Origin of the sequence: Thermoactinomyces sp. CICC 10521 (genome assembly GCF_016055135.1) — a bacterium.
GTDB lineage: Bacteria > Bacillota > Bacilli > Thermoactinomycetales > Thermoactinomycetaceae > Thermoactinomyces_A > Thermoactinomyces_A daqus.
Genome location: NZ_JAECVZ010000005.1, coordinates 114,785 through 159,592 on the forward strand (window position 1 = coordinate 114,785; position 44,808 = coordinate 159,592).

General features: G+C 51.3%; 46 protein-coding genes (1 of these 46 running past the window's edge). 6 read left to right on the forward strand and 40 right to left on the reverse strand.

What is annotated here, in order from left to right:
- The 23 genes from murA to I8U17_RS05815 form a co-directional block, all read right to left on the reverse strand.
- Nucleotides 1–82, reverse strand: partial view of a UDP-N-acetylglucosamine 1-carboxyvinyltransferase gene (gene murA / locus I8U17_RS05705; protein ID WP_198059148.1) — the 5' end (the start) only. Its footprint begins 1,196 nt before the window's first position; the window shows 82 of its 1,278 coding nt (coding positions 1–82); the start codon lies at nt 80–82; its stop codon lies beyond the left edge, outside the window.
- A gap of 13 nt (nt 83–95) precedes the next feature.
- Nucleotides 96–1,004, reverse strand: a complete 909-nt coding sequence (gene murB, locus I8U17_RS05710; protein ID WP_033100244.1) for a UDP-N-acetylmuramate dehydrogenase — start codon at nt 1,002–1,004, stop codon at nt 96–98.
- Between the two features lie 111 nt (nt 1,005–1,115).
- A complete protein-coding gene (gene murG, locus I8U17_RS05715) occupies nt 1,116–2,228 on the reverse strand; it encodes an undecaprenyldiphospho-muramoylpentapeptide beta-N-acetylglucosaminyltransferase (RefSeq protein ID WP_033100243.1) in 1,113 nt (370 codons plus the stop codon).
- 24 nt (nt 2,229–2,252) lie between these two features.
- Nucleotides 2,253–3,353 carry a stage V sporulation protein E gene (gene spoVE, locus I8U17_RS05720; RefSeq protein WP_198055652.1) on the reverse strand — a complete coding sequence of 367 codons (1,101 nt, stop codon included), beginning with the start codon at nt 3,351–3,353 and terminating at the stop codon, nt 2,253–2,255.
- Nucleotides 3,354–3,390: 37 nt separating this feature from the next.
- Nucleotides 3,391–4,752 (reverse strand): UDP-N-acetylmuramoyl-L-alanine--D-glutamate ligase, encoded by a 1,362-nt coding sequence (gene murD / locus I8U17_RS05725; protein WP_370589217.1) that lies wholly within the window; start codon nt 4,750–4,752, stop codon nt 3,391–3,393.
- A 5-nt stretch (nt 4,753–4,757) separates the two neighbouring features.
- Nucleotides 4,758–5,783 (reverse strand): phospho-N-acetylmuramoyl-pentapeptide-transferase, encoded by a 1,026-nt coding sequence (mraY, locus tag I8U17_RS05730; protein WP_033100240.1) that lies wholly within the window; start codon nt 5,781–5,783, stop codon nt 4,758–4,760.
- A 10-nt stretch (nt 5,784–5,793) separates the two neighbouring features.
- Nucleotides 5,794–7,185: a UDP-N-acetylmuramoyl-tripeptide--D-alanyl-D-alanine ligase gene (locus I8U17_RS05735; RefSeq protein WP_033100239.1), complete on the reverse strand. Its 1,392-nt coding sequence runs from the start codon at nt 7,183–7,185 to the stop codon at nt 5,794–5,796.
- Complete coding sequence (locus I8U17_RS05740; RefSeq protein ID WP_198059150.1) at nt 7,182–8,684, reverse strand: UDP-N-acetylmuramoyl-L-alanyl-D-glutamate--2,6-diaminopimelate ligase; 1,503 nt, start codon at nt 8,682–8,684, stop codon at nt 7,182–7,184. Before I8U17_RS05740 ends, I8U17_RS05735 begins: the two co-directional genes overlap by 4 nt.
- Before the next feature lie 256 nt (nt 8,685–8,940).
- Entirely contained in the window at nt 8,941–10,851 is a 1,911-nt protein-coding gene (locus I8U17_RS05745; RefSeq protein WP_033100237.1) for a stage V sporulation protein D, read from the reverse strand.
- A 227-nt stretch (nt 10,852–11,078) separates the two neighbouring features.
- A complete protein-coding gene (locus I8U17_RS05750) occupies nt 11,079–12,842 on the reverse strand; it encodes a peptidoglycan D,D-transpeptidase FtsI family protein (RefSeq protein ID WP_198059151.1) in 1,764 nt (587 codons plus the stop codon).
- A gap of 60 nt (nt 12,843–12,902) precedes the next feature.
- Nucleotides 12,903–13,268, reverse strand: coding sequence for a cell division protein FtsL (gene ftsL, locus I8U17_RS05755; protein ID WP_052154060.1), 366 nt, complete (start codon nt 13,266–13,268; stop codon nt 12,903–12,905).
- A gap of 32 nt (nt 13,269–13,300) precedes the next feature.
- Nucleotides 13,301–14,248 carry a 16S rRNA (cytosine(1402)-N(4))-methyltransferase RsmH gene (gene rsmH / locus I8U17_RS05760; RefSeq protein ID WP_181735410.1) on the reverse strand — a complete coding sequence of 316 codons (948 nt, stop codon included), beginning with the start codon at nt 14,246–14,248 and terminating at the stop codon, nt 13,301–13,303.
- An 11-nt stretch (nt 14,249–14,259) separates the two neighbouring features.
- Nucleotides 14,260–14,691 carry a division/cell wall cluster transcriptional repressor MraZ gene (gene mraZ / locus I8U17_RS05765; RefSeq protein ID WP_033100235.1) on the reverse strand — a complete coding sequence of 144 codons (432 nt, stop codon included), beginning with the start codon at nt 14,689–14,691 and terminating at the stop codon, nt 14,260–14,262.
- 140 nt (nt 14,692–14,831) lie between these two features.
- Nucleotides 14,832–16,091 (reverse strand): adenosylhomocysteinase, encoded by a 1,260-nt coding sequence (locus tag I8U17_RS05770; RefSeq protein ID WP_033100234.1) that lies wholly within the window; start codon nt 16,089–16,091, stop codon nt 14,832–14,834.
- A gap of 45 nt (nt 16,092–16,136) precedes the next feature.
- Complete coding sequence (bshC, locus tag I8U17_RS05775) at nt 16,137–17,783, reverse strand: bacillithiol biosynthesis cysteine-adding enzyme BshC (protein ID WP_198059152.1); 1,647 nt, start codon at nt 17,781–17,783, stop codon at nt 16,137–16,139.
- A gap of 78 nt (nt 17,784–17,861) precedes the next feature.
- Nucleotides 17,862–19,244, reverse strand: coding sequence for an MFS transporter (locus tag I8U17_RS05780; protein ID WP_198055646.1), 1,383 nt, complete (start codon nt 19,242–19,244; stop codon nt 17,862–17,864).
- A 90-nt stretch (nt 19,245–19,334) separates the two neighbouring features.
- Complete coding sequence (locus I8U17_RS05785; protein WP_198055645.1) at nt 19,335–20,270, reverse strand: ketopantoate reductase family protein; 936 nt, start codon at nt 20,268–20,270, stop codon at nt 19,335–19,337.
- Between the two features lie 360 nt (nt 20,271–20,630).
- The gene (gene xylB / locus I8U17_RS05790; RefSeq protein ID WP_198055644.1) at nt 20,631–22,130 is read right to left on the reverse strand and encodes a xylulokinase; all 1,500 of its coding nucleotides are present in this window, start codon (nt 22,128–22,130) and stop codon (nt 20,631–20,633) included.
- A 164-nt stretch (nt 22,131–22,294) separates the two neighbouring features.
- Nucleotides 22,295–23,830, reverse strand: coding sequence for an acyl-CoA carboxylase subunit beta (locus I8U17_RS05795; protein WP_198059153.1), 1,536 nt, complete (start codon nt 23,828–23,830; stop codon nt 22,295–22,297).
- 19 nt (nt 23,831–23,849) lie between these two features.
- Nucleotides 23,850–24,626: an enoyl-CoA hydratase-related protein gene (locus I8U17_RS05800; RefSeq protein WP_198055643.1), complete on the reverse strand. Its 777-nt coding sequence runs from the start codon at nt 24,624–24,626 to the stop codon at nt 23,850–23,852.
- Nucleotides 24,627–24,636: 10 nt separating this feature from the next.
- Nucleotides 24,637–25,539, reverse strand: a complete 903-nt coding sequence (locus I8U17_RS05805) for a hydroxymethylglutaryl-CoA lyase (RefSeq protein ID WP_033100229.1) — start codon at nt 25,537–25,539, stop codon at nt 24,637–24,639.
- 12 nt (nt 25,540–25,551) lie between these two features.
- Nucleotides 25,552–25,773, reverse strand: a complete 222-nt coding sequence (locus tag I8U17_RS05810) for an acetyl-CoA carboxylase biotin carboxyl carrier protein subunit (protein ID WP_033100228.1) — start codon at nt 25,771–25,773, stop codon at nt 25,552–25,554.
- A gap of 10 nt (nt 25,774–25,783) precedes the next feature.
- Nucleotides 25,784–27,118 carry an acetyl-CoA carboxylase biotin carboxylase subunit gene (locus I8U17_RS05815; protein ID WP_370589218.1) on the reverse strand — a complete coding sequence of 445 codons (1,335 nt, stop codon included), beginning with the start codon at nt 27,116–27,118 and terminating at the stop codon, nt 25,784–25,786.
- Between the two features lie 170 nt (nt 27,119–27,288).
- On the opposite strand from I8U17_RS05815, the gene I8U17_RS05820 reads away from it, so the two are divergent.
- Entirely contained in the window at nt 27,289–27,762 is a 474-nt protein-coding gene (locus tag I8U17_RS05820) for an N-acetyltransferase (protein ID WP_033100227.1), read from the forward strand.
- Between the two features lie 54 nt (nt 27,763–27,816).
- Here the strand turns inward: I8U17_RS05820 and I8U17_RS05825 are convergent, their stop codons facing one another.
- Entirely contained in the window at nt 27,817–28,428 is a 612-nt protein-coding gene (locus I8U17_RS05825; protein ID WP_033100226.1) for an RsfA family transcriptional regulator, read from the reverse strand.
- A 179-nt stretch (nt 28,429–28,607) separates the two neighbouring features.
- Nucleotides 28,608–29,378, reverse strand: a complete 771-nt coding sequence (locus tag I8U17_RS05830) for an enoyl-CoA hydratase/isomerase family protein (RefSeq protein WP_052154057.1) — start codon at nt 29,376–29,378, stop codon at nt 28,608–28,610.
- A gap of 116 nt (nt 29,379–29,494) precedes the next feature.
- Between I8U17_RS05830 and I8U17_RS05835 the strand changes: the two genes are divergently transcribed.
- On the forward strand, nt 29,495–29,722 hold the full coding sequence (locus I8U17_RS05835) for a DUF2626 family protein (protein WP_033100225.1): 228 nt from the start codon (nt 29,495–29,497) through the stop codon (nt 29,720–29,722).
- A 181-nt stretch (nt 29,723–29,903) separates the two neighbouring features.
- Here the strand turns inward: I8U17_RS05835 and fabV are convergent, their stop codons facing one another.
- The 8 genes from fabV to I8U17_RS05875 form a co-directional block, all read right to left on the reverse strand.
- Nucleotides 29,904–31,100, reverse strand: a complete 1,197-nt coding sequence (gene fabV / locus I8U17_RS05840) for an enoyl-ACP reductase FabV (RefSeq protein WP_198055641.1) — start codon at nt 31,098–31,100, stop codon at nt 29,904–29,906.
- A 23-nt stretch (nt 31,101–31,123) separates the two neighbouring features.
- Complete coding sequence (locus I8U17_RS05845; RefSeq protein WP_198059154.1) at nt 31,124–32,230, reverse strand: class I SAM-dependent methyltransferase; 1,107 nt, start codon at nt 32,228–32,230, stop codon at nt 31,124–31,126.
- A complete protein-coding gene (gene cysK / locus I8U17_RS05850) occupies nt 32,230–33,174 on the reverse strand; it encodes a cysteine synthase A (protein WP_198059160.1) in 945 nt (314 codons plus the stop codon). Before cysK ends, I8U17_RS05845 begins: the two co-directional genes overlap by 1 nt.
- Before the next feature lie 11 nt (nt 33,175–33,185).
- Nucleotides 33,186–33,509 (reverse strand): rhodanese-like domain-containing protein, encoded by a 324-nt coding sequence (locus tag I8U17_RS05855; RefSeq protein ID WP_220184961.1) that lies wholly within the window; start codon nt 33,507–33,509, stop codon nt 33,186–33,188.
- A 17-nt stretch (nt 33,510–33,526) separates the two neighbouring features.
- On the reverse strand, nt 33,527–34,060 hold the full coding sequence (resA, locus tag I8U17_RS05860) for a thiol-disulfide oxidoreductase ResA (RefSeq protein WP_033100221.1): 534 nt from the start codon (nt 34,058–34,060) through the stop codon (nt 33,527–33,529).
- Between the two features lie 80 nt (nt 34,061–34,140).
- Nucleotides 34,141–34,851 carry a cytochrome c biogenesis CcdA family protein gene (locus I8U17_RS05865; protein ID WP_033100220.1) on the reverse strand — a complete coding sequence of 237 codons (711 nt, stop codon included), beginning with the start codon at nt 34,849–34,851 and terminating at the stop codon, nt 34,141–34,143.
- A gap of 30 nt (nt 34,852–34,881) precedes the next feature.
- Nucleotides 34,882–35,448, reverse strand: a complete 567-nt coding sequence (locus tag I8U17_RS05870) for a TlpA family protein disulfide reductase (RefSeq protein WP_033100219.1) — start codon at nt 35,446–35,448, stop codon at nt 34,882–34,884.
- 83 nt (nt 35,449–35,531) lie between these two features.
- Entirely contained in the window at nt 35,532–36,167 is a 636-nt protein-coding gene (locus I8U17_RS05875) for an MBL fold metallo-hydrolase (protein WP_033100218.1), read from the reverse strand.
- Nucleotides 36,168–36,304: 137 nt separating this feature from the next.
- On the opposite strand from I8U17_RS05875, the gene I8U17_RS05880 reads away from it, so the two are divergent.
- Nucleotides 36,305–36,886, forward strand: a complete 582-nt coding sequence (locus I8U17_RS05880) for a YhcN/YlaJ family sporulation lipoprotein (protein WP_033100299.1) — start codon at nt 36,305–36,307, stop codon at nt 36,884–36,886.
- Between the two features lie 143 nt (nt 36,887–37,029).
- Nucleotides 37,030–37,197 carry a DUF2197 domain-containing protein gene (locus I8U17_RS05885; RefSeq protein WP_198059155.1) on the forward strand — a complete coding sequence of 56 codons (168 nt, stop codon included), beginning with the start codon at nt 37,030–37,032 and terminating at the stop codon, nt 37,195–37,197.
- On the opposite strand, the gene I8U17_RS05890 is transcribed toward I8U17_RS05885, so the two are convergent.
- The 7 genes from I8U17_RS05890 to I8U17_RS05920 form a co-directional block, all read right to left on the reverse strand.
- Entirely contained in the window at nt 37,187–37,471 is a 285-nt protein-coding gene (locus tag I8U17_RS05890; RefSeq protein WP_033100298.1) for a hypothetical protein, read from the reverse strand. The genes I8U17_RS05885 and I8U17_RS05890 overlap by 11 nt on opposite strands.
- Before the next feature lie 38 nt (nt 37,472–37,509).
- Nucleotides 37,510–37,812 carry a YlaH-like family protein gene (locus I8U17_RS05895; protein ID WP_033100217.1) on the reverse strand — a complete coding sequence of 101 codons (303 nt, stop codon included), beginning with the start codon at nt 37,810–37,812 and terminating at the stop codon, nt 37,510–37,512.
- 18 nt (nt 37,813–37,830) lie between these two features.
- Nucleotides 37,831–38,664: a deoxyribonuclease IV gene (locus tag I8U17_RS05900; RefSeq protein WP_033100216.1), complete on the reverse strand. Its 834-nt coding sequence runs from the start codon at nt 38,662–38,664 to the stop codon at nt 37,831–37,833.
- 110 nt (nt 38,665–38,774) lie between these two features.
- The gene (locus tag I8U17_RS05905; protein ID WP_232330928.1) at nt 38,775–39,503 is read right to left on the reverse strand and encodes a glycerophosphodiester phosphodiesterase; all 729 of its coding nucleotides are present in this window, start codon (nt 39,501–39,503) and stop codon (nt 38,775–38,777) included.
- A gap of 12 nt (nt 39,504–39,515) precedes the next feature.
- A complete protein-coding gene (locus I8U17_RS05910) occupies nt 39,516–39,827 on the reverse strand; it encodes an iron-sulfur cluster biosynthesis family protein (RefSeq protein WP_198055637.1) in 312 nt (103 codons plus the stop codon).
- A 136-nt stretch (nt 39,828–39,963) separates the two neighbouring features.
- Nucleotides 39,964–41,454: a leucyl aminopeptidase gene (locus I8U17_RS05915; RefSeq protein ID WP_198059157.1), complete on the reverse strand. Its 1,491-nt coding sequence runs from the start codon at nt 41,452–41,454 to the stop codon at nt 39,964–39,966.
- Nucleotides 41,455–41,583: 129 nt separating this feature from the next.
- A complete protein-coding gene (locus tag I8U17_RS05920) occupies nt 41,584–41,775 on the reverse strand; it encodes a hypothetical protein (RefSeq protein WP_033100212.1) in 192 nt (63 codons plus the stop codon).
- Nucleotides 41,776–42,069: 294 nt separating this feature from the next.
- Between I8U17_RS05920 and I8U17_RS05925 the strand changes: the two genes are divergently transcribed.
- Nucleotides 42,070–42,696, forward strand: coding sequence for a YktB family protein (locus tag I8U17_RS05925; protein ID WP_033100211.1), 627 nt, complete (start codon nt 42,070–42,072; stop codon nt 42,694–42,696).
- 411 nt (nt 42,697–43,107) lie between these two features.
- A complete protein-coding gene (locus I8U17_RS05930; protein WP_198055635.1) occupies nt 43,108–44,562 on the forward strand; it encodes an aminotransferase class I/II-fold pyridoxal phosphate-dependent enzyme in 1,455 nt (484 codons plus the stop codon).
- Nucleotides 44,563–44,808 lie beyond the last annotated feature (246 nt).

A 44,808-nucleotide genomic window follows, 5' to 3' on the forward strand; every position in this document is an offset into this window, starting at 1 on the left:
TCGGCAATGCCGCGTTTTTGGCGCCCTGAACGCGGATCGATCCAGACAGAGGTTTACCACCTTCGATCACAAACCCTTCCAAAGTGTCACCTCCGTTACCCTTCACCCACCACCTGCACTTCCGGTTCCAAACGAACGTTAAATTTTTCCTGCACTGTATCCATGATATAGTTGATCAAATTTAAAACATCCTGGGCCGTCGCATTGCCGCGATTGATGATGAAATTTGCATGCTGTGTGGAAACTTCCGCTCCGCCGATCCTGTAACCTTTCAGGCCCGATTCCTGAATGAGCCTGCCGGCATAATCCCCCGGCGGATTGCGGAATACACTTCCGGCACATGGAAATTGCAGTGGTTGAGTTTGTCTTCGACGATCCTTATATTGAGCCAGTCGCGAAGCAATTTCTTCCTTGTCACCATATGCCAGCTCGAAAGTGGCTTCTGTCACAACACCCTTGATCCCGGTCTGCAAAATGGACGTGCGGTAACTGAACGCCATTTGCTCATTGGTCAGAGTCAACCATTCTCCATCTTCTTTTAACACTGTGGCCGACTGAAGAACACGGGAAATTTCGGACCCGTGCGCTCCCGCGTTCATATAGACGGCGCCGCCAACGTTCCCCGGGATCCCTCCGGCAAATTCCAACCCTTCCAGTCCCTGCTTGGCGGTCATGGAGGCCAGCAAGATGGTGGAATAGCCACCCCCGGCCGTCACTTTTGTTCCCTCGATCTGCAGGTAGTTAAATCCTTCATCGAGCTTGAAAACGGCGCCGCGAATCCCGCCGTCACGCACCAGCAGGTTGGAACCGCGTCCGATCGCGCGCCAGGGGATCTGATGCTCATATACAATTTTCATCGCCAGTTCCAGCTCTTCTTTGCTCCGCGGATAAATCAAAAGATCGGCTGGACCACCAACTTTCCAGGTGGTATGGCGGGACAATGGCTCATTGACTCGCACATCTTTTACTCCGCTGTTTTTCAGCTCCTCGACAATTTGTTTCATCAGTCTGTCCCTCCTATCCTAGCTGAATCATACAATCCACCCGAAACTGGTTTAACATAGTTTATGCCGCCGTGTTTTTTGTGTGACGGGAGCCCAATGCAGCCCCCGTCCTTATCGGTTAATGCCGGCAAATGCAATTTTTTCCAATTCATCCACCAACACCTCGGCTGCCTGCGGACGCCCCAGACGGCGAGCCGCTTCACTCATCTCATGATGCTCATCCGTATTTTCAACCAACCGCTTGATTTCGGTCCACAAATTTTCCCCCGTGCATTCGCTCTCGAGCAACATCTTGGAAGCCCCTTGCTCTTCCAGCCAGCGGGCGTTGGCTTCCTGATGGTTATTGGTTACATAAGGGGACGGAATCAGAATAGAAGGTAATCCGAGCGCTGTCAACTCGGCAATCGTCGACGCCCCGGCCCGTCCAACCACCAAATAGGTCGAAGCCAGCACATCGGGCATGTTATAAATAAAAGGCTTCACATCCAGATTTTCCATCTCGGGAATTTGCGCCCGGATCTGCTCGTAATGAACTTCACCGGTCACATATACAAAATGGGCTTGCGGCATCTCCTGCACATGCGGAACCATTTGCAGGACGGCCTCGTTGATCGCTTTGGCGCCCCGGCTCCCGCCGAAAATAAGGATAATCGGACGATGCGGGTCGGTGATTCCCAGCGATTTGCGGCCGGCAGCGGCATTGGCCTGCACCACTTCCGTCGCACGAGGATTGCCCGTAAACACAATCCTGTGAGCCCGTCCCAGATATTTTTGCGATTCTTCCAAGCTGATCGCCACGACATCGACAAAACGGGACAAAAATTTGGTCGTCAGCCCGAGCACCACGTTTTGTTCATGAATCAAGGTGGGAATTCCCAGCTGATGAGCCGCGTAAACTGCCGGTCCGCTCACATAACCGCCTGTTCCCACCACCACATCCGGTTTAAATTCTTCTATGTATTGTTTTGAATTCCGTACGGCCCGCAAGAATTTGCGAATCGTATTGACGTTTTCCCAAGAGATGCTCCGTTTAAACCCCTGGATTTCCACAGTATAAAAACGAATGTTCCCTTCTTTGGGAACAATGCGCGACTCTAATCCTTTTTCCGTACCGATATAGGCGATTTCCACCTCGGGATAGCGTTTTTTTACCGCTCTGGCAATGGCCAGTGCCGGATAAATATGACCTCCCGTACCACCGCCGGATAACAAAATGCGTTTCATCACTTTTCCCCCTTCAAGTTGATTTTATCGTTCAGTAAACCGGGAAAAATTGAGCAAGACCCCCACTGCCGCCAGCGTTAGTGTTAAAGATGATCCTCCGTAACTCAAGAACGGCAGAGTAATCCCTGTCACCGGGAACGCCCCGGAGACCACACCGATATTGATCACCGCCTGAATCATGACCATCGCCGTTATGCCGGCAGCCACCAGACTGGAGAACAGATCCGGCGAGCTGATGGCCACGCGGATTCCACGCCAAACGATCACCGCAAACAAGATCACAACGGTTGCGGCACCCAAAAAACCAAGCTCTTCCGCCAAAATGGAGAAGATGAAGTCTGTATGCGGTTCAGGAAGATATAAGTGTTTTTGTTTGCTCATCCCGAGGCCGAGCCCCATCAAGCCACCCGGGCCGATCGCGTAAAGGGACTGAATCAGGTGATATCCCGCTCCCAAAGGATCCTGCCAGGGATTGAGAAAGGCGACAATCCGCTGAATTCGATAGGGGGCAGCCAGAATCAGTCCGGCAAATCCGGCAACGCCGAGCATGATGAAAGCGAAGATGTGTTTCATTCGTGCCCCGGCTGCGAAAATCATCGTCAGCCCCGTTCCCATCAGAACCGTGCCGGTACCGAGATCCGGCTGCATCATGATTAAGCCAAAGGCTCCCCCCAGCAATAACAATCCCGGCAAAAAACCCTTCCAGAAATCGGAGATTTTATAGCCGGGATCGGCAAACATCTTTGCGAGAAAGATGATCATCGCCAGCTTCATAAACTCGGACGGCTGAATGCTGAAAGCTCCAATGCCCAGCCAGCTCCTCGCTCCGTTACGCAAAATCCCCACGCCGGGGATCAAGACGATGATCAGCAGAATAACACAGAGGATAAGGCCCGGTTTAGCCCACTCTTTAAACCGTCTGGGATCGATTTGTGAAATCCAAAACATCAGGAAAACGCCCAAAGCCGCAAATAAGAACTGCCGTTTGGCAAAGTAAAACGCATCTCCGTATTTGTGATAGGCAAAAGCGGCACTTGCGCTGTATACCATCAGCACTCCGATTGACAAAAGCAGCAAGATCGCAGCAACAATCACAAAGTCAGGAGTCAGGTTCCTTTTGTTCATGGGCGTTTTCACCTCTTACCGATTTGGGAAAAGCGATTTATATTTGAAGACTATGCACAGCTTGTTTAAATATGCTTCCCCGTTCTTCAAAAGAGGTGTATTGATCCCAGCTGGCACACGCCGGTGAGAGGAGAACGACGTCCCCTGCCGATGCCAGACGGTTTGCCAGGACAACTGCTTCATCCAGTGTGCTCACAGTATAAACTTCTTTAATATCTGCTTCTTTCCCTCGTTCTAATAAAATATCTTTGGTCTGCCCGTAAGCGACCATTGCTTTCACTTTTTCTTTCAACACAGGAACCAACTCTTTAAAATCGACGCCGCGGTCCAGACCGCCCCCGATCCAGACGACCGGTTCGGCAAAGGATTCCAACGCTTTCGCTGCCGCCTGTGCATTGGTCGCTTTTGAATCATTGTAAAAGCTGACACCATTTACCGTCGCGACATATTCCAGACGGTGCTCTACTCCCCGAAAAGTGCGGAGCACATCGGCAATTGCCGAAACCGGGCAACCGGCCGCCAGGCTGATCGCGGTTGCCGCCAGCGCATTTTCCAGATTAAACGTCCCTTTCAGAGCCACTTCGCTGACCGGCAATACGGGAAATTCCCGTTCATCCATTCTGGCCGTGATCATGCCGGACGATACAAATACGCCCCGCTCCACCTCCCGGGACCGGCTGAACCAATAAACACGGCCGGGACAATCGGCTGCAACCTGACGGCAGATTTCGTTCTCCAGATTAAAAATGGCCACATCCTCTTTCGTCTGGTTCAAGAACAATTTTTGTTTGGATGAAATATAATCCTCCAGCGTTTGATGATAATCCAGATGGGCCGGAAACACATTCAAAAGGGCTGCTATTTTCGGAGCGAAACGTTCGGTTCCTTTCAGCTGGAAACTGCTCAGTTCCGCGACGAGCCACTCATCCGGTTCAATGGTTTGCACCACATCCGACAACGCTTGTCCAATATTGCCGGCCACGGTATTTTTCACCCGGCCCTTCGTCAGCATTTGGCCGACCAGGGTGGTGGTCGTCGTTTTTCCGTTGGATCCGGTGATGCCGATGATCGGCCCTTTTGAGAGCAACCCGGCGATCTCTACTTCGGTAATGACGGGAATTCCTTTGCCGAGCGCCTGTTGCACCGGTTTGGCCCGATAGGGAATACCCGGATTTTTGACCACCAGATCGACTTCATCCGAAATCAGGTCATCGGGATGCCCGCCGCAAATCACTTGGATTCCGAGCGATTCCAACTCGTTTGCGGATTCGCATTCCGAACGCGGTTTCAACTCATTCACCAACACCTTTGCACCAAGGCGGTGAAGCAGCTTGGCGACCGCAGCGCCGCTTCTGGCAAGGCCGAGCACAATGACAAAACGGCCTGCCCAGTTTTGCACATCATTCATGATCTCATTAACACCTCGAGTACCACGCCGATTGCAGCGAGAATGAAGCTGATAAACCAAAAGGTGGTGACCACGCGCCACTCCGACCAGCCGCACAATTCAAAATGGTGATGGAGCGGACTCATGCGGAAAACGCGTTTTCCCCGCAATTTGAAGGAAGTGACCTGAATCATCACCGACAGGGCTTCAACCACAAACACACCGCCGATAATTGGCAGGAGCAGCTCCGTCTTGGTAATGACGGCCAGTGCGGCAATTCCTCCTCCCAAGGCAAGCGATCCGGTATCCCCCATAAATACTTTGGCCGGATGCGCGTTAAATACCAGAAATCCGAGCAAGGCGCCGACAACGGCAATGGAGAAAATAGCCACGGTCTGGTTGCTCTGCAACATTCCGATAATCGCATAGGCTCCGTAGGAACAAGCCGCTGAACCGGCGAGCAATCCATCCAGCCCGTCCGTTAGGTTTACGGCGTTGGAAGCGCCGATCATCATCAAAAGCAGAAGCGGCAAATAGAGCCAGTTGAGCTGAATCGTATAATCCGTTCCCGGAATGGTCACATCGAAAATATAGATATGCGCATGGTTGGTCCGTACCTGCAACAAAACCCAGAACAGCACCAAACCGATGAACAATTGGCCCAGAAGTTTCTGGTTGGCCGTCAAACCAAGGCTTCTTTTCATTACCACTTTAATATAGTCATCCAAAAAGCCAAGCACTCCATATCCCATGGTGGCGAATAACAGAAAAAATAAGTCAGCGTTCACAACAGGCTTATCACTGTTTAAAAGGGTAATACTGCTTAGCGGAATTGCCGTCAGAACAATGGAGGTAAGAATCAAAACACCGCCCATCGTCGGGGTTCCCGCTTTTTTCAAATGCGCTTGCGGACCTTCCTGTCGAATGCTTTGTCCAAACTTCAACCGTCTTAAAATCGGAATAATCATCGGCCCCAGTATAACTGCTACCCCAAACGCTACCGCGAGCGGGACCAAAATGATGCGAATATTGATATCCCCCATATTCCTTCCCCTACTCTCCTTCTGTTAATTTTTTTATGACACGGTCCAATTCTACCGCTCTCGACGCTTTGACCAAGAGCAGAATATCGCCGTTTCCTTCTCTATTTAAACGATCAGACGCTTCTTCAATCGTATCGAAATGATCTATCACTATCGGGCGGACCGGCACGGCGGATTTGGCTCCTTCCCCGATCCATTTCCCCCGCTCCCCAAGCGTGTACAGCCGGTCGATTCCTTTTTTCACCGCATAGACGCCGAGGTCGGTATGGTACATTTTCTCTTCCGGCCCGATTTCGCGCATATCCCCCAACAGAGCCCATTTCTTCAGCCCCGGCTCCAATTCGCTGAGGAGATCCAGCGCCGCTCGCATCGATGTCGGGCTGGCATTGTACGAATCATCGATGATTTTCATACCGTTGGCAGCCTGCTTCAGTTCCAGCCGCATCCCGGTCAGCTTCACAGCGGCGAGGCCCTCTTGGATCTCTGATTCGGCCATTCCGAGATAACGGCCCACCTCAACCGCCAGCAGGGAGTTTTTCACGTTATGCCGGCCCATCAGAGGCAGGTAATATTCGGTTTGATATTTCCTGGAGCGGAATCTCATTCCCCGTACGCCTTCGATTTGAACGTCCACCGGGGATTCGTCCGACTCTTCCCCCCAGCCGACGCGAATCTGCGGGTGGTGATCCTCTTTCAAGAACTGCCGCAGCAAAGGCTCATCCCCGTCAAAAATCAGGGGGCCATTCTCTTTAAGTCCTTCTTTTATTTCCAATTTTGCCTTGGCAATTCCTTCCCGGCTTCCGAGATGCTCCAGATGGGATTCGCCGATATTGGTAATCACCGCCACATCAGGGCGAGCGATCCGCGAGAGAACTTCGATTTCTCCGGCGTGATTCATCCCCATTTCAACAACCGCTGTTTCCGTTTGTTCCGGCATGGACAGCAGTGTGAGGGGGACTCCTATATGATTATTTAAGTTTCCTTTGGTTTTATGCACGTGATATTTAACGGACAAGACCGTTGCAATCAGATCTTTCGTCGTGGTTTTGCCGTTGCTCCCGGTTACGGCAACCACCTTGACCCCGCTCTCTTCACGATACCTCGCCGCCAGCTGCTGCATGGCCAGCAACGGTTCCGGGACGAGAATAAACGGAATTTCCCGGTTCTCCGGAACAGGCCGATCCTGACTCCACAGGGCAGCGGCAGCCCCTCGCTCAATCGCGTCGTCGATAAACCGGTGGCCGTCAAAACGCTCACCGCACAGCGGAACATAAAGCTGATTTGGCTCAAGCTGACGGGTATCTGTCGACACCCCGCGAATCATCCGATGTCGGTCGGCTGCATTGCCCGCCCATGTTCCACCGGTTACCTCGATAATCCAGTCACATGTACGTTCAATCATGCTTCTCCCCCACTTTGTCTTTCACGCGCTGTAATCGCTTCGCGCGCAACTTTCCGATCATCAAACTCGTGGCGGACTCCGTTAATCTCCTGATAGGTCTCATGTCCTTTTCCGGCAATCAGCACGATATCCCGTACTTCCGCCCGGTCAATGGCAAAGCGGATCGCCTGCCGACGGTCGGTGATCTTCACATAACGATCCTGAGCATCTGCAGGAACCCCTTTGATCATATCAGACAAAATCGCATCCGGGTCTTCTGAACGCGGATTATCCGATGTAAAAATAGCGAGATCGCTGTATTTTGCCGCGATGGCAGCCATGATCGGACGTTTGCCGCGATCCCGGTCCCCGCCGCAGCCAACAACGCAATAAACCTTGCCGGTGGCAAATTCGCGGATCGTGGTCAACGCATTTTCCAGGCTATCCGGCGTGTGGGCGTAATCGACGAGAACGGTATACGGTTGACCGAGTGAAACCGGTTCAAAGCGTCCGTTCACACCGGGAATATTGGTCAGACTTGATTGAATCACCTCCAGGGAAACGCCTTCGATCAGGGCTACACTGATCGCCGCCAGCGCATTGTAAACGTTGAATTTGCCGATCAGTTTCAAGCTGATCTCCGCTTCACCGCGGAATGATTTCAGGGTAAAAGTGGTGCCGTCCTGTGTAATGCGAATGTTTTCCGCCCTCACATCCGCAGGGTTTTCGATGCCGTAGGTCACAACCTGCGCAGGGGTGATTTTCTTAAAATAAGGTGTAGCTTCATCATCCGCATTCAACACCGCACAGGCATGATCTGCGGGTTCGGAAGCATAGTGATTGCCGAGCTGGCTGAAGAGCAACCCTTTTGCTTGGCGGTACTCCTCCATCGTCTTGTGATAATCCAGATGATCCTGGGTCAGGTTGGTAAAAACGCCGATATGAAAACGGCAGCCTCTTGTCCTCCCCTGATCGAGGGCATGGGAGGAAGCCTCGATGACTGAATACTCACAACCCTCGTCACGCATCATCCGAAATGTTTTCTGCAAATCGACGACCTCGGGCGTGGTATTTTTCGCCGCGAGAACCCGCTCGCCGATCTTCGTCTGAATGGTGCCGATCACCCCGGACTTATAGCCGGCGCCGGCCAGCAATTGCTCGATTAAATAGGTGGTAGTCGTTTTCCCGTTCGTCCCGGTAATGCCGATCAATTTCAATTCCTCGGTCGGATACCGGTAAAATTCTGCTGCCACGATCGCCATGGCGCGCCTCGAATCCGGAACCATGATGACCGGCACCGGCGCAGTGACCGGTTTTTCCACCATGAGCGCAGCAGCTCCATTGGCCACCGCCTGCTCGACAAACCGGTGTCCATCAACGTTAAACCCTTGCAGGGCAATAAAGAGATCTCCCGGTTTGACCTGGCGCGAATCGATCTGGATGCCGGTGATCTCGGTATCCGGGTCTCCACCCGCCACCGTATGTAATATTAGCGGTCGGATCAACTCTTTAAGCAGCATGTTGTTCCTCCTTTGAGAAATACAAAAGACAAGACAAAATGCCAGGGTTTAAACCTGGCATATGTTTATAACACATACCCTATTTTAATCCCCTTTGCTGGTTTTGTCACTTCCAATGACTACTACTGCGGTGAACAGCCAAAAACCGGATCTGCGCCAATAAACAAAAGGGCCATGCCCTATGCAAATTCTGGCGTTTGCATTTTGTTTGCAAATTGTTTGCAAAGAGATCACAAAGATTCCATCCTGTATTTGTCTAATTCCCTAAATAAATCTTGATGGTTGATCCTTTCTTTACACGAACGCCGGGCTTGGGCATCTGATTGATCACTTTTTCTCCCGTTCCCACTACCTGGAGCGGAAATGAAAATAAACTGTTGCGAATCCGGTCGATATCTTGTCCGATCAGATTTGGAACGGATACGATCGGGGTCGTGAGCGGAGTCTGTTCCAGCGGGATTTGCTTTGTCCGCTTCGGGATTTTCAAATAACGAAGCGAATCTTCCAAAATATTTCCCACGATCGGGGCTGCAACAACACCGCCGAACTGGATCCCCTTTGGATTGTCGACAGCAACATAGACGACGAGTTTGGGATCGTCCGCCGGGGCAAAACCGATGAAGGAGACGATGTGATTGTTTTGCAGATAATGTCCGTCAGGCCCCACTTTCTGTGCCGTACCGGTTTTCCCGCCGACACGGTAGCCATCGATATACGCTTTGTTCCCCGTCCCGCGCGCAACAACGCTTTCCAGGGCACTCCGGACAATCCGGGAAGTCTCTTCCGAAATCACCCTGCGCCTCATCTTCGGCTGAACCTTTTCAATTATTTTGCCGGTTTCAGGATCGATCCAAGCCTTCGCCAAGTGGGGAACCATCAATTTCCCTCCGTTGACCGCAGCGGATACGGCCGCCACCTGTTGAATCGGCGTCACCGAAACCCCTTGCCCAAAGGAGGTCGTGGCCAGCTCAACCGGGCCGACCCTGGATTCCTTAAATAAAATCCCCTTCGCTTCTCCGTTTAAATCAATCCCCGTTTTCTGTCCAAAACCGAATTTGCGGATATAAGCGAATAAATCCTTCTTGCCTACGCGCTGCCCAAGCGTCACAAAGCCGGGGTTACAGGAGTTCTCCACCACCTGCAAAAACGTTTCGTGCCCGTGTCCGCCCGCCTTCCAACATCTCAGGCGCGCTCCGCCGACCATGATATAACCCGGATCATTAAACCCTTCATTCAAGTTGACCTTATGCTCCTGAACAGCGGCAGCCAGGGTAATGATTTTAAAAGTGGAACCGGGTTCATACGTTTTCCAAATTGGCAGATTGCGGTTGTATACCAGCGGATCGGTTAACTGATATTGATCGGGCCGGTAGGTGGGGCGGCTGCTCATCCCCAAAATTTCTCCCGTATTGGGATCCATCGCGATCGCCAGGACACTTTCCGGCTGATACTTGGCCATCGCTTGATCCAGTTCCCTCTCGATAAAGGTTTGGATATGATAATCGAGCGTCAGTTCCAGATTCAGTCCATCTTTCGGCGGTGTATACCGGTCATGCCCGCCCGGCAGCTTATCTCCGCTCGCTGTCGCGCTAAATGAAACATACCCGGGGGTTCCTTTCAATTTATCATCATAAACCAGTTCCAACCCTGCCAATCCCTGATTGTCACCGCCTGTAAATCCCAGAACGTGGGCCGCCAGGCTTCCGTAGGGATAGTATCGCTTGCTGTCCTCTGTCACCGCGATTCCCGGCAAACGAAGCCCTTGAATTTCGCGCGCTTTTTCTTCTGATATTTTCCTGCCCCACGGCCGGATCCAATTAAACAGCGTGCGCTTTGTGATCTGCTGGTAGATTTTCTCTTCCGGCGCATCCAGGATTCGGGCCAATTTTTGCGCTGTTCCTGCCGGGTCCTTGATCTGGGCCGGTATCGCGATCACGGAAGGAGAACTGATATTATAAGCCAGCTTTTTTCCGTGCCGATCCAAAATGTCCCCCCGTTTTGCCTGAAATGGGATATCACGGCTCCACAAGTCTTTCGCTTTTTCAGCCAACCATACTCCTTCAAACAATTGAACATAGGCCAATCGCCCCAGGAGGACCATAAACACGAACAAAGCGATCAGAAACAATGAAAAGAGCCGCCTTTTCGACGTCATTCTGCCGGCCATTTTTCCCCTCTCCTTCTCAAAAGCTCCTTTATCAAAAACTATGAAGCTAGAATAGAAAAAATGACGCCGGCCCATAAACACATATGTTCTTTCAACGCAACCGCAGTAGGGATGCACTGCAAAGAGGCCATCAGCATCAAGGGGGCACCACGCACCGGCTGCAAAGCTGACGCAGGTGCATTCCCGACAAAAAAAGCCCGACCCCCTATGGGCCAGGCTGGAAACCTCTATTTGATTGACTCGGCGAAGCTCTGATCTGGCTGAACATGCCTGATTTGCAATGCCGCTTTCATAATGTTCCGCGCAACCGGTGCGGCCACGGTTCCTCCCGAACCGGAACCGGTCGGGGTTGTCGGTTGGTCAATCGCGACATAGACGACCAGATTTGGATGATCATAAGGAGCAAAACCGATGAATGAGACCATGTATTTCCCTTTGAGATAACCTTTTCCCTCAGGATCGGGAATCTGTGCCGTTCCCGTTTTCCCCGCTACCTGATAGCCGGGAATTTCAGCTTCAACCCCCGTTCCATGTGCCACAACATCACGCAAAAGATCTCTCACCTGTTTTGCCGTTTCCGGCTTGATAATGCGGTGTCCCTCAGGTTTGTACTCCTTCACTTTTTTCGACAATCCGCTGTCCCACTCTTCCTTAAGCACATGCGGTTTCATCAGGATCCCGCCGTTTGCGATCGCACTGACTGCTGCCACTTGTTGAATCGGCGTAACCGAAATCCCTTGTCCAAAAGCGGTTGTTGCCAACTCGGCCGGATACAAGTTTCGGCCGTAATAAACGCCGCGGGCTTCTGCCGGCAAATCAATGCCGGTGCGTTTTCCAAAAGAATCGGTAATATTGCCGAAACCAAAGCGCGCAATATAATCGACCAGCTTGTTGCCCAGCATCTGACCGAGACGCACAAAAGCTACATTGCTTGATTCTTCGATTCCCTGACGGTACGTGATTCTCCCCCAGCCGGTTTCGTTCCAATCCCGGATCACCTGATCCCCAACGCGGATTGATCCGGACTGGTACAAGGCATCCGGATGAAACACACCCTCTTCGATCGCTGCAGCCAATGTGACAATTTTAAACGTGGAACCCGGTTCAAATTGGCTTTCAATCGCCCGGTTCCTCCGGTTATCATCGTTGATCGTTTCCGCATACCGGTTAGGATCAAACGTCGGTCGGCTGGCCATCGCCAAAATTTCACCCGTTTTGGGGTCGGCCACAATCGCCGTTCCGCCTTTTGCCTGATAATTCCGAACTGCTTCATCCAGTTCCAGTTCAACCTGCTGCTGAATGCGGGAATCAATCGTCAACACCAGATCTTTTCCCGGTTCCGGCGGAGTATCTTTTGACGGCTTATCGGTGATCATCATTCCGTTACGGGCTTTTAAATACTTAATATAGCCCTCTTTGCCCCTGAGCAAGCGATCATAATATTGCTCCACCCCGCCCACCGCAACATCATCATAGTTTACATACCCCAATACGTGCGCCGCTTCGTTCCCGTTATATTGGCGCATCGTTGTCGGGAAAGCATAAATGCCCTCAAGCTGCCCTTGCTTGCGCAACGCCATGACCTTGTCGTAAACCGGCTCCGGGTATTTATAATGACCGTCCGCTTTCAACTCGACGGATTTTTTGGATGAAGTCAACAGTTTATACAGGGAACTTTCGCTGATCTTCAGAATCGGAGCCAAAACCAATGCTGTCTTGTGCGGATTTTTCACTTGTTTCGGATCTGCCAGAAAGATATAAGCGTCCACTTCCCAAGCCAATGGTTGCTCTCTCGTTCGGTCGTATATGGTGCCTCGTTTGGGTCTAAGCTTATCGTCATAAATCCATTTTTTTTCGGCGTCTGCCAACAGTTCATTATGATCGAAGGTCTGCAACCAAAACAATCTCCCGATGATCACGCTCAAACAAAGGATCCAAACGAGCCCGATGAGAAGAGAACGCTTTTTGCTCTCCTTGAACATCGAACCCATGATTCAGCCTCTCCCATCTTCGACTAGCGTCAGTTTGGTTTGTTCGCTGCCGTTATCCGGCTACGGCCGAATCGAAGGCAAATATTTTGGAGCGGTCAACTGGAGCCCTTTGCTTTCGGCAAACTGCTGAATGCGCTCCACACTTTTCAACTTCAGAATCTCTGACTCTAACTGAAGGTTTTCCTTCTGTGTCTGGGAAATCTCGAGTTCCGTATTGCGGATGGCCACATTTAGCTCTGTCGCCTTGGCATATCTCGACAGAACGGAGACCGCCAAAGCGACGCATATGATCACGCTGAACAAATAGAGCATTTTCTCCCCGACCGGGAGTGCTTTGCTCGGAGATGTTGCCCGTTTCTTTTTTGTTTCTGTGTAAGGCTTCTCGAGCGGACGGGCCGTTGCAGCTTGAAAACGATCCTCTCTCATTATATAAATCCTCCTTACACTGCCAGCTTCCTTTAACCCTCTTTTATTCTCTCTGCTATGCGCAATTTGGCCGATCGCGCTCTCGCATTTCTCTCTATTTCTTCGGCGGACGGCAAAATCGGCTTCTTTGTAATAATGCGCAAATCCGCTTTTTGATTGCATGTGCAAACCGGAAAATCAGGCGGGCATATACATCCTTGTGCATGTTTTTGGAAAAACTTCTTGCAAATCCGATCTTCCAATGAGTGAAAGGTGATCACGGCAATTCGCCCGTTCGGGCCGAGCACTCGGAGTGCAGCTGCCAGCGCATCTCCAAAGGCGTTGAGTTCATCGTTTACGGCTATGCGAATCGCTTGGAAAGTACGGCGGGCTGGATGGGGACCTGTTCTCCTTGCAGGTGCAGGAATCGCTTGTTTGATCACTTCTACCAGTTGATGAGTGGTTGAGATCGGCATTTTTTCTCTTGTGTTTACGATCTCTTTGGCAATTCGCCGAGAAAATTTTTCTTCTCCATATTCGAACAAAATCCGTGTCAGCTCTTCCTGGGACCATTCATTGACGATGGTGTAGGCGGTGAGCTCACTTGTTTCATCCATTCGCATATCGAGCGGTGCGTCGTGCTGGTAACTGAATCCGCGCTCGCCAATGTCCAATTGGGGCGAAGAAACGCCCAAATCAAACAAACATCCATCCACATGGTCGTATCCCAGCTCTTTTATCACTTGATCCAGGAAGCGGAAATTGCTTTTCACCAAATGAAGGCGGCATTGCGCATCCTGAAGCCGCTTCCGGGCGTGATCCAGTGCCATCTGGTCTTGATCAAGGCCGATCAGAACCCCATTCGGTTGAAGCCGCTCGGCGATCATCCTGCTGTGCCCGGCACCGCCCAGGGTACAATCCACATAGATGCCATCCGGTTTAACGCGAAGTCCATTTACTGCTTCTTCTTTAAGTACCGTTTCATGCAAAAACACATTCATACATCCTTCATTTACAAATCCAAATCCACGATGCTTTCCGCAATTTCATTAAAAGACTCTTCCGAGCTGCTGTAATAGTCCTCCCACAGCTCTTTGCACCAGATTTCCACACGGGTGGAAACCCCGATAATCACGCATTCCTTTTTAAGCTTGGCGTAGTCTCGCAGATGTCCGGGAATATTGATCCTTCCCTGCTTATCCTGCTCGACTTCGCATGCTCCAGAGAAAAAGAAACGGGTAAACTTGCGTGCGTCAGCTTTCGTGAATGGAAGTGATTTAAGTTTCTGCTCTAATTGTGTCCACTCTGAGCCGGGGTATGCAAATAGGCACTGATCCAGTCCACGGGTGATCACAAAGGTTTCGCCCAATCCATCGCGAAATTTGGCAGGCACGATCAATCGGCCTTTATCGTCGATGTTGTGTCGATATTCACCCATGAACATGCCAGTTTGCCTCCCCTCGCTCCCCCTTTTCACCACTTCCCTCCACTTCCCACCACATTGCTAATTATACCACACGCCCATTAAAAAATCCTGCACCCGCGTGCAGGATTCCAGAAGTTTATTTCCATTTTTTGGATAAATTATAACTGCCAGCTGGCCAAATATTTCTCTTGCTCTTCGGTGAGACGGTCGATTCGGATTCCATTGGCCTCCAGGAAATACCGGGCCACCTGTTCATCAATCTGGTAAGGAACATCAATCACTTTGCGCCCGATTTTGTCATGGTTTTCATGCACATACAACAGGCAAAGGGCTTGCAGGGCAAAAGTCATATCCATGATTTCCGCCGGATGACCGTCGCCCGCCGCCAGGTTGACAAGACGCCCTTCGGCCAGGAGATACAACTTGCGCCCGTCAGGCAGCAAAAACTCCTCGATATCTTTCCGCACCACCCGTTTGCTGACCGCCATTTGTTCCAATGCCGCCACATCGATTTCCACATTGAAATGACCGGCATTGGCCAAAATCGCACCTGGCTTCATCACGTGGAAATGATCAGCGCTGATCACTCCTTTGTTCCCGGTGGTGGTGACGAAATAATCCCCGAACTTCGCCGCTTCTGCCATCGGCATCACAATAAAGCCGTCCATATGGGCTTCCGTCGCCTTAATCGCATCCACTTCAGTGACGATCACCTGCGCGCCAAGCCCCTTCGCACGCATTGCCACACCGCGTCCGCACCAGCCATAGCCGACGACAACCACTGTTTTGCCGGCAACGACCAGGTTGGTGGTGCGATTGATCCCATCCCAGACAGACTGCCCGGTACCGTAACGGTTATCAAACAAAAATTTGGAGTATGCGTCGTTCACGGCCACCATCGGGAATCGCAGCTCATCCGTTTTTTCCAGCGAACGGAGGCGCAGGATTCCGGTGGTCGTCTCTTCACATCCTCCTTTGACGTTTTCCAGGAGATCGGGACGTTCCGAGTGCAGAATGCTGACTAGATCCCCGCCATCGTCAATAATCAGATCCGGTTTCGTTTCCAATGTTTTGATCAGGTGATCTTTGTATTCTTCCGGGCTCGGATTATATTTGGCAAAGACGGTAATCCCCGATACAGCGAGAGCAGCAGCGATGTCATCCTGTGTGGACAGCGGATTGCTCCCCGTAATAGCAACATCGGCGCCTGCATCGCGAATCAGTTCCGCCAGGCAAGCTGTTTTTGCTTCCAGATGAAGCGAGATCGCCACTTTTTGCCCGGCGAGCGGTCTTTCTGCCGACAACCGTTCACGCAGCCGATTCAAGACCGGCATGTGCTCACGGGCCCAGTCCATTTTCAGGCGGCCATTCGGAGCCAGATTGAGATCGCGAACTATGCTTTTTTCCACAGGATTCATCATAATCCCCCTTATGTATGAGATAACAAAACTGAAACGGCGATTTTACAAGATAACAAAATGATGCCGCAAAGCTCGATCAATGTCAACGAAAGATGTTTCCACCAATTCATCGATCCAGTTGATCCCGTATAAGTTCCAATACTGAATCACATTATAGACCCGCTCTTGCGGTTTCCTGTCCGGCCTGACCGAGGCAATCAGCTCATCCCATTGACGTAAGCCTGCCCCGTGCTTCGTTTCGATCGCTTTTTTGGCAAAGCGGTAGAAATAGTCTATCTGCGCCAAAACCTTCTCCTCGTTTTTACGGCCCATCTCCCGCATATTCATGCCGATTTCCCCAGCCAGTTCATCGGTCAGCCGGCGGTGGAGAGCCTGAATGGACTCTTTGGCATGCAAAAACCGGCTTTCCAGCTCCGGAGGCTTTCTTTCTTCCAGCCATTGGGCCCTCTTTTCTTCGAGACGGCTGAAAACATCCATCCAAGACAGGGAAAAATCATTGATTCGCTTTTCCGCCAGCCGGTCGATTAACGTCAACTGTTCACGCGGCAGCACAATGGGCATCTCCAGCCCCATTTCGCGAAAAGCTTCCCGCAGTATTCCCCAATAGGCAATTTCACCGGGCCCTCCGACAAAAAAGAGAACCGGGAACAGATACTCTTGCATTAACGGCCTTGTGATCACATTGTTGCTGAATCGTTCAGGGGCCGTTTCCGCCAGATGGAGCAATTCTGCTTCCGTAAAGCGGTGACCCGTTTCTCCTGCCTGCCAGACCTCCCCTTCCCGGTACAACGGATAGCGTTCGCCGTCAATCAGGATGAAAAGGTTGGCTTGATTGTCCTTCAGCTCGACCGGAGCCGGGAATCCCCACTGCTCCAGCATGATCGTTTTTTCGGCAACGTGTTGCAGCAGCCGGGGGCTTTTCATAATCAATTCCCTGAAAAAGGGGCTTTCAAGTTTCCTCAGCCCCGGGTCCGCCGAGTCGATGAGCACAAGCCCCCATTTTCCGAAGAAATCGTGCATCACTCTCGCAAAAAAACGGGTCCACGAAAGCGGCTCCCCAATCAATTGCTTCATTCTGTCAAGCCACTCTTTTTTATGCTCATGATCAGGCAGCAGACGTGCGAGCGACTCCAGCCAGGAATGGGTTTCCTCCGGGGTGAGAACGTAAGCAGAGACCGGCTGTTTCGGTTTCCCTTTAACTTCCAGTTTCACTTTGCGCGATTTGTTCTCCGGGTGATCAATCCAAATATGATTGACCTCCTCAAAATCATGATCTTCGCCGGCAATCCAAAAGACAGGGATCACCGGGCGGTTCAGCATTTCCTCAGCCCGCCGGGCCCATTGGATAACGGTGATCGCCTTGTGGATCGTATAAAGGGGACCGCTTAACAGACCGGCTTGCTGACCGCCGATCACAACCAAGCTGTCCGGATTTTTCAACCGTTCCAGATTGCGGATAACCGCCGGATGAGACAGCTCCGGTTCCAGATAAGATTGAAGCGCCTCAACTAATCTGAGGCGCGGTGCAGCCAGCCCAGGCCGCATTTGATCCAGGTAGGAAACGCGTTTGCTGATGCTTTCCTTCTCCCAGGGTGTATATGCATAAAAGGAACGAACAAATACCTCATTTTCAAGATAAGAATGAAATAAACCCGTTCCTTCTTGAACGTTAATGGTTTCCAGCTTCATATGGAACTCCTTCTTCAAAATAAGCTTAAAAACCTACATTTATAGTATATCATGAACAAAATGATCAGCTGAAATGACTTATACCTCTTTCTGTCTATTTAAAGGCAACAACAAACTGACAACCAGCCCCAGCAACGACACGCCCGCAGCAAACAAAAGCATATTGCTCTCGGCCGCTCTCTTCAACGGATCGGTCAAAACCGCCGACCTGATACTAAATGAGCTGAACAGCCTCGCCAGCGCCGTCAAGCCGATGGCCCCGCCCGCCGTGCGAAACATCCCCAAAGCCGTTAATCCATTCCGAATCTGCCTCGGCGACACCCAGGAAAATAAAAACTGGTGTACAGGGGCAACCAATGAAAAGCTGAAACTGAATCCCAGCATAACCAAGGCGGAAAAGAACCAAATCCCGTGATTTCCGAAAGCCAGAACGAGATAGGAAACCGCCGCCAGACTGAATCCGAGCGACATGGTTCGCCTTAAATTCCATTTGCGGGTCAGACCGTGTATCAGCGGCAGCGAAAACAATACACAGAACAGGATGAAAGAGAGCAGTGCCCCGATGCCGAAATCATTCGACCGGGTCACCCGAACCAGCCATACCGGCACCAAAAGCAGGGCCACCCAGGCAAAGCCGCACAGCGCCACTTGTAAATATAACAGCCAGAGCCGCCAGTGGGCAAACAGGTGGGGGTCAAAAAAAGGCTGTCTCTCCTGGCGTTCCACCATAAACAGAGGGACAACCATGCCGATGGCCACAATCCATAAGGGAAGAACATCCCGGTCGAAAAAAGCGGGCAGGCCTTCCAAAAAATCGGTACTGGACACCGCCGTCATCAAAAACAGGATCGTCAGTCCGAAGAAAAGAATCGACTCACCCGAAGCTCCTTTTACCCGCCGCGGTTGATCGGGCAGGCTCCATCGCCTGACAATCAGGAGGAGCAACAGGAGTAAAAGCAGGTGGACAAAAAAGACTGAACGCCATCCCAGTTCATGCGCGAAGGAAACGGAAAGCAAAGGCATGAGAATAAACCCGAATCCCAGTCCGAACAGGATGACCCGCTTCCCCCATTTGCCGGGGCGGTTCAAAAAACGGCGGGCATAGACGGAAACGCATGGAACCAGCCCGCTGGCCCCGACAGACTGAATTACCCTTCCCCACATAAACCAAACCCATTTTTTCGCCAGAATCGCTGTCAGTGACCCAAACGCCAGAAAAGCGACCGAGAGAATAAACACCTTTGTGCGGCTGGTATTCACCGCCCAGCTGTCCATGACTGGAAGCGAAAAAGAGAAAAAAGCCATATATAGGGAGATCACCCATATCGTCCAATGGATGGGCAATCCGTACTCCTTCATGATAAATGGCAAAACCGGTGTGACCAAAATGGCATCCACCGTACCCAATATAATTGCCAGGACAAACGTTTCAAATGAAAAAAACCGCTTTGAACGCGCCAAAATACCCCCTCCACGATCAATGGCAAACCGAAAGCCCGGCTTCATGTACGGATAACAGTTTGATTGCTTTTCGCTGCTCAACCTTTCTTATTATAACATTTGTTCTTCCTTTTCATGGATCAGATTCACAAGACGCAAATTGACCGGTGTATCGATCCGGTGTTTCCGGCCAAGCCGTACAATCGCCCCATTGATAAAATCGACCTCCGTCTTATTCCCCCTCATGACATCCTGCAGCATTGACGAAAAGTTTCCTGCCGTTTGTTTGCAGACGCTTTTCACCTTCTCGTCCAGATCCGCATAGGATAAGGGAATTCCCTCCCGGTTCGCCACCAAAACCACTTCATGTAAAATCTCTTTCCACTCCGCTTGATACTCGGGTGAGAGGAGTGCTCCGTTTTTCACCCCGTAAAGCGCCGTCAGTGGATTGATCACACAATTGACAGCCAGCTTTCCCCATATCTTATGCAATATTTGCCGATCATATAGGATGTTGCACCCAGCTTGCTCCTTCAATATGTTTATCCAGCGCAAAAGCAGAGGGTGAGGTTTTTCCTCTGACGGGGGATATAAACCGATGGACGTCTCTCCCCTTCCCGTTCCGCGAATCACGTTGTCTCCTTCCCTCAATGCCCCCTCGGTGGTCACCGACAGATAAGTCCAAGGGCGATCTGTCAGTCGGGCAATGTTCTCCTGATGCCCTAATCCGTTTTGCCAAAAAATAATTTGCGATTCCGGGTGAGTTCCTTTTTGAATCACAGGAAGAATGGCCGACAAATGCGTTTGTTTGACCATGACAAGCAACAGGTCGATCTTCCCTTCAGGCATCTCATCACTGCATACGGCATGACAAGCACGTTGTTCCGTTTCTCCGCCCTGGCCGATAAAGCGGATTCCTTCGCGATTCAGCAATTCTGCCTGCTCCTTTGTTCTAGTCAACAGAAGCAGATTTTCCCCGAAAAGCGGCTGCATTCGCGCTCCCCACAGCAGTCCCAGTGAACCGGACCCCAGAATAGCCACCCGCATTTTATTCACGCTCCATTTCTTTTGCCCAAGGCAGATTTCTCGTTTCTTCCATTTGAGTATAACAAAAGTAGCCTTACAGGCACAGATATATTCATGTCAAACCTGACAACCCGCGGATGCAAGTAAAATCCGGAGGAAAACGCTGATCCGTCCGTTAAGAAAACATGCCAATTACTTAAACGACTGCCGGAAGTGGTCAACTAGCTGAAGCCCTTTGCCGTATATGGAGCAAAGGGCATTTACTGTCAAATCGCATCCCCAAACCGTCATTTGTCTTTACTGTTCCCTCTCTTCAACAGGCACAGGCAAATCGGCTCAACCAAAGATTATCTGCGGAAGATCGTTTCCACGCTTTCCTTTTTACCACGTTTTCAGAGACTGCATGGCATGGCAGATCCCTTTGGTTTTCGCATAAATTTCCTGATAAATCTCAAAGAGCGCCTGGTATTTCTTCACTGCCTCCGATTGCGGATAAAACGCCGAAGACGGGCGGATAAACTGTTCTGCACATTCCTCGAGCGATGCAAACCAGCCGCAACCGAATGCCGCCAGCATAGCTGCACCCAAAGCAGGTCCCTGCTCGCTTTCCAGTTTGATCACCTCGGCGCCAAAAATATCCGCCTGCATTTGCAGCCAGCATTGGTTTTTGGCTCCTCCGCCGATCGAGATGATCCGGTCAATCGCTTTTCCTTCACTTCGGAAAATCCGGATCGTCTCATGTAGCGAAAACGTGATCCCCTCCATAACAGCCCTCACAAAATTCTCTTTGCGATGAGCCGCATCAACTCCGATGAAACTGCCCCGGATCGCCGAGTCGGCGTGCGGTGTTCGCTCTCCAAACAGATAAGGAGCGAAGAGCAGCCCGCCGGAACCGGGCGGAACCTCGTTAACACCTTGCAACAATCCTTCAAACGTTTCATTTTGGAAAAAAGTCTCTTTAAACCAGCTCAGGCTGTAACCGGCGGAAAGGGTAACGCCCATAGCATAGAAGGAACCGGCTTTGGCATGGTTAAAAAAGTGCACTTTTCCTTTGAAATCCCGCTCCTTCTGATCTTCATGGGACAGAATGACGCCGGATGTTCCGATACTGCACAACGTGATTCCTGGCGATAAAATTCCGGCCCCGACTGCCCCGCAAGCATTATCCGCCCCGCCGGCAAAAACGTTTGTCCCCCTCCGCAACCCGGTCAGCTGCGCAATCTCAGGAAGCAAGGTGCCGACAAATTCGTGGGACTCCACAAGAGGAGGACAAATCTCCGGCGGAATTCCCAACTGGCGGCAAATCTCCGCACTCCATTTCCTTTCCGCCACATCCAAAAGCAACGTCCCGGCCGCATCCGAAAAATCGCTGCAGATCACTCCGGTCATCCTGAACCGCAAATAATCCTTGGGCAAAAGAAATACCCGGGCCTTCTTGAAAATTTCCGGTTCATGCTCCTTTACCCATAAAATTTTGGGCAGTGTAAATCCCTCCAACGGGCGGTTCTTTGTGATCCGCAGCAAATCCTCTCCCAATGCCTCGGCAATTGCTGTACACTGCGCAGTGGTTCTCGTGTCATTCCAAAGAATTGCCGGACGCAACACCTGATGGTGATCATCCAACAGCACTAACCCGTGCATCTGCCCGGAATAGCTGATTCCTTCAATATCTGCGGGGTTGACGCGGGAAAGGGAAAGCAGCTCGGACAAGGCCGATACCGTTTGCCCGACCCATTCCTCCGGATCCTGCTCGCTGTAGCCGGATTTCATCTGAATCAGCGGATAATTCTTGGAAACCTCCGCGCAAACCTCTCCCCTTTGATTGACCAAAATCGTTTTGACACTGCTGGTTCCCAGATCGATCCCGATTACATATTTCATCTTTTCACCTCTTGCTCCAGCATGTTTCCCACAAAAAAATCGCCCCTTTCCCGACTCCGGCATTTATGTCCGCCCCATGGGTGCATCTTCGCCCGGCGGAAGGGAAGGAAACGGATGGACATGCCCCTTTTAAAATAAGGAGCCGGGCAGGGCTCCTTTTCTTGTCAGACCGGGTAGACAGGATGTTTTCGTTTGCTGAATGTCATCTGTTTCGATTCATATGCGGCAAAGCGGGCAATCAGCTCATCCCGCAACCGCTCGGGAGCAACGATATCATCGACGATCAGTTCACTCGCCAAACGATAGATGTCGATATCCTTTTTATAATCCTCCCGTTTCTCCATGACAAATCGGGTTCGTTGCGGCTCCTCCAACTCAGCGATTTTATTGCTGTAAACCGCATTGACCGCCGCTTCCGGCCCCATCACGGCAATCTGCGCCGTTGGCAGGGCGAGGCAGGCATCCGGTTCAAAGGCGGGGCCGGCCATGGCATACAAACCCGCTCCGTACGCTTTGCGCACGATGACAGAGATTTTGGGAACCGTCGCCTCCGACATAGCCGCAATCATCTTCGCCCCGTGACGGATAATCCCGGCCCGTTCCACCTGGGTTCCGATCATAAACCCGGGTACATCGGCAAGGAACAGGAGCGGAATTTGATAGGCATCGCACAGCGTGATAAAGCGGGCAGCCTTGTCGGCCGAATCGACGAACAAAACGCCGCCTTTCACTTTGGACTGATTGGCCACCACCCCGATCACCCGTCCGTTCAAGCGGGCGAAGCCGGTAATCAGTTCACGGGCGAACAGAGCTTTGATTTCAAAGAAAGTACCTTCATCCACCAGGCTGTGAACCAGTTCGAGCATATCAAAAGGCGAATTTTGATGATCCGGCACGATTTCGGCAATGGGTCGCGCTTCCGGCGACGGCTGCTTCGGTTCTGCCATCGCCGGTTTACCGAGATAATTGGCCGGAAAATAGCTCAGATAACGCCTGGCCGCGGCGATCGCCTCTTCTTCGCTCGATGCCAGCACATCACCGCAGCCGCTCACGGAGCAATGCATGCGGGCGCCTCCCATCTGCTCCAATGTCACCTTTTCGCCAATCACCATTTCCGCCATCCGCGGCGACCCCAGATACATGCTGGCATTTTTGTCCACCATGATGACGATATCGCAAAAGGCGGGAATATAAGCACCACCGGCTGCCGACGGGCCGAACAAAACGCAGACCTGCGGAACCATGCCCGAAAGTTTCACCTGATTATAAAAAATCCGTCCCGCCCCTCTGCGCCCGGGAAACATTTCAATTTGGTCGGTGATGCGCGCCCCGGCGGAATCAACCAGATAAATGATCGGAACCTGCAACTTCTCTGCCGTTTCCTGGATGCGAATGATTTTCTCGACTGTGCGGGCCCCCCACGATCCGGCTTTGACTGTTGAATCATTGGCCATCACGCATACCGTTTGGCCGTGAATCCGGCCAATCCCGGTCACCACTCCGTCTGCCGGCAAGTCCCCGGCCATGAAGTTGGCGAACTTTCCGTCTTCCAGCTGAACATCATCATCAAAGAGCAACCGCAGCCGGTCCCGTACAAACAGTTTTTTCTGCTGCTTCAGTTTTTCATGATATTTCGGAGCACCGCCGGCCTCAATTTTTTCAATCCTTTCCTTCAATTCCTCGGACCATGTCTCTTTCATTTCGGATCCCTCCCCGCGTCTATTCGCCAGTATAGCGTGGTTTTCTTTTTTCTTTAAAGGCGGCCAACCCTTCCAGCCGGTCTTTTGTCGGGATCAGCGTCTCGTATGCCTTGGTTTCCAACAGAAGACCCGTCTCCAGATCGGTCTCCAGACCACGGTCGATGGCCAATTTGGCCTGAGCCAAGGCCAGCGGTGCATTCTCTTTGATCGCTTGTGCCCACTCGATCGCTGTTGTCAGCGTTTTCCCCCGGGGCGTTACCTGATTGGCCAGGCCCCAGCGCTCTGCTTCCGCTGCCGTCACCTTCCTGGCTGTGAAGATCCATTCTTTTGCTTTCGTTTTTCCCACGAGTCTCGACAGGCGCTGCGTCCCTCCGGCCCCGGGAATGATGCCGAGCGAAACTTCGGTCAACCCCAGCATGGCATGTTCGGCAACGATACGAAGGTCGCAGGCCAGAGCCAGTTCCGTTCCCCCGCCGAAAGCGGCTCCGTTGACCGCGGCGATGACCGGCTTCGGCATTTGCTCAATTTTGGTGAATGTATCGCGGATCAGCCTGATAAAGTGACGAACTTCGTCCTCCGACATCGTACGCCGCTCCTTCAAGTCCGCTCCCGCAGAAAATGCTTTCTCCCCTGCTCCGGTAATGATCACAACACGCGTCTGCCTGTCGTTTGCCAATTCTTCCGTCACCTGCGCCAGTTCGCTCAATACGGTCCGGTTCAGGGCGTTGTGCACTTCGGGGCGGTTGATCGTTACAATGGCCAAGCCCTCTTTCTTCTCAAGCAAAATTGAAGGCATCCTTCTCCTCCTAACTTTTTCGTTTTTTGCTTCCCACATAGCTTTTCAGCACCTTGGAAGGAAGCGCTTTCCCAAGAATCCGCTGGGCGGTCAGGCTCACATCACACAATCGCTCCAGGTCGATGCCTGTTTTGACGCCCATTCGCTCCAATGTATAAACCAAGTCTTCGGTCGCCAGATTGCCTGCAGCACCCGGAGCATAAGGGCAGCCCCCCATTCCCCCGAAGGAAGTGTCCAATGTGGTGATGCCCAATTCCAGAGCCACATAGGCATTGACCAGCCCCGTTCCTCTTGTATCATGAAAATGGCCGGCGAGCGTTTCGGCCGGAAACTGGCTCAGCAGTGCCTTGAGAACTTTTTTCACATCATTGGGGGTGGCCACACCAATCGTGTCGCCCAGAGATATTTCATAAACCCCCATCGCAAACAACCGTTCGCATATTTTTGCCACTTGCGATATGTCCACATCTCCTTCATATGGGCATCCAAACACGGTGGAAACATAGCCGCGAACTTTCTTCCCTTGTTGTTTGGCCAATTTGGTCACTTCTTCCAGAACCGGGTAGGTTTCTGCAATGCTCTTGTTGATATTTTTGCGGTTATGTGCCTCGCTGGCTGACATGAAAACGGCAAATTCATCCACTTTTGTCTCCAGCGCGCGCGCCAGCCCCTGGCGATTTGGAACGAGCGCTCGATAGACAACAGCCGCATTGGAAGGGAGTTCACTGGCCAGTTGTTCCGCATCGGCAAGCTGCGGCACCCACTTGGGGTGAACAAACGAGGTGACCTCAATATCCCTCACCCCTGCGGCAATTAGTTTCTTGACAAGAATTTTTTTCGCATCGGTCGGCAAGATCACCGCTTCATTTTGCAATCCGTCACGCAAGCCGACTTCAACAATTTTTACCTCCATTGAAAGCCACCTCTAGCTTTCCACGCTCAGCACGAGCAGAACTTCTCCGTCTCCGACAAAAGAACCCTCTTCCACCTTGACTTCGCTCACGATTCCTCCCTGTTCCGCCTGCACGGGCACCTCCATTTTCATCGATTCCAAAATCACTACATCCTGGCCGGCTTCAACGCGATCCCCCGGTGCCACCAACACGGATAAAACAGTACCTGCCATGCTCGCAGTAACCTCTGCCATTCTCTTCACCTCATTCATTTTTTAAATCCGCAATCAATCCAGTATGATAATGGCCGCGCACAAAATCAGGATGCTCCAAAATGCGCAGCAAAAGGGGGAGATTGGTTCTGATGCCTTCAACCCGAAAACGCTCAAGGGCAAACCGACTTCGCTGGAGCACCTCCATCCGGTTGCAACCGCTTACAATACATTTGGCAATCATCGGATCATAAAACGGGGAAACGGTATTCCCTTCTTCCACCCCCGCATCGACGCGGATGCCGTCCCCTGCGGGAAATTGAAACGCGTTCAGCTTGCCCGGCGAAGGATAAAAGCGCACGGGGTCTTCGGCATAAAGGCGGAACTCGATCGCATGTCCCTGAAGCGGAATCTCCTCCTGTTTTAACTTAAACGGTTTCCCTTCGGCCACGTCGAGCTGCCAAGCGACCAGGTCAAAGCCGGTGATCGCTTCCGTTACCGGGTGCTCCACCTGCAACCGCGTGTTCATTTCCAGGAAATAAAACTGCTCGGACTCATCGAGGATAAATTCAACCGTTCCCAATCCCAGATAGTTGACAGCTTTGGCGGCCCGAATCGCCGCATCGTACAGCTTTTGTCTCGTTTCCTCCCTGATGGACGGTGAACGGCTCTCCTCGATCACTTTCTGGTTTCTCCGCTGAACCGAACACTCCCGCTCATAGAGGTGGAGTATATTGCCAAACGCATCGGCGGCGATCTGCACCTCGACGTGGCGGGCCCGCGGAAGCCATTTTTCCAGGAACAGCTTCCCGTCGCCAAAATAAGCCTGCGCCTTTTGTTTGACTGATGAAAAGACAGAACGCAGCTCTTCTTCTCCCCGGCAAACATGCATACCGATTCCGCCCCCGCCGGCGCTCGCCTTGATCATGACAGGATAGCCCCATTCCCGCGCCAGTCGAACCGCTTCTTCCGCAGAGGATAAAGCACCGCTGCCGGGAACCACCGGAACCCCTGCCTCGATCATCGTTTGTCTGGCCGTCACTTTATCTCCCATCTGCGCAATGGTGAACGGCTTCGGCCCAATCCAGGTCAGTCCTGCTTTCAGCACCTGCTCGGCAAAGGAGGCATTTTCCGATAAAAAGCCGTAACCGGGATGAATGCTGTCCGCCTCGGTCTTTTCTGCCGCCTGCAAAATGGCCTCCACCTTCAAATAACTCTGTGCGACCGGCGGCGGGCCGATCGGAACGGCTTCATCAGCCATCTTCACAAAGGGCAGATCCCGATCCGCATCGGAGAAAACCGCGACGGTCTTCACCCCTCGTTCCCGGCATGTGCGCATAATCCGACAGGCGATCTCTCCGCGATTGGCGACTAACACTTTTCGGATTGACATAGCCCACCTCATTCCCAGCATAAAGTTAAATGATAAAGATATAAAATCCTATTCATCATAATGTTCGACAATAAATAATTTTTGTCCTTCCCAAATCATTCGGCCATTTATGCTAAAATAAAGTTGACTCTGGTAAAACTCTTGGTATCAAAGGGGGAAAAAGCATGGAACCCTTGAAAGTCGAGCAGTTGAAGATCAATTACAAAACCTTGGAGGAGTTCCAAAAATTCAACGAATACGGACTCCCTGAGCTTTCCATGCTGGAAGATCTGGAAGCCAACATCGTAGAAAATAACAGTCAGTCCCCTTTCTACGGCATTTACCGCGACGGTCAGCTGGCCGCCCGCATCAGCTTATATCGGGTCAGCGCCAAATATGACTGGTATTTTCATCCCAGCCAGGACTATTATGAAATTTGGAAACTGGAAGTGTTGCCGCAATACCGCGGGCAAGGACTTGGACATGCGCTCGTCAGTTACGCAAAAAGCTTGTTCTTGCCGATTAAAACCAATGCCCGCAACCGTTCTGATTCATTTTGGAGAAAAATGGGTTTCCAACCCGTTCGCTACAACCCTGAGCGCGATCGCGGGGAAAGCCCGTATGTGTGGCTTCCGCCCGGGGTAGGCCTGAAAGAATAAACCGATTAAAAAAGACCCACATGCGCCTTTTAATGCGGGTCTTTCTTTATCCGGCTATTTATCCACATGCTGCAGATTGTCGCTCTCTTCCGATTGGAACTTCCCTTCTTCATCATTTTCCTCACCGAGCAACGCCATGCGACGGGCCCGCTCCATAATTTGTACCAGGGTGCGGTAGTCATCGTTGACAAGGCGATAATCGCTTTGCACATGGTTGAGCTGGTCTTTCATTTCCATGTTTTCCTGTTCCAGTTTTTTCAGTTGCCGCTCCCGTTCCTCCAGCTCTTTTTCCAATTGTTTTTGCTGCCGTTTCAGTTCGGTCACTTCATTTTTATACTGCCTTAAGAAGCGAATGATATTTTCAATGGAGTAAGCCAGATCCTCCCCGGCAAGCGCACCGCTTTTCATCCGCAGCGAGGCCGATCGCCCCCTTTCCTGGGATCTTTTTTGCCGTTGGGACTTGGCAATCTGAATTGCAGCCTCATACTTTTTTCTCACTGTACTGTTCCAACGAAAACCACAGGCAGCCGGAGTTCTGCCCAACTTTTCCGCTACTTCTTCAAAAGCGGAAAGTTGTGTTCCTCCTTCGCGAATATGCCTGAGGGTCACCTCGGCCAACACCATGTCATCTTCAGGCGTCCAGGCATCTTGGCGCTTTACAGCCATAACGGTACCTCCTATCCTCCTGCAAGGACTCGCAAAACTTCCTTCACTTAACTGTATGCAAATGATATAAATCATAGTATATGGATCTATTAATTTTTATTACCAGCTGGAAGTGGAAGTATACCTGACCTTTCACGCACGATGACATGGTTTTCCCGGCCGTTTTTCTTCGCCACGGATTATTCTTTTTTTGCTCTGGTTCGGTTCAGAAAGGATTCTACCGCCAGTCGATGTTCATCGGATTCCCAGCAGACGGCGCAATGCTCTGCCTCCAATTCATATGTGCCTTGTTCCCGTTCTCTCTCTATCTTGTCAGCCACCTGCTTATACGCCCGAATGACGGAAACAGGCGCTTTCGTCAACTTCTCGACATAGCTTTCCACATGGCTTCTGAATCCATCCTCCGGCAGCAGCGCATCGACGATCCCCCATTCCTTCGCTTCCTCTCCGCTTAAGATCCGTCCGGTTAACAGGCAGTCCAATGCCCGGGTTCGACCGATCTTCCGCATTAAACGGCCGGCGCCGCCCCAACCGGTCGTGATTCCCAGATTCACCTGAATCATGCCGAACTTCGCTTTGGGGGAAGCCAGACAAAAATCACAGCTGACCACAATTTCACACCCTCCTCCGACGGCAAACCCTTCCACGGCCGCCACCGTCACCAGCTCAAGCCGCGCAATCTCTTCCAGCAGTGCTCCCATGCGGCGCATGACGGGAAAAATCTCTTCCTTCTTGGTCCACTGGTGAAACTCGGACACATCGCCTCCGGAGACAAAAGCTCTCTCATCTCCCAAAAATACGATCGCCTTCAGGTTCCGGTCGTTTTTCCATTCCCTGATAACGCTTTCCAATTCACCGATCATGGCAAGGTTCACCGCATTGCGGACATCAGGCCGATGAAAGCGAATCCAACCGGTTTGCTTCTGTTTGTGAACAACAAGTGTCTGCATTATGAACATCCTTTCCGCATTGCTTGATAGCGAATCGCCGCTGAGGGTATAATAATTTTGAAATCTCGGTGAAATGGGATTGCCTTGAAGGAAATACATAGAAAGGAGTAGGGCAGATGGATCAAATGTTTCGGGTCCTGGGATTTTGGACGCTTGTCATCTCGCTGATGTTCCTGGCAGGGCAAATGTACATTCCCGCCATCCTCTTTATTGTGCAAACGATTCTGTTTATTGCTTTTGGCTACATGAAGTTTACAGAAAAAACTTACATGTATCTGTTCGGCGGGTACATGTTTGTCTCTTTTTGCGGGATGGTATGGTATTCGACATTTATGATGCATTAATGCTTCACGGCTCCCATTCACTGCGGGAGCTATTTTTCTGTAAAAGTCCATGATGCCATGCCAGTGCCCTCATGCCCCTCCGGGTTTGATCCGGTTTTCTTCTCTCCGGGTTCCGGCGATTGCCTGCCGTTTTCATTTGCAAAAAAGAGCCAGTCGAATCAAACTGGCTCTCTTCATTTCCTTATTTTTCCTCTATGCTTGGAATCTTCACATCCGGATCGACATCGGCCTCGTAATCGATGCCTTCTGTTTCAAAGCCGAACAACTGGAAGAAATCCCGGCGGTAACCCTCGATGTCGGAAATCTCCCGCAGCGTCTCGTTATTAACACGATCCCATCGGTTGAGCACTTCTTTTTGCACATCTTCCTTCATTTCCAGATCATCGATGCGAATTCTTCCCTGCCCGTCGACCGGCACTTCTCCTCCGGCATAAAGACGATCGGCAAACAGCCGGTACATTTGTTCGATGCAACCCTCATGCAAGCCTTTTTCTTTCATCACCTGATAAAGGAGCGATATGTAAAGCGGTACAACGGGAATTGCGGCGCTTGATTGCGTGACAAGGGCCTTGTTGACGGAAACGTAGGCATGTCCGCCGATTTGCTTCAGTTGGGCATCCAGATCATGCGCCGTCTTTTCCAGATCATCTTTTGCCCGTCCCACCGTTCCTTCGCGATATACCGGATAGGTGATTTCCGGACCGATGTAAGAGAAGGCGACCGTTGTTGCTCCTTCAGCCAGTACGCCGGCTTTCAGCAATGCATCGATCCACATTTTCCAATCTTCCCCGCCCATGACGGCAACGGTATGGCGGATCTCTTCTTCAGTCGCCGGCTCAATGGTGGTTTCCGACACTTGTCCGCTGTGAAAATCGACCGTTTTGTTGGTGTAAGATTGCCCGATCGGCTTGATCACGGAAGAGAAAACCTCTCCCGTTTCCGGATGAACCCGTTTGGGAGCAGCCAGGCTGTAAATAACCAAATCCACCTGCCCCAAGTCTTTTTTGATCAGGTCGATCGTTTGCTCCTTGATTTCCTTGGAAAAGGCATCGCCATTGATGCTTTTGGCAAACAAACCGGCTTTGGCCGCCTCTTTCTCAAATGCGGCGGAGTTATACCAGCCTGCGGTCGCGGTGCGGTTACCGGAGCTCGGCCGTTCAAAGAAAACGCCGATCGTATCGGCACCCGCCCCGAAAGCGGACACAATTCGGGAAGCCAGCCCGTAGCCGGTGGAAGAACCGATTACGAGCACTTTTTTCGGCCCATTGATTTTCGGTTGGCTTTTGGTATATTCGATCTGCCTGGCAACCTGCCTGGCACACCCTTCCGGATGCGAAGTCGTACAAATAAATCCGCGAAATTTCGGCTTAATAACCATCTTTCAACCTCTTTCACTCGTGATTAAAAAAGATTTTGGCCACGGTTGATCTCTAATCCTTTAGACTGAATCAGGATGCGGAAAGATTCTCCCATCGCCTGGGGATGGATGAGTTGTTTGATCGCCCGAACCCGTTTGGCCTCCGGGCTGAAAGGGTCAGTTGGCACCGCCGCAGGCAACAACCCGGCGATTCCGCTTTGGAGCAGGAATTCGGCTTGCGTAAGATTGGCGACCATCATCAACCCTTCCGACTCCCCCCATTCCTCCAGCAGGGAAAAGTTCACATCACAGGTAAGATCGATTTCTCCGGGAGTTTCCAGGATGTCCGGAATCACCCGATGCTTGCGGTAACCCCGGAGCGTTCCCTTTTTTTGTTTCAGAACCCGGGTGGACGCACCGTAATCGATTGTGACCAAAATCCCCTCGTTCAGCCAGCGGGCCACTTCCTGCAGCCATCCGCGGGCTGCCAGCGGAACCTCCAGCATCTCACCGTCGCGAAGATCGCTCCCCAATTTTAACAGATCCGCGGAATCCGTTCCAAGCGGAATCCACTTTTCCGCCAGTTTCCGATCTTCTCCTTTTGACACCCATGATTCCAGGAGCAGCCCCCCATCTTTTTTTATCCGATGAACAGGGAAGGCGTCAACCAGTTCATTGCTATAAATAAAAGCCACTTTTACGGGCGGAATTTCCGGCAATCGCCCGTGAATGCAGTAGGAAACCGGCAAAGCAGCGAGACGTTCACGGGCTGATTGCCGGTGAAACGGGCTTATTTCCACCAGATGAAAGCGGATCTGTTCCGGCGGAATGCCTGCATCGCAGAGCCCTTTTCCCACCTGTTCGGCCAGACGGCCATCGCCCGCGCCCATCTCCACTACGGCCCATTCGCCAACCGAAGCGAATCGCCGGATCCACTTCGCATAAAGCCGTCCCAGTACCAGCCCGTACAGCTCTCCCACATGGGCATTGGTAAAAAAATCGCCTTCACGTCCCAGTTTTACTCGATCACGCTGATAATAACCCCATTCGGGATGATAGAGGGCCAACTCCATATATTGCGCAAACGGAATTCTCCCCTCCGGGCTCTCTTCAATCTGTTTGAGGATTTCTGCCAAAAGCGGATTTTCCATCATGACTCCTGTTCCGAAAAGTCGAAGACGGAAGTGCTCAGATAACGCTCACCGGTATCCGGCGCCATGCAGAGTACGCGTTTTCCTTTCCCCAGGCGTTCTGCCACTTTGAGTGCCGCCCAAACCGAAGCACCGGAAGACGGGCCCACCAAAATGGCTTCTTTGCGGGCCAGATTGCGTGTGGTTTCGATGGCTTCTTCATCGGAAACATGAAAGATTTCATCATAGATATCCTGATTTAAAACCGGTGGAATAAAACCGGGACTCGTTCCGGGAATTTGGTGCGGTCCTGGTTCACCACCCGCCAGTACGGGAGAGTTTTTCGGTTCGACCACGCCGATGAACAAATTCGGCAGTTTTTGCTTCAGATATTCCCCTGTCCCGGTAATCGTTCCGCCGGTTCCGGCCGTTGCGACAAACGCATCGAGCCGTCCCTCCATCTGCTCCCAAATCTCCGGTCCGGTCGTCAGGCGATGCACTTCCGGGTTGGCTTCATTTTGGAACTGGTAAGGCAAAAAGGAATTGGGAATTTCTTTGGCCAGCTCTTCTGCCTTGCGAATCGCGCCGGGCATCCTTAAATGTCCGGGGGTTAAAACCACTTCGGCCCCATATCCCTTTAACAGACCGATCCGCTCACTGCTCATCGTATCCGGCATGACCAGAATCGTCCGGTAACCGCGGGCCGCCCCGACCAATGCCAGTCCGATCCCCGTATTTCCGCTCGTCGGTTCCACGATCGTCGCCCCCGGCTTGAGCCGGCCGCTCTTTTCGGCGGCACGAATCATATTGTATGCCGTGCGGTCCTTCACACTGCCGCCGGGATTAAATTTTTCCAACTTCACATAGACTTCTGCCCAGTCGGGCTTCACCAGCCGGTTTAAGCGAACGACCGGAGTAGCGCCGATCAAGTCCAGAACCTGATCGGCCGTCCGGGCAAAAGGCATGGTTTTGCCTGTTACTCCTTCGTTACGGGACCCGTCCATTCCAGCATTCCTCCCTTTAAGTTATAAAGCTGCGAAAACCCCTTGCTATGTAGAACATGGGCAGCGATGACACTGCGGCGCCCGCTCCGGCAGATGAGCAAAATCTTCTCATCTTTGTGCGGATTCAATTCCGCGAACCGCTCTTCCATCTCGTCGTGCGGAATGTGGATCGCTCCGGGAATGTGCCCCTCCTCATACTCTTCACTTGTTCTCACATCAACCAAAACGTATTTTTTTCGTTCCGATTCATCCACCTGGCTGAATTCGCCCGCTTCAATATCTTTATAATGTTCCATGATATCATCCTCCCAGTCTAATGCCCCGGCAAAACCGAGTTAATATATAATTCCAATTGTCCATGGATGAGCGGACCTTCGACCCTTTTTGTAATTTTACCCTCAGGGTCGATCAAAAGAGAAGTGGGAATGGGACCGACTTTGTACAAATCCACCACATCCCGGTCATGGTCCATCAGGACGGGAAACGTCAGCCCGTATTGACGGGCGAAGGCGGAGGCAGTTACATTCGTCTCCGCGATGTTCACGCCGACAACCGTAAAGCCCCGGTTTTTATACTCTTCGTAAGCTTGCTCCAAGACAGGCATTTCTTTTCGGCAGGGATCACACCAGGACCCCCAGAAATTGAGCAAAACCGCTTTTCCCTTCAAATCGCTCAGTTTCATCTGTTTCCCGTCCAGGGTTTCCAGCTGAAAATCGGGCGCTTTCTCCCCTGCTTCCGGCTTGTCGGCCTGATCCTGGTTCATCGCCTGGTATAAGGCGATTCCCACCAAAGCGACCATGAAGAGAAATAACACGCGGCGGACCCAATATCGCGTCTTTTTGTTCATAATCTCACCCGTCTTCACCCAAAATTGTAACAAAAATTATCGATTTTGTCTGTTTTGGTCACCGGGGCGGGGAACACCGCTCAGAACCCGGTAAATCCGGTGATGCTTGTCAACCAGCTGGCCAAAGCGGACATCTGATCCGTATAGAGGAGAATGCCAAACAGCACCATCAATCCTCCCCCGACTTTCATCACTCCCGCCGAATACTTCAAAATCCAGCGAAATCTCCCCACAAAAAACGCCATCACAAAAAACGGGATGGCAAACCCCAGCGTATAAGCAGTCAAATAGGCCAATTTCACTTCAGGATGAAGCGCGGTCATCATAATAATCGAGGCGAGAATCGGACCGACACAAGGCGTCCAGCCGGCGGCAAAACCCATCCCCACCAAAACCGATCCCAAAAAGCTGACCCGTTTTTTCGTTGTCTGCAACTTATACTCCTTCAGCAAAAAAGCCGGCTGAAAGACACCGAGCACAAACAAGCCCATGGCCACGATCAAAACGGCGCCCAGCATGCGAATCAGATCCTTATACTGGCTGAACAGCGTTCCGAGCAGACTGGCCCCAAACCCCAACGCATAGAAAATGACGGAAAATCCCAATATAAAAAAAAGTGTGTGAAACACAACGGTCCTGGTTATGGTCCTGCTTCGTTTTTCATCTTTGAGCTGAGCCACTGATACACCGGTGATGTAGGATAGATAAGATGGGTAAAGCGGCAGAGTGCAAGGCGAAATAAAAGAAAGCACCCCCGCTCCGAATGCGATCCACCAGCTGATATGCTCCACAGAACTCTCTCCCCTTTTGTCGGCGGTCATTTATTTGGCCAGTTCGTCAATCATGGAAAACAGCGCCTGTTCCTTCATCCCGCCTACAAATTTGTGCAGGATTTTCCCGTCTTTTCCCACAATGAAAGTAGCCGGCACTCCGAAGAGATGATACTGATCAATTCCCACCGTCTGTCCATTTTTAGCAGGGTCCATGGCAACAGGAAACGTGAAGTGATTTTGTTTTACAAAGGAGGAAACCTCTTCCGGCTTCCGCTCCATCGCCGTCAAATTGACCATAATGAAGTTGACGCGGTCTTTGTAACTATTGAACGCTTTTTGAAAATAGGGCATCTCTTGCTTGCAATATCCGCACCACGTCGTCCAAAAGTTCACCACCGTCGGCTTGCCCCCGTTTTGCGCCAACTCAACGCTCCGGCCATCGAGGGTGGCCAGTTTGAAGTTCGGGGCGCAATATCCCTCTTCCGGCTGCGGCTCCCCCTGACAATGAACCACTTGCAGGGCCGCCTCATCTTGTCCTTTCGCCGAATAAAACCAGAATGTACCGGCCACCGCAACGACGATCAGCAACAAAACAACCACATTTCTCCATTTCATGCAACAAACGCTCCTTCATTACATCATGGAACGAAATCGCTCCTTTTCACAAGTATTTAACTTTTTTGCGATGGATAACCCTCTTACAACAATCCGGTTACATAAGGATTGTGCATCTGTTCACGCCCGATGGTCGTCTCCGGCCCATGCCCGCACAGGACTCTCGTCTCCTCCGGCAGATCCATCAACTTTTCGGAAATACTGTGCATCAGAGTTTCATAGCTTCCCCCCGGCAAATCGGTACGGCCGATCGAGTTTTTAAACAACACATCGCCGCTGAAAATGGTGGTACCCCATACGTACGTGACACTGCCCGGCGAATGCCCCGGTGTATGCAATACGCGAAAAGTTTCTCCAAGCAGCGAAAGCGTTTCCCCACCGTCAAGAAGGTGTTCCGCCGGAGCGCAGACGATCGCGGGAATTCCCGGAAACAGCCCGGATCCATTTTTTTGCGGTTCCGTCATCCAATCAGCTTCTGCGCGGTGCAAATAAACAGGCGCCTTGGTCAGCGAACGCAATTCTTCCACCCCGCCGATATGGTCAAAATGGGCATGGGTTAATAAAATCGCTTTCACGGCAATTCCCAATTCTCCAATGCGCCGAAGCAAGGAATCCGGCCCCATGCCGGGGTCAACCACCAATCCCTCTTTTGACTCCTCATCATACATGAGATAAGCATTCGTCATGGCCGGTCCGAGCACAAACGTTTCAATTTTCATTTTTATGTACCTCCAAAGTGTCCTGATCCTCAACCCCCATTCTACACCGAACGGGGAATGACTTCAAAGTGAGTACATGCCCGCCCGGGGAACAGGACAAAATAGGAACAAATGAAAACGGAAAGGAAGAAAAACGGATGACTTGGAAGCTGAAATGGATCGGCCTGCTTGCTGCTTTACTCGTCCTAACCGGTTGTCAGCAGGAAAACAAGCCGCCAGCGAATCAATCCGCTCCGCCGTCGGGCAAAAAAATCCCGCAAACCGTTGAAGTCAAGCAAACCGCTCCCGAACCGAAACGGGATCAATCCCCGCAGGCGAAAGCGGACCGGCTTGCACAGCTGGCAATGCAGGTTCCCAATGTCAAAAGCGCTTCGGCAGTTGTGATGGGAAAATACACTTTGGTGGGGATCGCGCTTGACCCGACACTTGATCGCGGCCGTGTCGGCACGATTAAATATACGGTTGCCCAAGCGCTCAAGGAGGATCCGTTGGGAGCAAATGCACTCGTTACCGCGGACCCGGCTTTAACCCAGCGCATTCGGGAGTTGAGTGAGCACATTCGCCAAGGGCATCCGGTCGGCGGTCTGATGAATGAACTGGCGGAAATCGCCAACCGGATTGCACCCCAACCTTCCCGCGAAACGGAAAGAACCGAACAGGCGCCAAACAAGATGAACCAGGAACGCCTCAATCAGAGCAGACAAGCACCGGCCAGATAAGCCGATCAAGAAAAAGCAAACAACGAATTCACTCCGTTGTTTGCTTTTTCGTTAAGTTAAAACAGTGCCATGCCAAAACGGTTGTAGTATACTTACTGTTGGATCATTTAAAAAGGGACAAAATAAAAGAAGGAAGATACGGAATGAGAGTGATTTGTATCCTGTGTGAACAGAGTTTCAAACCGGACAAATGGACGGAGAAGAAAATCAAAAAACATCCGCACCTGATTCAGATTTGCCCTGACTGCCATGAACGCATCAAACAGAAAACACTTGAACGGCAGAAAAAAAAGATGAACATCAATCAGTAAACGTTTGATTGTACTTTGGTTCAGCCATGATATCCTTGATCAGTTGTTCCGCCGCTTCCCGCGCAAACGACTCGGTATGTACCTGACCATCCAGCTCGTATTGTACGACATAGCGGTCTTTTTCCGCCGTTTTCTCCAGGTTGGTCACCTGATGGTCTTCCCGCAGCATCTCCTCAAAAAAATAGGCGGTATCCCGGGCAGACCGGTCACTCGGTCTCGCTTCCCAAACAATTTGAATCTGCAACCAATTAAAAAGCGCGTCTTTCAGCTGCATGGAATTTCTCCACCCCTTTTCTGCTCCTGAAGGCATTTTCAATGCATCTTTTCCGTCTTCGCTCTTTCATTTTGCTTGCGAACCGCGTACAATCTCAGCCTTGTCACGGCGATCAGGATCACGGTTACCGCCAAAGCCGGGATCATCGGAAAGTCCATATAGTGAAAGAGCGTCAGTAAGCCGCACCCCACCGCCAGACAAACATAGACCAGCACCGATTTCAAAACGGGAAGCCTGACGGCAAACGCCGTTTTGTAGATAATCGCCGTAAGCGCCAGTATGATCAGATAGGCCGCCAGCGGCGGGAGCGAGTGAAGCCAGGTGTTCACATCGGCAGCCATTTCGCATCTCTCACTTTCTCATGAATTTTTCAACTGGTGAAGATAGCGAATCTCGTCCCCATATTCCGATTCATCGTCAACCGGCGTTTCCAGCACGACCGGAAGACCTTCAAATTGCGGCGCTTTCAGGAACAATGCCAGCGCATCAGCACCGATTTCCCCTTTTCCGATCTTCTCATGGCGATCCTTCCGGCTGTTAAACGGAACCTTGCTGTCATTGAAGTGAATCGCCGTCAAATGTTCCAGGTAACCGGTCTCTTCCATCTCTTTGACTAATTCTGCAAACGTATCGTGATTCCAAATCCCGGCGGCAAACGCATGGCAGGTATCAAAACAAAATCCGATCTTTTCCGGCTCGTCCGTCCGGTTGCGAATCTCGGTCAGTTCGCGGATGGTCAGTCCCAACTCGCTGCCTTGCCCAGCCGTGTTTTCCAGAAGCAGTTTCGTCGGCCCGTCATAGTCGCGCAAAATCAAATTTAACGTCTCGACCATGCGCTCACGGCCAAATTCTTCTCCTTCACCCACATGCTTTCCGCAATGGACAACCGCTCCAACCGCCCCGAAAGCTTCCGCAATCCGAAGATCCTCCTTGATGGAGCGAATCGTCACTTCCTGCAAATCCTCTTTGGGGGTGGACAAATTGGTAATATACGGCGTATGGGCCACGAGGGTAATTCCCTGCTCCTCGCAGTATTCCCGCCCGCGGTCCGCATCAACTACATTTAACTTTTTCGGCTTTAAGCCGCGGGGATTCTTCGTAAAGACTTGAAATGATTTCGCTCCCAGCTCATCTGCCCGCTTGGCGGCGTTAAAAAATCCTTTTGAGACGCTGATATGACATCCGATTTTCATAAATGGTTCCTCCTGTTAAAGACAAAAAGCGCCCCCTCTGGTTCAGGCGCTGTCCATCAGCTTCATTTTAGCATCCCCCGCCCGGACTGGCAACTTCAGCGGCGGCTTCGTCAACCGTTCAAAATCCAAAACAATCGATCGGGGACATTGGTAATGATCGCCTCCACTCCCGCTTCAATCAATTCCTCCATCATCCCCTCATCATCCACCGTGTACGGGCGAACAGCGATCCCCTTTGCCCGGCAACGCTCAACGATGGCCGGCGTGATCACGGAAAAGTGCGGGTGAATGGAGCTAACCCCGATCAACTTGGCATAAATCCAAGGAGCAGGCATTTTGTTTTCATAGAGAAGAGCCCTCTCCATCGCCGGACGGTAGGCAGCCAGATGACGCAGGCTCAGAGGATTAAAGGAAGATAAAACCACCCTCCTCTCCAAACCGGTTCGCTCAATCTCCTTCACCACTTTTTCTTCCAGTCCGCGGTAGGCGAAGCGGTTGTTTTTCAATTCAATATTGACCCAAAGTGAAGTCCCGGCCACCCATTCCAATACCTGCCGCAGAGTCGGGATCGTCTCCCCGGCATACGCCTCGGAAAACCAGCGACCAGCATCCAGTTTCCGCACCTGTGCCCAGGTCATCTCGTTGATCAATCCGGAACCGTTGGTGGTCCGGTCCACCGTTTCATCATGAATGACGACAACCTCCCCATCCTTCGTCAATTGCACATCGAGTTCGATTCCGTCAGCTCCCGCTGCCTGCGCCTTCTTGAAAGCAGCCATTGTATTTTCCGGCGCAATTTCGGAAAAACCGCGATGTGCGACAATCTCGACCTGTGGCAACATGATCCTCCTTCACAGAAAAATTTGCCGGATAAAAATCTCGCTTTTGTTTTTCAGGGAAAAAGTTCCCCGTTCCGGGTCAAAGTCAATGATCAATTCAGGCTCAAAATAAAGTTGACTTCCCGGATCGATAACCACGCTCAAGTCTTTCGCAATCTCAAAATGCCGGTCATTCTCCTGCGGCAGATCCCAGTTTACCTCATACATGGCATCATTGCTGCAACCGCATCCCTCCGTAATCGCCGCAATGCGGAGCACGGCCGACGGTTCCGGCTTTTTGCCGACGAGCGTTTGATAAGCCTCATCTGTTACCAATATACGCAACGTTTGGCTCTCCTTTCTTTTCCAAAATACAATCTAACTTATTCGGGATCCCCCAAGGATAACGATTTCCTTTTTTTCAAACAAAAAGACTGGAGACGGTTAGGGTTCCGTGCCCAGTCCTGATGTCTGATCTTTATTATCCCTGGCAGATCGCAAGTTGAATCAGTGTCCGAACCCCGGTTCCGGTCGCTCCTTTGACAAAAATCCCCTTTTCCTCCGAAGCGGTAACCGTCCCCGCAATATCCAAGTGCACCCATGGAACAGGCTCTGCAAACCGGCGCAAAAACAAACCTCCTTGAATGCAGCTGGCCGTGCTTCCGGCATCGTTTTTCACATCCGCAATCTCACTATCCACATATTGCTCGTATTCTTCGTACATCGGAAGTTCCCAGACCCGTTCCCCGGCGATGCGAGCCGCTTTTTTCACTTCTTCGGCCCACTGCGCATCGTTGCTCATCAGGCCGCTCGCTACATGCCCCAGTGCAACCACAACCCCGCCCGTCAGCGTGGCGATATCAACCAGTCGTGTTGCGCCAAGGTGCTTGGCATAGGCAATGGCATCAGCCAAAATCAGTCGCCCTTCCGCATCGGTGTGATGAACTTCAATTGTTTTCCCGCTAAAAGAGCGAATCACATCTCCTGGACGAAATGCTCTGCTGCCCGTCATATTTTCGCAGGCCGGAATGACGGCGATGACATTGCTGTGCGGGCGCAGTTCGCCGATCGCATCCATCGCTGCCAGTACAGCTGCCGCTCCGCCCATATCATCTTTCATCTCGCCCATCCCTTTGCCGGGTTTAAGCTGCAATCCTCCGCTGTCAAAGGTTACTCCTTTGCCGACCAGCCCGATTACATCATCCGACTCCGGTGCCCCCTTATAGGACAAGACAATCATCCGCGGCCGGTTTGCACTGCCTTCAGCCACGGATAACAGCGCATTCATGCCCAACTCCCGCAGCCGGTCCTCGGTCAGGATATCAAGTTCAATCCCTCTTTTTTCCGCTATGGCCCGTGCATGATCGGCCAATGCTTCCGGGGTCATAAAGTTGGCCGGTTCATGCACGAGATAGCGGGCAAAGTTGGTGGCCCGGGCAAAAATGCGACCGCGTTCAACCCCCGCAGCAAAGGCCGAATCTTTCACCTGATCTCCAAAGACGCGAATCTCTTCCAAGCTTTCGCTTTTATCTTCAGATTTATAGGAATGATGCTGATAGCTTCCCAATTCAATCCCTTCCACAATCGACTGAATCACGTCAACCGAGTTATATCTCTCGATCATGAAGGAAGGACAATCGATCCCCAGACTTTTCACTTTTTTATGTTTTGCCGCTCTTGCAGCGGTAGCCACTGCATTTTTGAAGGAATGAAGTTCCAGTTTTCCCTCATCCCCCAGACCAACGACAAAAACCCGTCCAGCGGGGATTTTTCCCCAATTGTGCATGTCCGTAACTTCGGCGAAATCCCCCGAAATTTCTCCTGCAGCAATCAGGTTGGAAATCCGAAAACCGAGAGCCTCATCTACTTCCCGGGCAACCCCTTGAACCGATTTTCCTTCATTTGCATGAAAGACGATGATTGCATCCATTTCCAGTGAAGCCAACGGTTCTCTCGTCAATTTCCACTCCATATGATGCCCTCCCCCAATCGTGGAATGATAAAAATGAAAAAAGTGTAACACGCCAACGAAAATTCAGCATGTTACACTTTCGACAAAATTTGATTTATCTCCTGTTGCTATAAAATAGACGAAATTGTTTTATAAAACTTCAAGGATCATCATTTCCCTTCGGATTTCCTTCAGCCGTGCTTTACACTGGTCAATTTTGTGTGTGCTCTTCTCTTTCATCGCTTCATAGAGTTTGGCCAATTCATAATCCAATTCCATTCTCAACACCTGAATGCGTTCCTCCGCAGTGCGACAACGATATGCCCGAATAACCTCTTCCATGGTTCCGCTGCACCCCTTCATTGTAAGAAATCGGGATTTGGGCCCCAAATTGCTAACCCCATTTTCGTTAGCTTGGCTACAGCTTTGCCCCATAATGAAGGAAATAAACCTGTCGAAAAGAGTTCATCAAAAAATGCATTCAACCCTTGATCTTGCTATAATTTACGCCTCTTAAACCGAAAGGGAAACGGTGATTATAATGATAAACTGAATATTTAAAATAATATTTTTATAGATTTGTACTTATCTGTGGTAAGATATGTACAAAATCTGTTTGCCTGGTGGTGAATGTAAGTGAAAATCCCTCCATTTATCGAAAAAGATTTTACGGTGTTCAACATCGCCGGATTGGAGGCGCGCATGGAGGCAATCCGGCAAAATATCCAGCCAAAATTCGGGGTGCTCGGCGATCGAATTGCTCCCTTCCTGGCAGCGCTGGTCGGGGAACCCGTTTATGTACATATTGCCAAACATGCTCGCAGAACTGTGAATCCGCCGGAGGAAACCTGGGTTGCCTGGTCAACCGGCAGACGCGGCTACAAAGCCCTTCCCCACTTTCAGTTGGGCATCCGTGACACACACCTGTTCATGTGGTTTGCCCTGATTTATGAATGTGACCGCAAGCCGGCGTTTGCCCGAAACTTCAAGGAACAATTCGCGGAAATTTGGCCGGCGATCCCCGATTCCTTTTACTTCTCCAAAGATCATACCGTGCCCGATGTGATTCAAAAACGGGAGCTCAGCGAAGAAGACGCCCTGAAAATGCTCGATCGCCTTGAGAATGTCAAAAAAGCCGAGTTTTTGTGCGGAACGGTTCTGCCACGCGAACAAGCCGTGCAAAAAACGGGAGAAGAAATGGTGAAGATCCTGGAGTCCACTTTTGAAACCTTGCAGCCCCTGTATAAACTGTCCATTTCATAGAATCACCTCATCTTCGCTAAACCCCGGCGGAAGTTTGCGCAAAAATCAGGGATTTGGGGGCTAAGACCGGCCCGGCTTGTCACACTTGTTCACCCCGATGAAATCCTCTCAGAAATGGGAGGATTTCTGCTTGTTGAAGTCTGGAAAACACGGTCCGTCGGGTCTTGCTGCTTCGCTTTGATCCAGTCTTCTTCGTCGCATAAGCCGTTGCGGAAAAGCTCCAACTCTTCGTCCAAAGTCCATCGGCAGATGCAAAACCTCTCAAAAACGGGAGGTTTTTTATTATGCAAATCGATTGTATTATTATTCATTGATTGTACCATTCAAAAATGAATATTTTTCTTTTGTTCCGAAGCCGTTTTTGTTATACTATCGGTCGTGCATGAATTCAAGTAAAGGTAGGCAACGCCCATGGATCGACAAAGAACCACTCCATTGTTCAGCAAATTGAAGGAACATGCCCAACGAAATCCTATTCAATTTCATATTCCCGGACACAAAAAAGGTCGGGGCATGGACCCTGAGTTCCGCCACTTTATCGGGGACAACGCCTTGTCCATCGACCTGATTAATATAGAACCTCTGGATGACTTGCACCATCCGCACGGTATAATTGCCGAGGCACAAAAGCTGGCGGCTGAGGCTTTTGGCGCGGATTATACCTTTTTTTCCGTGCAGGGAACGAGCGGTGCGATTATGACGATGGTCATGTCGGTTGCAGAACCGGGGGATAAAATCATCGTGCCGCGAAACGTGCATAAATCGGTTTTATCCGCCATCATTCTCGCCGGAGCGCTGCCGATCTTCGTCCACCCGGAAATGGATGAAACCCTGGGAATCGCTCACGGCATTACAGCGTGCCAAGTGGAAAAAGCCCTGAAAAAGCATCCTGAAGCCAAAGCCGTTTTAGTGATTAATCCAACGTATTACGGCGTGGCCGGCAACCTCAAGGAAATCGTCGATCTCGTTCATCAGCACGGGATTCCTGTTCTCGTTGATGAAGCCCATGGAGTGCTGACCCATTTCCACGAACGCCTGCCGATGTCCGCCATGGATTGCGGGGCTGATATGGCCGCCACCAGTGTGCACAAACTGGGCGGCTCCCTGACGCAAAGCTCCGTTCTAAACGTGCGGGAGGGCCTTGTGAATCCGCGCCGGATTCAGTCGATTATCAGTATGCTGACCACCACTTCCACTTCTTATATCCTGCTTGCTTCCCTGGATGCAGCACGGCGCTATCTGGCGACGGAAGGTTATGAGATCATTCAGAGAACATTGGAACTGGCCGAATATGCAAGAAGCGAAATCAACAAAATCCCGGGCCTCCTGTGTATGGGCAAGGAATGGCTGGGCAGTGACGCCCTGTACGATCTCGACGAGACCAAATTGCTCATCCACTTGAAAAACTTTGCCATCAATGGACACGATGCTGAAAAGTGGCTGCGCGAATGCCACAATGTCGAAGTGGAATTGAGCGATTTGTACAATCTGCTGTGTCTGGTGACCCCCGGCGATACGAAAGAAACGATCGACCGTCTGCTTGAGGCGCTCAAAGATCTCTCCGGCCGGTTTTACCAACCGGAGCAAACCAAACAGGTGAATATCCGCCTCCCGGAAATACCTGAACTCGTTTTATCCCCGCGCGAGGCATTTTACAGCGACACGGTCTCGATCCCCCTTGCCGAGTCAGCCGGACACATCATCGCCGAATTCATTATGATCTATCCGCCCGGCATTCCCGTTCTCGCCCCGGGCGAACGGATCACTGAAGATAATATCAGCTATATCGTGGAACACATCAAAGCCGGACTGCCCGTACAAGGGCCGGAAGATCCCACACTGAAGACAATCCGCGTCATTCGTTAATTAACGCCTGGCAAAGAAAAGAATCCGGCTCCGGCGAACCCCCCTTTTTGGGATGCGTCAACAAGAAAGACCACCGATAACCGGTGGTCTTGAGGTTGTTGACAAAGAAGGTCAACAGCCTTTTTTTGTTGAAAAGGTATAAAAAAAATTCCGAAGGAAGGTTTCTATGTTCAGGACGAATTCATCCAGAGAATTTCATCCAGAGATGGTCAACATAGAAGACCTGGTCCCACAAGATCATTTACT

Excerpts from the sequence above, each read along its gene's own strand:
- murB (WP_033100244.1), bottom strand. The coding sequence starts at position 1,004 with ATGAAACAAATTGTCGAGGAGCTGAAAAACAGCGGAGTAAAAGATGTG.
- murG (WP_033100243.1), bottom strand. The coding sequence starts at position 2,228 with ATGAAACGCATTTTGTTATCCGGCGGTGGTACGGGAGGTCATATTTAT.
- spoVE (WP_198055652.1), bottom strand. The coding sequence starts at position 3,353 with ATGAACAAAAGGAACCTGACTCCTGACTTTGTGATTGTTGCTGCGATC.
- mraY (WP_033100240.1), bottom strand. The coding sequence starts at position 5,783 with ATGGGGGATATCAATATTCGCATCATTTTGGTCCCGCTCGCGGTAGCG.
- I8U17_RS05735 (WP_033100239.1), bottom strand. The coding sequence starts at position 7,185 with ATGATTGAACGTACATGTGACTGGATTATCGAGGTAACCGGTGGAACA.
- I8U17_RS05740 (WP_198059150.1), bottom strand. The coding sequence starts at position 8,684 with ATGCTGCTTAAAGAGTTGATCCGACCGCTAATATTACATACGGTGGCG.
- I8U17_RS05745 (WP_033100237.1), bottom strand. The coding sequence starts at position 10,851 with ATGGCCGGCAGAATGACGTCGAAAAGGCGGCTCTTTTCATTGTTTCTG.
- I8U17_RS05750 (WP_198059151.1), bottom strand. The coding sequence starts at position 12,842 with ATGGGTTCGATGTTCAAGGAGAGCAAAAAGCGTTCTCTTCTCATCGGG.
- ftsL (WP_052154060.1), bottom strand. The coding sequence starts at position 13,268 with ATGAGAGAGGATCGTTTTCAAGCTGCAACGGCCCGTCCGCTCGAGAAG.
- rsmH (WP_181735410.1), bottom strand. The coding sequence starts at position 14,248 with ATGAATGTGTTTTTGCATGAAACGGTACTTAAAGAAGAAGCAGTAAAT.
- mraZ (WP_033100235.1), bottom strand. The coding sequence starts at position 14,691 with ATGTTCATGGGTGAATATCGACACAACATCGACGATAAAGGCCGATTG.
- I8U17_RS05770 (WP_033100234.1), bottom strand. The coding sequence starts at position 16,091 with ATGAATCCTGTGGAAAAAAGCATAGTTCGCGATCTCAATCTGGCTCCG.
- bshC (WP_198059152.1), bottom strand. The coding sequence starts at position 17,783 with ATGAAGCTGGAAACCATTAACGTTCAAGAAGGAACGGGTTTATTTCAT.
- I8U17_RS05785 (WP_198055645.1), bottom strand. The coding sequence starts at position 20,270 with ATGCGGGTGGCTATTCTGGGGTCCGGTTCACTGGGACTGCTGTGGGGA.
- xylB (WP_198055644.1), bottom strand. The coding sequence starts at position 22,130 with ATGAAATATGTAATCGGGATCGATCTGGGAACCAGCAGTGTCAAAACG.
- I8U17_RS05795 (WP_198059153.1), bottom strand. The coding sequence starts at position 23,830 with ATGAAAGAGACATGGTCCGAGGAATTGAAGGAAAGGATTGAAAAAATT.
- I8U17_RS05800 (WP_198055643.1), bottom strand. The coding sequence starts at position 24,626 with ATGCCTTCAATTTTGCTTGAGAAGAAAGAGGGCTTGGCCATTGTAACG.
- I8U17_RS05805 (WP_033100229.1), bottom strand. The coding sequence starts at position 25,539 with ATGGAGGTAAAAATTGTTGAAGTCGGCTTGCGTGACGGATTGCAAAAT.
- I8U17_RS05810 (WP_033100228.1), bottom strand. The coding sequence starts at position 25,773 with ATGGCAGAGGTTACTGCGAGCATGGCAGGTACTGTTTTATCCGTGTTG.
- I8U17_RS05820 (WP_033100227.1), top strand. The coding sequence starts at position 27,289 with ATGGAACCCTTGAAAGTCGAGCAGTTGAAGATCAATTACAAAACCTTG.
- I8U17_RS05825 (WP_033100226.1), bottom strand. The coding sequence starts at position 28,428 with ATGGCTGTAAAGCGCCAAGATGCCTGGACGCCTGAAGATGACATGGTG.
- I8U17_RS05830 (WP_052154057.1), bottom strand. The coding sequence starts at position 29,378 with ATGCAGACACTTGTTGTTCACAAACAGAAGCAAACCGGTTGGATTCGC.
- I8U17_RS05835 (WP_033100225.1), top strand. The coding sequence starts at position 29,495 with ATGGATCAAATGTTTCGGGTCCTGGGATTTTGGACGCTTGTCATCTCG.
- fabV (WP_198055641.1), bottom strand. The coding sequence starts at position 31,100 with ATGGTTATTAAGCCGAAATTTCGCGGATTTATTTGTACGACTTCGCAT.
- I8U17_RS05845 (WP_198059154.1), bottom strand. The coding sequence starts at position 32,230 with ATGGAAAATCCGCTTTTGGCAGAAATCCTCAAACAGATTGAAGAGAGC.
- cysK (WP_198059160.1), bottom strand. The coding sequence starts at position 33,174 with ATGCCTTTTGCCCGGACGGCCGATCAGGTTCTGGACTTGATCGGCGCT.
- I8U17_RS05855 (WP_220184961.1), bottom strand. The coding sequence starts at position 33,509 with ATGGAACATTATAAAGATATTGAAGCGGGCGAATTCAGCCAGGTGGAT.
- resA (WP_033100221.1), bottom strand. The coding sequence starts at position 34,060 with ATGAACAAAAAGACGCGATATTGGGTCCGCCGCGTGTTATTTCTCTTC.
- I8U17_RS05870 (WP_033100219.1), bottom strand. The coding sequence starts at position 35,448 with ATGAAATGGAGAAATGTGGTTGTTTTGTTGCTGATCGTCGTTGCGGTG.
- I8U17_RS05875 (WP_033100218.1), bottom strand. The coding sequence starts at position 36,167 with ATGAAAATTGAAACGTTTGTGCTCGGACCGGCCATGACGAATGCTTAT.
- I8U17_RS05880 (WP_033100299.1), top strand. The coding sequence starts at position 36,305 with ATGACTTGGAAGCTGAAATGGATCGGCCTGCTTGCTGCTTTACTCGTC.
- I8U17_RS05885 (WP_198059155.1), top strand. The coding sequence starts at position 37,030 with ATGAGAGTGATTTGTATCCTGTGTGAACAGAGTTTCAAACCGGACAAA.
- I8U17_RS05890 (WP_033100298.1), bottom strand. The coding sequence starts at position 37,471 with ATGCAGCTGAAAGACGCGCTTTTTAATTGGTTGCAGATTCAAATTGTT.
- I8U17_RS05895 (WP_033100217.1), bottom strand. The coding sequence starts at position 37,812 with ATGGCTGCCGATGTGAACACCTGGCTTCACTCGCTCCCGCCGCTGGCG.
- I8U17_RS05900 (WP_033100216.1), bottom strand. The coding sequence starts at position 38,664 with ATGAAAATCGGATGTCATATCAGCGTCTCAAAAGGATTTTTTAACGCC.
- I8U17_RS05915 (WP_198059157.1), bottom strand. The coding sequence starts at position 41,454 with ATGGAGTGGAAATTGACGAGAGAACCGTTGGCTTCACTGGAAATGGAT.
- I8U17_RS05920 (WP_033100212.1), bottom strand. The coding sequence starts at position 41,775 with ATGGAAGAGGTTATTCGGGCATATCGTTGTCGCACTGCGGAGGAACGC.
- I8U17_RS05930 (WP_198055635.1), top strand. The coding sequence starts at position 43,108 with ATGGATCGACAAAGAACCACTCCATTGTTCAGCAAATTGAAGGAACAT.